We start from the raw sequence: 53006 nt of genomic DNA on the forward strand, positions 1-53006 counted from the left end.
AGGGCGTGCATCGAGAAGACAGATTATCCCATCCCGGCAGAACTGATGCCGTCAACCCCGTCCTGGTGAATAGATACCCTTCATCCATCTCTATCGGACTGCGGGCACTGGTCACTATTATTCAGCCGCCCGGGGAATATTTGCAGCAAATAAAAAACAATTTACCCAACTTGCTTAACAACTTGTTTGAGAAGGGGTGAAACAAATTAATAAATACCCTGTTTTTTTATATCTTGAACAGGGCCGTGAATTATTTCCGTTTCAGATAACTGGAAAACGCTATCACATTATCCGGCAGCGGGGGCTCTGCCATTTCCTGACAAGATTCGTTCTGCAGATCCAGAATGTGCTGGCGCATGGCGTAGACCGAGTCATGCATCATGTTGGCTATCCGGATGCAGCTGTCGAGGTTGTTTCTTGCCAGGCGGCGCTGGCAGTCGATGCGAAATTGCAGACCTCGCAACCGACGTTGCCGCTCTGGCCCCACCTGGGCGATCAGGGTCTCTATCTGCTGGTGCAGCAGCGCGTCGAGTCGCTCCGGCTCGGCCAGCGCCCAGTACTTCAGGGTATCGAAATCAGGCAGCTCCATATACCCTCCTGGCCGGACCTCGCCCATGGAATGGAACGACGCCGGGCACATCACTATTTCACTGTCCCTAGGGAAGGTTATATAGGATGGTGGCGATTTTGGGCCATTCACCGCCGAGCCACAGGAGTCCGGTTTTTGGCACGGATTGCGCATCGTTGGCGGAAAAAATCATTTATTCCTTATGATTCATGAAATTAACCGAATCCGGCCTGCGTCAGTTTTTTTATAAAATTTCAGCGCCATTTTTCTCGGCCTTATGCCTTATTAAGGAACTTTCCTCAAAATTGTTTTTCATTCGACTCTCTCCCAGGCTCGACGCCCTCCCCTTGTACCATCCGGCGGTTTAACATATCTCACTGATTATGTTATTTTATTTACCACTTTATTGCGGCAACCAAGGGCAGACCATGAGCAAGGCAAGAATCGGTATCGTCACCGTCAGCGATCGCGCCAGTGCAGGCATCTACGAAGATCTCTCCGGCAAGGCCATCATCGACACCCTGAACGCCTACCTGACCTCGGAATGGGAGCCCGTCTATCAGGTGATCCCCGACGAGCAGGATCAGATTGAGGCGACCCTGGTTCGGCTGGTGGACGAGGAGCAGTGCTGCCTTGTCGTTACCACGGGGGGCACAGGGCCGGCCAGGCGGGATGTGACCCCGGAGGCCACCGAGGCGGTGTGCGATCGCATGATGCCGGGCTTTGGCGAGCTGATGCGGGCCGAGTCCCTCAAGTTCGTGCCGACCGCCATCCTGTCGCGCCAGACCGCCGGCCTGCGCGGCAGCTCGCTCATCGTCAACCTGCCGGGCAAGCCCAAATCGATCCGCGAGTGCCTGGATGCGGTCTTCCCTGCCATTCCCTACTGCATCGACCTGATGGAAGGGCCCTATCTCGAGTGCGACGAGGCCATCATCAAGCCGTTCCGCCCGAAGAAATAAGCACTGGGCGGGGATTTTCCCCGCCCTTTGCTCATTTGCGCCCATACACCTTGACCCCTGCCCTGCTCCCTTCCGAATTGCCGTACACCTCGATGCGCTTGATGCAGAGTCGGCTGCCGAGGGATTGCCACCCCGACTCCTGATCCTCTCTCAACACCTTGTCGAAATAGAGGGTCTTGCTGCGATCGTTGCCGTAGAACACCTTGACCCGCTCCAGGGTCAACTCCCGCCCTGCCTTGACCATGATGGATTTGGTCGGCCGGCAGGCGAGCATGGGAATGATGGCGGGATGATCGCCGACCCCGAGCAGAATGGTCTGCCCCAAGCGGATATCCTCGTCGGCCATGGCCGGGGGAACAGCAGCCCCCAGCAGCGCCATGGGTACGCAGATGCGCAACGCGCGGGCAAGAGTGGACGAGGAGTGAAGGGAAAACAGCGCTGACATGATGCCTCCTGAAAAAAGGAGTCATGATAAGGGCCGATGCCAGACCCAAGCTGTACTGGCCCTGTACCAGGGGCCATGACAATGGCCGGAGGCCCGTGTGGGTAACGGGGGCCTGGGCCCCCGTTACCCCTGCCGGACGCGCTAACCGCCCCACATGGCCGACAGCCGCGACTCCATGGCCTCTTCCTGCTCATCCGGCAACTCGGTGAAGAAGTCGAGCCCGGTCTGCTCCTCCACCTCATCCACCGTCACCACATAGTCCGCCAGCTTGCTGGCCGAGACGTTCTCTTGCGGCAGGATGAAGGCGATGGCCCGCTTGCCCGCCAGATCCATCACCACCCGGTAGTAGGCGTGGGGCACGGTCACGCCGTTGCCGATGGCGCCATCGGAGTGGGTGAAGATGGGGCCGGTGATCACCTGCACGCTCTTGTAGGTGATGGCCCACTGCCGGGTCTTCTCCTCCAGGATGCGCCAGGCCCCCTGGTTGAGCGCCGGCAGTTGCGGGGTCATGTTGGTCAGCAGGAAGCTCTGCTTCATGGTGTTGGCGGTGGAGCGCATGTCCGCCGCCGGCGCCTGGTGGCCGCGGCCATAGCCCGAGCCCTTGTAGTCCGACAGGGTGGCGCGAAACTGCACCGGCACCTCCTTGTCCTCGGCGAAGGCATCCTTGCGCGGCACCTGGCCCTGGGCGCTGGCGGCCGTCATCCGGTAAGAGACCCAGTCAGAGACCTTGGTGTCGTAGTTGTACCCGGCGGCATAGCCCTCCCGGCACAACAGCTGACTGGATTGACCGGGTACCCCCTGGGTGACGTGCTCCCCGCACTGGAATCCCGCCGCCAGGCTCGGGAAAGTGGTGAGAGTGAATCAGATAGCCAGAACTAATTTATTGATATTATTCATTATTATGCCACTCCTTGTGTTAGGCGGAGTGATTTGACACCAGGTCGGATGAGTAAGGCAATCGCACAAATAGCGAGCAATCCGGAAATGTGAAGAGGACGGCAAAACCGCAAACAAGGCGCCGCCAACCGGGGGATTGTCATCCCGCCGTCACTGTGCTGAGGGGGGAATTTCTCCAGCACGATCAGAGGGATAAGGGGTCAACACCGAGGTACTCTGTCAGCACAGCGCCCGGCTCCCGCCACGCACGCCCCTGGCCGGGTCAGGGAATATCGAAAAAATCCCAACGAAATAAGGGATCCTCAAGCCCGATAATTAGTCCGCGCTTGTTTGCTCGAGATCAAACGGAGCCATGAAAAGCCCTCTAGAATCAGCCCGTCATCTATTTGGGGCGCCATGAAAGGGGGCCGTTCATTGCGAAAATGCCCGCAGGATTTCTCCTTCATGAATAAGCGTGCCCCGTTGCCGGAATACATCATGGCGCCGCCTCATGCCACGCTTCAAATAACGATGACGACAGACCTTTCATAACAATTAATCCGGTCTGGCACCGTGTACCCTGCGTTTCCAACGATGCCATTGATGAGGCCTTCCTGCCGGAAGGCCAGGAATGGCCGTGCTTTTCAATCAGGATAAGGATGCATGATGAAAAAGTCCCTGCTGGCTGGCGCCCTGCTGCTCTGCCCTGCCGCCTTTGCCGCCACCACACACTGGGAATACAGCGGCGAGGCCGGCCCGGCGAAATGGGCCAGCCTGACCCCGGAATATGGCCAGTGTGCCGGCAGCAACCAGTCGCCGGTCAACCTCTCGGGTCTGGTGAAGGCCGATCTGGCCCCCCTGCAGTTCCACTATCAGGCGGGTGGCAAGACGCTGGTCAACAACGGCCACACGGTGCAGGTCAACTATGTCCCCGGCAGCACCCTTGAGCTCGACGGCATGCACTTCGAGCTCAAGCAGTTCCACTTCCACGCCCCCAGCGAAAACCTCATCGAAGGCAGGTCCTACCCCCTGGAGGGTCACCTGGTCCATGCCAATGACAAGGGGGAGCTGGCGGTGGTCGCCGTGATGTTCGAGCCGGGCCAGGCCAATGGGGCCCTGAGCCAGGCCTGGCAGGTGTTGCCAGCCAAGGCGGGGGAGATCCATGCCTTCAAGGAACCCATCTCGGCAGAGCAACTGCTGCCCGCCCAGCACGACTACTACCGCTTCAGCGGGTCCCTGACCACCCCACCCTGCTCGGAAGGAGTGCGCTGGCTGGTGATGAAGGAGCCGGTCCAAGCCAGCCAGGCCCAGATCGATGCCTTCAAGGCGGTGATGCACCACCCCAACAACCGCCCCGTCCAACCTCTCAACGGGCGACTGGTGCTGGAATAAGGGGGTTATCTCACCGATTCGCGCAATAAAAAGAGGGCCTGCTGGCCCTCTTTTGCATCTTTCGCAAAGGTGTTTACAGGCTGGCGGCAATCTTTGCCCCCAGAGCAGTGCTGTTCAGCACCCGCTGGCTATTAACTGCCAGGGAGTTGCCACCGGTCAGCTCGCACACCCGGACGACCGATCACAGGCTGGCAGCGATGCGCGCCCCCAGCGCGGCGTTGTTCAGCACCAGCTGGATATTGGCCGCCAGGGAGTTACCACCGGTCAGCTCGCACACCCGGGCCAGCAGGAAGGGGGTGGACGCCTTGCCCTTCACCCCCTGCTCGTCCGCCTCTCGCAGTGCCTGGGCAATGGCGGCGTCGATGTCGGCCTTTGGCATGGCAAACTGGGTCGGGATCGGGTTGGCCACCACGGCGCCCCCGGCCAGCCCCAGCTCCCACTTCAGACGCAGCGCCTGCGCGATGGCCGCCGGGCTCTCCAGGCGGTAATCCACCTTAAAGCCGCTCTCCCGGGTGTAGAAGGCGGGCAGCTCCTCGGTCTGGTAGCCGATCACCGGCACCCCCTGGGTCTCCAGATACTCCAGAGTCAGACCGATGTCGAGGATCGACTTGGCGCCGGCGCAGACCACGGCCACCGGGGTCTGGGCAAATTCCTGCAGGTCAGCGGAGATGTCGAAGGTCTCCTGGGCGCCGCGATGCACGCCGCCGATGCCGCCGGTGGCGAACACCCGGATCCCGGCCATGGCGGCCACTATCATGGTGGAGGCTACCGTGGTCGCCCCCAGCCCCTTGTTGGCCAGCACGAAGGGGATGTCGCGACGGCTGCACTTGGTGGCGGCGTGCCCGGCACGGCCCAGCGCCTCCAGAGCCCCCGCATCCAGACCCACCTTGAGGCGGCCATCGATGATGGCGATGGTGGCCGGCACGGCGCCGTTGTCCCGCACCACCTGCTCCACCTGGCGCGCCGTCTCCACGTTCTGGGGATAGGGCATGCCGTGGGAGATGATGGTGGACTCCAGGGCCACCACCGGCTTGCCGGCGGCCAGCGCGGCGGCAACTTCAGGTTGGATATCGAGGTAAGCGTTCAACATGGGTACTCCTCCAGCATGCGTTCAACGGCGGCCTTGGATAGGCCGGAAAAGACGGTATCGGAACAATTGACGGTGAGGGCGGCGCAACCGAGGGCGAACCGGGTTGTCTCCATGATGCCCTGCTCCTGCAACCAGGCGTGGGCCAGCCCTGCCATGAAGGCATCGCCGCCGCCGGTCACGTTGACGACCGGGCTGCCGAGCACGGGCAGATGGCCCTGGCAGGCCCCGTCGCTATAGAAGATCCCCTGATCGCCGAGGCTCAGGAAGAGCCGCTGCACCCCGGCGCGGTGGAACCAGGCCGCCGCCATGGGCCAGGTGTCGGGCCCGCCGATGGTGAAGCCGCACAGCTGCTCCGCCTCGGTGCGATTGGGTTTGAGGGTGTGGATGCGGTGCAGCCAGGGGCGGATCTTCTCCACCTTGGCCACCGACACGGTGTCCACGAAGATGATGTGCTCCCCCTGGCGCTCGAACAGCCAGTCCAGGGTGTGGGTGGCGAGGTTGGTGTCGAGCACCCAGAGCCGGGCCGCGCCAAGAAAACCGCTCAGGGGGGTGAGCCGGGCCGGGGTGAGCTGCTCGATGATCCCCATGTCGTTGACGGCGCAGCTCATCTCGCCGCTGCCATCGTGCAGGCTGAGATAGCAGGAGGTCGATTGACCCTCCAGTACCAGCACCTGGCGCACATCGACCCCGGCGCGCTGGCTCACCTCCAGCAGGTGGTGGCCGTATTGATCGTTGCCCACCGCAGTCAGCAGGCGAGTATCGGTGCCAAGGCGCGCCAGGTTCTCGGCGATGTTGCGCCCCACCCCGCCGGCGGAGGTGCGTACCCGGCCCGGGTTGGAATCCCCGATGCGCAGGTTGTCGTGGCTGCAGCCACAGATATCCATGTTGGCGCCGCCGATCACCACGGCGTAGGGGCCTTCGCGCAGCACATAGCCGCGCCCCTGCACATAGCCCTGGCGCATCAGGCTGGAGATGTGGCTCGCCAGCGCGGAGCGGCTGATGCCGAGCCTGTCCGCCAGCTCCTGCTGGGCAATCATGGGATCCTGGCGCAGCAGGGCGAGGATCTCTTGCTCACGTTCCGTCATAGACAAACATCCAGTTGCAAACGTTTGTCCATTATTTCCGAAAAACGTTTTCCCGCCATCCTCTCGTGCAAGAAATGTCGGGTCAGCCACAAAAAAATCACCGGGCAAGCCCGGTGATAGAAAAACGGTTTTCAGATGGTGCCACTCACCCCAGCTGTACCCAGACCTCGTTTCCCTCCAGCCGCACCGGCCAGCAGGCGACGCTCAGGGCAGGATCGTCCAGACAGCGACCGTCCATCAGGGCGTAGCGCTGCTTGTAAAGGGGCGAGGCGACCACGGGCTCCCCACCGGCATCCCCCACCAGACCACGCCCCAGCACCGCCACGCCGGCCAGGGGATCCACCCCGTCCAGGGCATAGACATGCTCCCCGAGGCGAAACAGCGCCAGCACCCGCCCCTCCAGCCAGGCGCTGCGCCCGGCCTGCTCCGGCAGCGCCGCCAGCTCGCATACCCTATGCCAGGCTCCAGGTTCTGACTGTAAGGTCTCTTCTTTTATGTCGCTCATACCACCTCCTTGATAGCGATATCCGGCACCCATTGCCCCCGCTCCTCACGGCGCGGCGGCGTCTCGTCCTCGGGCCGGTTGACGAAGGCCTCGAACAGCTTGAGCTTGTCCGGATCCGCCAATGTGCTCTTCCACTCGCACTGCCAGGTGCCGACGATCCCCTCCATCATGGCCTCCAGCTCGGCACCGATGCCGAGCCTGTCCTCGATGATCACCGACTTGAGGTAGTCGAGCCCCCCTTCCATGTTCTCCATCCAGACCGAGGTACGTTGCAGTCTGTCCCCGGTGCGCACGTAGAACATCAGCAGCCGGTCGATGTAGCGGATCAGGGTCTGCTCGTCGAGATCCGTGGCAAAGAGGTCGGCGTGGCGCGGCCGCATCCCGCCGTTGCCGCACACATAGAGGTTCCAGCCCCGCTCGGTGGCGATGACGCCGATGTCCTTGCTCTGGGCCTCGGCGCACTCCCGGGTGCAGCCTGAGACCGCAAACTTCAGCTTGTGTGGCGCCCGCAGCCCCTTGTAGCGGTGCTCCAGGGTCTGGGTCAGGGTCATGGAGTCCTGTACCCCGTAACGACACCAGGTGGAGCCCACGCAGGACTTCACGGTGCGCACCGACTTGCCGTAGGCCTGACCGGTCTCGAAGCCCGCCGCCACCAGCTCGCCCCAGATGGCGGGCAGCTGGTCGACCCGGGCGCCGAAGAGATCGATGCGCTGGCCGCCGGTGATCTTGGTGTAGAGGCCGTACTTGCGCGCCACTTCGCCGATGGTGATGAGCCCCTCCGGGGTGATCTCCCCCCCCGGGATACGCGGCACCACCGAATAGGTGCCGTCCTTTTGCAGGTTCGCAAGGAAGGCGTCGTTGGTATCCTGCAACGCGCGGTGGGGCTTCTCCAGCACGTGCTCGTTCCAGAGGGACGCCAGGATGGAGGCCACCGTCGGCTTGCAGATGTCGCACCCCAGCCCCTGGCCGTGCTTGTCCCGCAGCGCCTCGAAGCTCTTCAGCTCGCCGACCCGGGCCAGGTGATAGAGCTCCTGACGGCCGTAGGCGAAGTGCTCGCACAACCCCTTGTCCGCCTCGACGCCAAGGTCCGCCAGGGTCTGATCCACCACCTGCTTGAGCAGGTTGCTGCAACCGCCGCAACCCGTGCCGGCCTTGGTGCAACTCTTCACCGCCGACAGCTCGTGGTTGCCCGCCCGAACGGCGGCCACCACGTCCCCCTTGCTGACGTTGTGGCAGGAGCAGAGGATGGCGCTGTCCGGCAGCACCAGGGGCGCGGGGGCGGCCCCGACCTCCCCCACCAGCAGGGAGAGCGGCGGCTGGGGCAGCGCCACCCCGTTCTGGTAGTACTGCAGCAGCCGCTCGTAATCGGCCCCGTCCCCCACCAGGATGGCGCCGAGCAGCCGATTGCCCTCGCCGTCGGTCACCTGCTTCTTGTAGATGCCCTTGACCCTGTCCAGCAGCAGCAGCTCCTGGGCACCGGCGGTGCTGGCGTGGGCATCGCCGATGGAGCCCACGTCCACCCCCATCAGCTTGAGCTTGGTGGACATGTCGGCCCCGATAAAGCGGGTCTCGCCGCCACACAGGCTGGCCACGGCGGCCCGGGCCATCTGGTAGCCGGGGGCCACCAGGCCGAAGATGCGCCCCTGCCAGAGCGCGCACTCGCCGATGGCGAGGATGGCGGGATCCGAACTGTGGCAGCCGTCGTCGATGCAGATGCCGCCGCGCTCCCCGACCACCAGCCCGGATTGCCGGGCCAGGGTGTCGGCGGGTCGAATACCGGCGGAGAACAGCAGCACGTCGGTCTCAATGTGGGAACCGTCCTTGAAACGCAGGCGATGACGGGCCTGCTCCCCCTGCTCAATGCACTCGGTGGCTTTCTCCACCAGCACCTCGACCCCGAGGGCCTGGATCTTGTCCCGCAGCACGGCGCCGCCGCTCTCGTCGAGCTGCACCGGCATTAGCCTTGGGGCGAACTCCACCACCTGGGTCTTGAGGCCGAGCAGGCGCAGGGCGTTGGCCGCCTCCAGCCCCAGCAGGCCGCCACCGATGACCACGCCGCTGCGAGCCTGGGCGCAGGCATCGCGGATGGCGGCGAGATCTCCCAAGGTACGGTAAACGAAGCAGCCCTCCCGCTGATGACCGGGGATGGGGGGCACGAAGGGCACCGAGCCGGTCGCCAGCACCAGACGGTCGTAAGGGAACTGCTCGCCGTTGGCCAGCGTCAGGGTGCGGGTGGCCCGGTCGAGCACCTCCACCTCGGCCTCCAGCCGCAGCGCAATGCCGCTCTCTTCATACCAGGCGGGGTCGGCCATGCGCAGGGCCTGGGGCGCCTTGCCGCCGAATACCTCGGACAGATGCACCCTGTCGTAGGCGGGGTCCGGCTCGGCGCCAAATACCGTCACCTCGAACCGGCTCAGGCCACCGGCCGCCACCAGCTGTTCGACGAAGTGGTGACCCACCATGCCGTTGCCCACCACCAGCAGCCGTTGCTTTGCGGTCTGTTCGGCGGAACCACTGTTCTGGCGACCGAGCAGGCCCATGCCGTCCTCTGTCACCCACTGTTGCTCTTTGTCTGTCATGTCTCTCTTCCTTGAATCCGGCGGGCTCAGGCGCGCAGCTTGCTGCGCACCTGCCCGGCTGCCTTGAGGGGGGTCACCTTGCGTTGCTTCTCGTAGAGGAAGCGCAGCACCTGCTGGCGCAGCTTGTGGTAGTGGGGATCGTCCGCCAGGGCGACCCTGTCTCTGGGCCTTGGCAGGTCGACTGTCAGGATCTCACCGACCGTGGCGCTGGGGCCGTTGGTCATCATGACGATGCGATCGGAGAGCAGCACCGCCTCGTCCACGTCGTGGGTGATCATGATGACGGTGTTGCCAAGCTCCGCCTGGATCGCCATCAGCGCGTCCTGCAGATGGGCCCGGGTCAGGGCATCGAGGGCGCCGAACGGTTCGTCCATCAGCAGCACCTTGGGGGAGAGCGAGAGGGCGCGGGCGATGCCGACCCGCTGCTTCATCCCCCCCGACAGCTCGTGGGGCATCTTCTGGCTGGCGTGATCCATCTGCACCAGGGAGAGGTAGTAGTCCACCCGCTCCGCCACCGCCCGCTTGTCAGACTCCACCTGGGCCACCGCCAGCGCCACGTTCTGCTGGACGCTGAGCCAGGGCAGCAGGGCGTGGTTCTGGAACACCATGGCACGCTCGGGCCCAGGCCCCGCCACCTCGCGACCATCGAGAATGATGCCCCCCAGGGTCGGCTCCAGCAGCCCGGCCACCAGGTTGAGGACGGTGCTCTTGCCGCAGCCCGAGTGACCGATGAGGGAGACGAACTCCCCCTTCTCGATGCGCAGGTTGACCCGGCTCAAGGCCTCGAAGCTGCCCTGCTCCGTCTCGAACGAGATGCCGACGTCGCTTATCTCCAGATAACTCTTCATTGGCTCTTCTCCTGCCTGAATAGAAATGTGATTAACGCAGCACCTGGCGCTTGTCCCAGGACAACCACTGCTGCAGGGCCAGCATGCCCCTGTCCAGGGCGCAGCCGATGAGGCCTATGGTGATCACCGCCACCATGATGCGGGCCAGAGACGCAGAGCCGCCGCTCTGGAACTCGTCCCACACGAACTTGCCGAGCCCCGGGTTCTGGGCCAGCATCTCCGCCGCGATCAGCACCATCCAGGCCACCCCCAGTGAGAGCCGCAGCCCGGTGAAGATCATGGGCAGGGCCCCGGGCAGCACGATGCGCCGCACATGGGTCACAAAGGAGAGGCGCAGCACCCGGCTGACGTTGTGCAGATCCCCATCCAGCCCCGCCACCCCCACCGCCGTGTTGATCAGGGTCGGCCAGAGGGAGCAGAGGGTCACCGTCAGGGCCGAGGTGAGGAAGGACTTGGCAAGCCAGGGGGCGGGATTGGCGTAGAGGGCGCTCACCACCAAGGTGATGAGGGGCAGCCAGGCCAGCGGCGACACCGGCTTGAGCAGCTGGATCACCGGGTTGGCTGCGCGATAGAGCCCCTGGTTCATGCCGAGCAGCACCCCGCACGGAATGGCGATCAGGGTCGCCAGCGCGAAGCCGCACAGCACGGTGAGCAGGCTGGTGGCTATCTGATCGAAGAAGGTGGGGCGCCCTGTGTAGGGACGCAGCTTCACCTCGGCCGCCGGATCCGCCGCCAGCCTTGCCGCATTGCGCACCTGCTGGCGTTCGAGGAAGGCCGCCGCCTTCTCCCGCTCCTGCAGATGCTCCTGCCCGAGGGACCAGAGCTGGCTGGCGGTGGCGAGCGGCCCCGGCAGGGTGCCCAGACTGGTCTGCACCTGGCTCGCCCCCCACTGCCAGAGGCCGAGGAAGAGCAGCACGCCGAGCAGGGGCTGCACCATGATTTTCCAGTTGATGGCTTTTAAATGGATGAGGGGCCATGTGTGTCGTTTCATCGGGATCTCCTTGCTCATTGCACCCGCTCATCGCCCTTGAGGCCGATGGCGAACTGTTGCAGGTAGGCGTTGGGGTGGCGGCCGTCGTAGATGAGGCCGTCGATGAAGCCATCCTGGGGGCCGCGATAGCCCTGCTCGCTGGCAAAGTCTGGGAAGTCACTGGCCTTGAGCTTGCCCTCGGCGATGAGGGCCTCGGCGGCCTGGCGATAGACGTCCGGTTGATAGACGGCCTTGGCCACCTGCTCGAACCAGGCGTCCGGCTTGGCCTCGGGGATCTGGCCCCAGCGCCGCATCTGGGTCAGATACCAGATGGCGTCGGAGTAGTAGGGATAGGTGGCGTGGTGGCGGAAGAAGACGTTGAAGTCCGGCACCTGGCGCTTGTCCCCCCTGGCGTACTCGAAGGTGCCCGTCATGGAGCTGGCGATCACCTGCTCGTCCGCCCCCACGTACTCGGGTTTGGCCAGCAGCTTGGCCGCCGCGCGCCGGTTGCCGTTGTCGTCTGCATCCAGCCACCAGGCCGCCCGCAGCAGCGCCTTCACCAGCCGCACATGGGTGTTGGGGTGACGTTCGGCCCACTGCCGGGTGACGCCGAACACCTTCTCCGGGTTGTTGCGCCAGATCTCGTTATCCGTGATGACGGGCACCCCTATGCCCCTGGCGACCGCCTGCTGGTTCCAGGGCTCCCCCACGCTGTAGCCGGCGATGGTCCCCGCCTCCAGGGTGGCGGGCATCTGGGGGGGCGGCGTCACCGACAGCAGCACGTCCGCCTGGCGCTGGCCCGAGTTGTCCCCAAGCTTGGGCGCATAGAAACCGGGGTGCAGGCCGCCTGCCGCCAGCCAGTACCTCAGCTCGTAGTTGTGGGGGGAGACGGGGAAGACCATCCCCATGTTGAAGGGCTTGCCCCCCTGGCGATACTCCGCCACCACGGGCTTGAGGGCGGCGGCGCTCACCGGGGGCGGCACCTGGCCCGCCTGCGGCCTGGGCAACTGGGGCGCCATGGCGGCCCAGACGCTGTTGGCCACCGTGATGGCGTTGCCGTTGAGATCCATGGCGAACGCCGTCACCAGTTCGGCCTGGGTGCCGATGCCGATGTGGGCCGCCAGGGGCTGGCCCGCCAGCATCTGGGCACCGTCCAGCTCGCCGTCTATCACCCGATCCAGCAGGATCTTCCAGTTCGCCTGGGCTTCGAGGGTGACGTAGAGTCCCTCATCCTCGAAATAGCCCCGCTCGTAGGCCACCGCCAGCGGCGCCATGTCGGTCAGCTTGATGAAGCCGAGCCTGAGCTCCTCCTGCTCCGGGGCTCCCAGTGCCAGCACCGGCAGCGACAACGCCGCCAGCAGCAGTCCCGCACATCCTTGTCGTCCGTTCATTGCATCTCCTCCCTCGGTTCCGGGTCAGGGCCATGGCGCCAGGCTGCCTGGAATCGCAGTGCCACCTCGTTGCAGCGCTGCGACCCAAGGTGCGTCGCGACCAAAAAAAAGCCCCGCCGATCCGGGATCGGCGGGGCTTCTTTGCCCTGTTGCGGGTGAGTGGCCTGACCGGCCCCTCACTGCGCATCGTTACTTCATTGCTATCGTGTTTTTGTTATTCACTTTCCGTGCCAGCTCGTCCAGGGTGCATCAGGCGGCCCTTTGCGGCCTGTGGTGCCCTGATCCTCCCTCAAATTTGCCTCAATTAGGCGCAGTTGCACCAAAACGGTTGGCCACGGGAGCGCTCAGGCGGGCAAAGCCTGCAGCAGTTGCCGCGCCAGCTCCCCCAGGCTCAGGTGACGGCTCATGGCGGTGCTGCGCATCAGGCGATAGGCCTCGTCCTCGTCCAGCCCCTGATGGCGCATCAGGCGTCCCTTGGCCTGCTCGATGAGCCGCCTATCCTCCAGCTTCTGGCGCAGCTCGCTCTCGGTCTGCATCAGGGCCTGCACCATGGCGAGCTGACTGCGGGCCAGGCGCAGCCACTGCTCCACCGGCTCACGCTCGCCGCAAGGGTGGGGCACCAGCAACACCCCCTGCTGCAACAGGGCGAGCTGGGTATCGCCCCCCAGCCGCTCGCAGAACAAAAGGCGCGGCATGTCGGGCCAAAGGGAGAGGCCAAGGCGTACCTCGGCGCTGAACTGGCGGCAACTGACGAGCAGGGCATCCCCCCTCTGCGTCGGCGTCAGCAACTGGCGGGTATCGAGGATCCCGGGCTGATGGCCGTAGTGACTGACCAGCAGGGCCAGGCGGTTCGCCTGGCCCGGGTCATCGGCGTGGATCAACAGCCGGGAAGCGGGGCCGTCCTGGCCCCGGGTGGAAAAAGTGGTCATGGCGCTCCTTGTCGGCGACGATCGCGTTCTGTCTGGCGAAAATGCCGCAACATGAAGGCCAACTCTTTGAATCTACCTCCTTTTTATCTATCAGGAGGTAGTGGGGGTAGAGGGACAATCGCCCCTCAGGCGACCCGTTCCAGGGCCTCCGTCAGCAGCCCCTGCAGCTCGGCGCGCAGCCGCACCACCTCCCCCATGATGATCAGCACCGGGCTCTGGCCCAGCAGGGCACGGGCGGCCTGCTCCAGGCCATCGAGCGTGGCCTCGTGCACCTGCTGGCGGGGGCTGCAGCCAGCCACCACCAGGGCCACCGGCAGCGCGCCCGGGGCCCCCGCCCTCAACATCCCTTCCCGAATGCGGGCCGCCCGCTCCAGCCCCATGTAGAACACCAGGGTGTGGCCCGCCCGGGTCAGCCCCTGCCAGCCCTGATAGTCGCGCTCGTCCATCAGGTGCCCCGTCACCAGGGTCAGGGAGCGGGCCAACCCCCTGTGGGTCAGGGGAATGAAGCTGCTGGCGGCGCAGCCCAGGGCCGCCGTGATCCCCGGCACCAGCTCGGCCTCGATGCCGTGCCGGGCCAGGTGCAGCGCCTCCTCGCCACCGCGCCCGAACACCAGGGGATCCCCTCCCTTGAGGCGCACCACCCGCTTGCCCGTGCGGGCCAGGGCCAGCAGCAGGGCGTTGATCTCCTCCTGGGTCGGGCTCGGCTCACCGCAGCGCTTGCCCACGTCGAAGCGGGCCGCCCCGTGGGGAATGCGGGCCAGGATCTCGCTCCCCACCAGGCGGTCATAGACCACGACCTCTGCCGCCTCCAGACGGTGCAGGGCGCGCAGGGTCAACAATTCGAGGGGCCCGGGGCCCGCTCCCACCAGACTGATTTGGCTCATCTCAGGCTCCTTGTGTCCTGGCACCGCACTAAGCGGATGCCAGGAAAACATGTTTGATCAACAGCTTGTCGATTTCGGGCAGACAGGTGCCGCAGTTGCTGCCACAGCCGAGCAGGGCCTGCAGCCCCGCCAACTCGCTCACCCCCTGCCGGGTGATAGCATCGACGATGCGCTGCTCCGAGACCCGCAGGCAGGAGCAGACCAGCCGGCTCTCCCCGGCCAGGGCCTGGCTCAGGGTCTGGCTCAGGGCCCCCGCCTGGAGCGGCGTGCCGAGCAGACTGGCCAGCAGGTCGACCTTGATGTCCGGGCGCCGAGCCCCCACCAGCAGGATCCCCTCGATACGATCCCCTGCCAGGGCCACGGCCAGCCACCCCTCCTTCATGGGCAGCCTGAGCCAGTGCCCCTCGGCCCCCAGCCGTTGCCACAGGCTCTCTGTGCTCTCTGACCAGGAGGCCAGCAGGGTGCAGTTACCCTCGGGCAGGGGGCGCCTGGCCCACCAGTCCACCGGCTCGCGCCACTCACCCCGGCCACACCAGAGCCCTTGCCAGCGGGTGAGCTGCGCCCTGGCCTGCACCCGCCCCTGTTTGAACATCGGCTGGCCGGAAAGGGGATCCACCACGGGGGCGATGAGGCGGTTGACCGCCCCCTGGCTGCACTGGCTGTCGGTCCAGTGCATGGGCAGAAAGGCCTCCCCCTCCCTGAGCCCCTCATCCAGCCCCACCAGCAGCAGCGCCTCCCCGAGCCCGTTGCAAAGGCGCACCATATCCCCCTCCTTCACGCCAAGCGCCAGCAGGCTGGCGGCCCCCATTCGCACCCTGGGCCAGGGCTCGGCCTCCTGCAACCGGGGCACGTGGCCGGTGCGGGTCATGGTGTGCCACTGATCCCGCAGGCGGCCACTGTTGAGGAGCAGGGAGACAGCCCCTGCAAGCGGGAGCGTTTCTGGCTGCTCGGGGAAGCGCTGGGCCAGGGCCAGCAGGCGGGCCCGGCCATCCGGGGTGGCAAAGCGCCCATCCTCGAACAGGCGGGCCCTCCCCTGGGGCCAGTCAGCGTTGACGGGCCAGCGCAGGGGAGAAAGGGCCTCGAATTCGGCACGGGTGAGACCCGCCAGCCCGGAGATGTCGAACTGGCGGGATCCGTCGTTCTCAAACCCGGAGAGGGCGGCATGCTCGCAGAAGATCTCGTGCTCGTGCTCATAGGCGAACCCCTCGCCAAAGCCGAGCCGACGGGCGAGCCGGGTCAGGGCCCACCAGTCGGGCCTGGCCTCCCCCGGCAGGGGCAGGAAGGCGCGCTGGCGGCTGATGGTGCGCTCGGAGTTGGTGACGGTCCCGCTCTTCTCTCCCCAGGCGGCGGCAGGCAACAGCAGGTGGGCGAGGCGCGCCGTGTCGGTGTTGGCGGTCACCTCGGAGACCACCAGCAGCTCGCAGCGGCTCAGGGCCTCGCGCACCCGGTTGCCGTCCGGCAGGGAGACGGCCGGGTTGGTGCCGAGCACCCAGAGCGCGCGGATCTCCCCCCGGTGCACCGCCTCGAACAGCTCGACGGCCTTGTGCCCCGGCCCGCGCACCATGGTCGGACTTCCCCAGAAGCGCTGTACCCGATCGCACTCGGCCTCGCCAAAGCCCATGTGGGCGGCGAGCTGGGTTGCAAGCCCCCCCACCTCGCGCCCGCCCATGGCGTTGGGTTGCCCCGTCATGGAGAAGGGAGCCGCCCCCGGCTTGCCGATGCGACCGCACATCAGGTGGGCGTTGATGATGGCGTTGGCCTTGTCCACCCCCTGGTTGGACTGGTTGATCCCCTGGCAGAACAGGGTGACGGTCTTGGGGGTACGGGCAAAGAGCTGGTAGAAACCGATCAGATCGCTGCGGGAGAGGCCGCAGCTGCGGGCCACCTCGTCCAACTGCCAGGCCGGATCGTCCAGCGCCGCCGCCAACGCCTCGAAGCCGCTCACGTGCTGCGCCACATAGGCCTTGTCCCAGCCATCGACATCGAGCAGGTAACGGCACAGGCCGTTCCAGAGCGTCACGTCGCTGCCGGGTTTGAGCGCCAGGTGCAGATCCCCCTGCTCCGCCGTCATGGTGCGGCGGGGATCCAGCACCACCAGCTTGAGCTCGGGGCGCCGCGCCCTGGCCTGCTGCAGGCGGCGAAACAGCACGGGATGGGTCCAGGCGGTGTTGGCACCGGTGAGCACCACCAGATCGGCGAGCTCGAGATCCTCGTAGCAGGCGGGCACCAGATCCTCCCCGAAGGCGCGCTGGTGGGCCACCACCGCCGACGACATGCAGAGCCGGGAGTTGGTGTCCACGTTGGCGCTGCCCAGATACCCCTTCATCAGCTTGTTGGCGACGTAGTAATCCTCGGTGGTGAGCTGGCCCGACAGATAGATGCCGATGGCATCCGGCCCGGACTCGGCCAGGATGGCGGCAAAACGCTCCGCCAGGGTGTCCAGGGCCTCCTCCCAGCCGATGCGCTGCCCCATCCAGCGCGGATAGAGCAGGCGGTCGGGAAAGGCCAGGCTCTCCAGCAGGCTGGCCCCCTTGACGCACAGGGCGCCGCCGTTGGCCGGATGCTGCTCATCCCCCTGCAACTGCCAGTTGTCACCCTCCCGGCTCAGCCGGATGCCGCACCCCACTCCGCAATAGGCACAGGTGGTCTTCATTCCCTTGCTCCTTGTCATGTGTCTGACGAGGGGCCCATAAAAAAAGCGTCCGCCCCCCTGCGGGGACGGACGCCTTTGTCCGGATGCCTCATCGTCTTGTATGGGGAAGTGACTGCAAACCCCGCGCCAGGATGCAAGGGGCGCCGCCATTGCGCATCAGGGTGTCTGGCTGCGCCGCCACGGTGCAGCCGCCCCCTTGTTGGGCCCGCCTTGCGGGAATCCGCCCCGCACGCTGGGCAAGGGGCCCACCGGGGGTATAATGCGCCGCCACACAGGAGAGAGAGATGAAAGTGTCAGATGAAGGCGCTGCCGGGCAGCACCGGGCAGATGCCCGGGAGAGAGGGCGCTATTGCGCCATCGGGCTGGTCAATCCCAAATCCCCGGAGAACGTGGGTGCCGTGATGCGGGCCGCCGGCTGCTACGGGGCGGACGAGGTCTACTACACGGGGCAGCGCTTCGAGCTGGCACGCCGTTTTGTCACCGACACCAAGCAGATGGTGGAGAAGATCCCCCTGCTCGGGGTCGAGGAGCTGCTGGACTTCGTGCCCGAGGGCTGCACCCCAGTGCTGGTGGATTTGATCGAGGGGGCCACGCCCCTGCCGGATTACGTGCACCCCGAGAGAGCCTTCTACATCTTCGGCCCGGAGGATGGCACCCTGGAACCCGCCCGCTTCGCGGCGGTGAAGGAGGTCATCTATGTGCCGACTCAGGGTTGCATGAACCTGGCCGCCTCGGTCAACGTCATCCTCTATGACCGGTTGGCCAAGACGCTCAGAGCCAAAGGCTGAGGCAGGACAAGACGTTATCTATGTGGCCAGACCGACAGGCTGCATGCACCTCACCGCCTCGGTCAACGTCATCCTTTATGACCGGTTGGGCTGAGGCAGGACAAGAGGGGCCCGATGACGGCATCAGGCCCGACAGCTAGGGCTGTGGCTTGTTCGCCCGCACCACCTGCTCCCTGAGAAAGTCCTGGTAGTAGTCGTACAGCTTGTTCTGCCGATAGATCTCCGCCAGCTTGCCCTGCCTTATCAGGGTGCGCATGCCGGGATCCCAGAGCCCGTGCAACTGCCTGCCCTTCGGGGTATCGGCGAAGATGGGGTAGGTCGGGATCCAGCGCAGGAATACCTGTACCAGCTCGGGGGGAAGGGAGCCTTCGGGGTAGAGGGCGCCGTCGGTCAGGTAGTAGCGGTAACGCCCCTTGATCAGCAATTGCAGCGCCATCTCGTGGCTGTCTATCTCGAACCAGCGCATCGGCTCCGGGATGAACTTGTCAAAGGCCCACCCCCTCAGCCAGAGCACCTCCTGCTCCTTGAGGCTGTGCTCCCCTGCCCAGTGCGGCAGCCAGCGCTTTTGCATCACCACGCTCACGTAGTCCGCCGAGTAGGGGTAGTCGGGCTGATGGACCCCGGGCACCTCTCCCCGATAGACCCCCATCGCCATGTCCCCCTCCTTTTGCGACACCACCGCCAGTGCCCGTTTGTAAGGCACCATGTGAAGCTTCACCTCGTGCCCCAGGGGTTCATAGATGGCTCGAACCACATCCAGATAGACCCCCTTGCCGTCCCGGTGACAGAAGCCGGGCCAGTCGTCGCAATAGACTTGTATGGTGTCTGCCCGCACGAACGAGGTGATCAGCAGGCAACAGAACAGAAAAAGACGAACCATGATTATCCTCAGTGATATGGCACTCGGCAGATGCTCACCGCCGGACGGCCCGTTCAGGCATACAGATAGCATAGAAAAACAGAGTCCCGGCCGACATTTTCCCCATTTTGCGAGCGGGTCGAGGGTTATTGTCGCCCCACAGCGTATCATGGCAAACAAGATTCATTAGTAGCCCAACTTGAGGGGAGATTCTCATGCCAACCATCAAATCCCTGCTCTGCCCCGTCGATTTCTCCGAGATGTCCAGAGCGGTACTCGACTACGCCGTCTTCATGGCCAACACCCACCAGGCCGAGCTCAAACTGGTCCACGTGGTGGATCAGCTGCACGGCTTCGACAGCTACAAGATCCTGCACATGACGGCCATCGAGATCACCCACGAGATGGAGCGCCAGGCCAAGAGTCAGCTCAAGGAGCTGGTCGCCTGCCTGCCCATTCCGGCCAAGTTCGAGGTCCGTTTTGGCCGCGCCGCCGATGAAATCGTCCTCCAGGCGAAGGAAGACAAGGTGGATCTCGTGGTCATGGGCAGCCATGGCCGCTCCGGCATCACCCACCTGCTGGTGGGCAGCGTGGCGGAATCCGTGGTGCGCCACGCCCCCTGCCCTGTGCTGGTGGTCCGCAAATAATCCCCGCCTGATGCGCCAAGGCCAGCATATGCTGGCCTTTTTGCTGTTTATTGCCATGAGATGCTCATCGCAGCAGACTCGCCGGCAGGGTCTCAGCCATGGGCATAGATGACGCTCCCTCCCTTGATGGTGTCGATGATCGCCCTGGACTGCTCCCTTGGCAGGGCCGGGCATCCCCAGCTGCGCCCCAGCTTGTCAAACTTCTGCAGATGCCTGGGGCTGGCATAATCCGCCCCGTGCACCACGATGGCGCGCTTGCGGGCATTGCTGTTCTTGCCGGGACTGAGGCCGTCGAGACGCAGGGAGTAACCATGCTTGCCCTGATAGGTCTCGGCGGTGCGGTAGACCCCCAGGGAACTTTGCCGGGAATTCATCTGATTGGAGAACTGGCGGGCGGCCAGCTCCCCCGAATTGCGGCCGTGGCTGACCCAGGTGTGGTAGAGCAGCTTGTGGCGCTTGACGTCGATGACGAACAGCCGGCGCATGGTCGAGGGCTTGCTGTAGTCGATGATGGTGAGAATGGGTTTTCGCTTGTGACGCACGCTCTGGTAACCGTCCAGGGCCTTGCGAAACACGCGGCTGTCGAGCTTGCCGGCCAGCCCGAGCTGACGATAGAGATCCTGGTCCCAGCTGGCGTGGCTGGCGCCGCTGAAACCGAGCGCCCCCAGCAGCAGTGGCAGGCTCAGCCAGAGGCTGCCCCACCACGCACTCCTATCCTGTCCCTTCATCCTTGAAGTTGCTCCCCTTGCTGTCGCTGGCCTGATGCCCCGGGTGACACCGCATCCTGCTGGATAGTTATATGCAAGCCATTGATTGCGAGCAATAAAAAAGCACAAAAATGCCGACCTGAGTCGGCATTGTCCTGCTTGCTGAGCGTGCCAGGATCAGGCACGGCTGAGATAATCCGCCTGCCCCACCCACTTGTAGCTGGTGAGTTCGGTCAGCCCCATGGGGCCACGGGCGTGAAGCATCTGGGTCGAGACCGCCACCTCGGCCCCGAGGCCAAACTGGCCGCCGTCGGTGAAGCGGGTGGAGGCGTTGACATAGACCGCCGCCGAACCGGCCCCGTTGACGAAACGCTCGGCATTGGCGAGGGAGTTGGTCAGGATGGCATCGGAGTGGCCGGCGTTGTGCTCGCGCATATGGGCGAGCGCCTCGTTGACGTCCGTCACCACCTTGACCCCCAGGGTCAACCCCAACCACTCGGTGTCGAAATCTTCCGGCCCCGCGTCGCACAGGTTGTTGCTGCCAGCCAGCAGCGCCATGGCATTGGGCGCGCCCACCAGGGTCACCTTGCGCTCGTTCATCAGAGCCACCAGTTGCGGCAGCAAGGTGGCCGCCACCTTCTCGTGTACCAGCAGGGTATCGAGGGCGTTGCAGGCGGAGGGGCGCTGCACCTTGGCGTTCTCGATGACCGCCAGGGAACGCGCCAGATCGGCGCTCTCGTCCACGAAGATATGGCTGATACCGAACCCGCCGATGATGACGGGGATGGAGCTGTTCTCCTTGCACATCTTGTGAAGACCCGCGCCGCCGCGGGGGATGATCATGTCCACGTAGCGGTCGAGGCGCAGCAACTCGGCCACCAGCGCCCTGTCCGGGTTGTCGATGTACTGCACCGCCGCCTCGGGCAGGCCGGATGCCGCCAGGGCATGCTGGATCACCCGCACCAGCTCCAGGTTGGAGTGGAAGGTCTCGCGACCGCCGCGCAGAATGCTGGCGTTGCCGGTCTTGAGGCAGAGGCTGGCGATGTCGATGGTGACGTTGGGGCGCGCCTCGTAGATGACGCCGATGACTCCGATGGGCACCCGGCGACGGGAGAGGCGCAGGCCATTCTCCAGCACCCGGCTGTCGATTTCGGCCCCGACCGGATCGTCCAGAGTGATCACCTTGCGCACATCCGCCACGATGCCGGCAAGGCGCGCCGGGTTGAGCAGCAGGCGATCCAGCATGGCTTCCGTGAGCCCCGCCTCGCGCCCGGCGGCGATGTCTTTCTCGTTGGCCACCAGGATCTGGGCACTGCGTGCTTCCAGTTCATCGGCGATGGCCGCCAGCGCCCGGTTCTTCTGTGCCGTACTGACGGTGGCCAGTTGATAGGCGGCTTCACGGGCCGCCTGCCCCATTTTCTCCAGACTCATCACAGTTCCCTTTTGTTCATGCGGTGCCGCCCTGTTCAGAGCAGCACCATATCATCACGGTGGATGGCCACGGCCCCATAGCCGTAACCCAATACCTGTTCAATCTGATCCGAGTGGACACCGCGCAGCCGATCCAGCTCCAGATGGTCGTAACGGCAGATACCGCGAGCCAGCTCGCTCCCCTTGGGATCCAGGATACGCACCACGTCGCCACGCACGAAATCTCCCTTCACCGCGACGATGCCCTTGGGCAGCAGGCTGGAGCCCTTCTCCTGCATGGCGGCCACGGCCCCCTGATCCACCTGCACTTCGCCGTGAGGAGGGGGCCCTGCCAGGATCCAGCTCTTGCGCCCTTCCAGGGGGGATGCCAGGGCCGGGAACAGGGTCCCCACCCGCTCCCCGGCGGCGAGTCGGCCGATCACTTCCGGGATCTGGCCGGTGGCGATCACCACGTCCACCCCGGCGCGGCGCGCCACGTCGGCGGCCTGCAACTTGGTGGCCATGCCACCGGTGCCAAGGCCGCTCACGCTGTCACCGGCGAGGGAGCGCAGGGTGTCGTCTATGGTCTGCACCTCTTCGATGAGCTGGGCATCCGGGTTGGTGCGCGGGTCGGCGGTGAAGAGCCCCTTCTGATCCGTGAGCAGGATCAGCAAGTCCGCATCCGCCAGGATGGCCGCACGGGCGGAGAGGTTGTCGTTGTCCCCCACCTTGATCTCGGCGGTGGCCACGGCGTCGTTCTCGTTGATGACGGGGATGATGCGGTGATCAAGCAGAGTGCGCAGGGTGTCGCGGGCATTGAGGTAGCGCTCCCTGTCTTCCAGGTCGGCGCGGGTCAGCAGCATCTGGCCGATGTGCAGCCCGTAGAGGTTGAACAGGTCCTGCCATACCCGGATGAGCTGGGTCTGACCCACCGCCGCCAGCATCTGTTTGTTCGGCAGGGTAGGCGCCAGCGGAGGGTGGCCCAGATGCTCACGACCGGCGGCGATGGCCCCCGACGTGACCAGCACGACACGGTGCCCGTGTCGATGCAAGGCGGCACATTGTCTGACCAGCTCGACCATGTGGGCACGGTTGAGGCGGGCAGATCCCCCGGTGAGCACGCTGGTGCCCAGTTTGACGACTATGGTTCTGTTTTCCATGGGAACGAAGGGTTAGAAAAGTAAGGAATCCCTTTATACCCACGGCCCCCCTGCCCTGCAAGGCAATTAAGCCTCGCCAGGCAGTTGCGGGCTCGGTGACAAAGCATCGGGGTACCCCGCACCGGGAAGATGCGGGGCTTGGGGATCAGGCTGCCGTCACGCTCAGTTCGGCGGTCACCTGCTTCGCGGGGGAGAGGGTGCACTCCAGCTGGGTCAACTTGCCGCTGATGAGCTTGTAGAAATGTTGCAGGGTGCGTTCCACTTCCGCCTGATGCTTCTTGGGCAGCGCCTTGTCGATCCACTCCCCGTCCGCGTTGTAGAACCCCGTCTGATAGTGGTAGCTGAAGCTGTGATCCGCCTGCTCCAGCACCAGCCACCAGCCCCAGAACTCCCGCTTGTCCGGAGCAGGCTTGGCGCTGACACAGACGGACAGGCAGTCAAAGCGGTAACGGCCCTCCTCGCACAGGTCTTCACGCAAATAGGGGCCAATGGCCGCGAACTGCCGAAGCAATCGCTTGTAAGTCACTCTTTCTGACATGCTAACCTCCCTGTTGAACAAGCCATACCATCACATGGTGATGTTACATTTTTAGTTTTATATCATGTACATAAGTGCTTTTTTAGCCAATCTACCGTCTCTTTCAGTGCCTCGTCATAGACCTCGAGCAGTGGCTGCTTGTCAAACACCACCGCCTTGCCGTTGCGACTCGCAGCGGCCAATGCCCGGACATCCTGCTCGGGACAAATAAAATCTTTCTTGTGCCCGATACTCAATATCGGCACGGAAGTGCGACTCCCCAGCAATCCCTGGGTCTTGAGGGAGAAGACCTGACACTTGGTGCGCAGCAGATCCCACTGGGCCGCGTCCGCCCCCAGCCGGTTCGCCAGCCCGTCGCGCATCATGCGCGGGCAGCGGGCGAACATCTCCTGATTGGTGAACACCTGGTTGATGCCGGCACCGATGCAGACCACGGTCCTAAGCTTGAACGGCTCGACGAAGGCGAGACGGGCCGCCACATTGCCGGCGAGGCGGAACCCCACCATGGCGATGCGCTGGTGATCGACCCAGGCCACCTCCGAGAGGTAGTTGAGCACCGCCTGGTGCAGGCGGCTGGTGTCCTGCACCAGGGGCCAGTGTTCGGCATAGCCGGTGCCCGGCATGTCCAGGGAGAGCATCCCGATGCCGTGGGGCTCGAGACACTTGAAATAGAAGTTGAGGAAGTCCACCTGAAGCGAATCGATGCCACCGCTGACGATGACCAGGGGCACAGGTTTCTCGGTGGTGGGCAGATGCAGGTAGCCCTGGATGGTCTTGCCCCGAAACGGGACCTGCAGCTCCTTGAGGGGCACCTTGAACAGGCGTCCGGCCTCGCGATAGGCCATGTTGCCGAGCAACTGGGCCTGATCCGCCAGCTCGTCGTGCTTGAGGTGGGGGTAGCTTGCGATGGAGTAGTAGCGCACTGCCTTGAGCAGGCTCTTCAGCGCCGCGGCGCGATCCCCTTCCCCCAGCAGCGTCCGCCCCGTATTGAAATAACGGCCGGCGAGCTGACTCCACTCATAGACCCAGTTGCCGGGCACATAGCCCTTGATGGTGTCCAGATAGCGTTCGTGACTGCGCTCCCCCTGCCCCATGGCGATGTGCGCCAGGGTCTGCTCCACCTCGACGGGATCGGCCCCCTGCCAGGCCCAGGTCGGTCTGCGCAGCAGGCGATACCAGCGGGGCGACAGGGCGCCATCGATGAAGCTGTCAGACAGTGCGCTGTCTTGCTCGTCGACGGGGCTCGAGTTGGAGACTTCGGAAGTTTCCAATACCTTTTTGACCCGGGTAAACAGCTTTTCCGTCAGATTGGTATCGTCGTTTGGTTCCAAAATGGTGGCTCTTCTGTCTCAAACAATGTCCCATCTTAACCACTTTTCACATCGAGCAGCCACACCAGAAACGCATTGAGCCCCAAAAGGGGCTCAATGTGGTCAACCTTGCATCACGACGGATCAGTCCGCTCCCGAATGCCGGGGAGTCACTGGTCGCGACCGGTGCGGCGATTACGCTTCGTCGCAGATCGGCTTGGCGAACTCCAGCGCCATGTCCCAGGGCTGTTCAATCCAGGTGTCCTGCGGAATGGCGACTTCGAAGTCATCCACCAGGGGTTCGCCCATGGGCTTGGCGAAGATGGTGATGAACTTGGCTCTGGGGTAGAGCTCGCGGATCGCCTTGGCGGTGCCGCCGGTGTCCACCAGATCGTCCACCACCAGCCAGCCTTCGCCGTCACCTGCGGTGGTGGCAGCCTTCACCACCACCAGCTCGCGCTGGTTGTCGTGGTCATAGCTGGAGATGCAGAGGGTTTCGACATTGCGAATGCCAAGTTCGCGGGCCATCAGGGCCGCAGGCACCAGACCACCGCGACTGACGGCGATGATCCCTTTCCACTGGCTGACAGGCAGTTGACGACGGGCCAGACGGCGCGCTTCGCGTTGCAGGTTATCCCACGATACATAGAATTTCTTAGGCATAGTAATTGGCTCAACGACTTACAGTTAAAACAAAGGGTTAGCGCGCAACATCACGCGGTATCACGCATTCCATGCGGAGCTCTGCCGCCACTTTGCCGCCATTTTTCACCTATGAGTGAGGGCTGATCAGAGGGTTTAATCTGACCGCGTCATCCAAATGTTCGGGGGCAAAATGGGCGTACCTCATGGTCATGGTGATGGTGCTGTGACCGAGGATTCGCTGTAGGACAAGGATATTACCACCATTCATCATAAAATGGCTGGCAAACGTATGTCTGAGCACATGAGAAAGTTGCCCCTCTGGCAGATTCACCCCGGATTTTTGCGCGGCATACTCAAATGCGTCATAGCAGGGAGGGAACAACCTGCCTTCATGGATGCCGCGTTTGGGGATCAGTTCATAGAGCTCTGGCGAGATGGGGACCGAGCGATTGCGCTTGCTCTTGGTCTGGGTGAACGTCAGCCGATACTTGCTCACCTGGGCGCTGGTCAGCCCCTGCACCTCAGACCAACGCGCCCCGGTGGCCAGACAGAGTTTGACCACCGTGGTCAACGCCGGCACCCGGGAGGTCGCGCAACTGGCCAGCAGCATGTCGATTTGCGCTGCCGTGAGGTAGGTCATCTCCGATTCATGGGTTTTGACCTGCCGCAAGCCAGTCAATGGGTGGGGGTTCACCCACTCCCCCAATCGGATCAGCTCCCCAAACACCGCATTCAGCAAGCGTTGTTCGTCGTTCACCGTTTTGGGCCCAGCGGCCCGGTCACGGCAGCGGCCAGGGAAGATGATGGCCCCGGTGAGCCGTCCTTCCCGGTACGTGGCGAAATGCCCCTTGTTGAGATCGACCGCGTAGGGGTTGCCCATCGCCTCGGCCATCAAGTCGAGTTTGCGCTTGACCTGTTCGCCAGAGACCAGAGTCTGCCCATGCAAACGAAACCAGAGGTCGATGACGTCGGACAAGCGCCGCTTGTCTTCGGTCACCTTGTTGGCGGTGAGCCAGGGGTTGCTGTTGCTCTCTTCCAGCAGCCACTTCTCCCAGGCCAGCGCCTCGCCCTTGGTGGCAAAGAGCTTGCGCTTGCGTGGGCCCTCACGGCCTTGGGGATAGACTTCGGCAAGCCAGAGCCGCGGCTTGCCGTCGTCGAGTTTACGAACAGTCATTCTGACTCAAATGGATTGTAAGTCTCGACGGTATAAGATCCATCCGGCAGGGTGGTAGAGCGAGTGAAGTAGCCATTTTGTAACAGTGCGACAAGCTCGACCTGTGTAATAGTTTTCCGCTCAATTTCAACCAAACGCTCACCATCTGGACGGGACACTGCAATGGTTACCGTCCCTTCATCATAGGTTTGAGAATTTATAGCCAACGGGATCCTTTCTTGAATCCGCTCTCCTTGTGATGAACTGGCATTATTTTTACGCAGAACACCAGTGAACTCACCCTCTATTCTGTCAACCGTGTCATACCCTGCAGGTGTTGAAAATTTGACTGAAATCACTCGTTCCTCAGTCATTTTAACAAATTCTGACCACGGACCTTTATGTCCAGAAACATGGCTGCAAATTAGCTCGCCACCAATAAAGTTAAAGGCGTGGCCTTGGGTCCAAACGCTCTTTGATATCTTATCTTTTGGTTTGTCAGAGTTTGTCGTTGATATAACTGTTTGCTTTATATCTAGAGAGGGTCGATGAGCTTCATGGACACAAAAACGCCATCCAGCAGCATAGCCGTCGATGAAACGAGCGATAAGGCATTGTCGCCTTGGCAAAGTGCGCCATGTTGTAAATGTGTCACGAATATAATCTATATCATTGCTGGGCTCACTTTCCGGTACTCCCATCATCAGATCATATTCACCTAACTCAGGAAGTTCTCCGGTATTTAGAAGGTCGATAAATTGTTGCTCGGTCAACGCAAGAGCCCCGGCTTCACGGGCCTTTGCTGTCTTTGTTGGCCCCGCATTAGCACCGCAACATAAGTATGTGAGACGTTTTGTAACGTCTTTCTTAATGGTTAGCCCAGCCTCTTCGGCTTGCATCTCTAACCGTTCTCTATTCGCTTTTGAAAATCCGGTGAATGCAATTTCAGCCCTGCCGGTAGACTGCTTGGAAAAGTTATTCGATGGTTTTAATCTTGGGGAATCGAGCAAGGATGGAACATCAGCAGCGAGTAATTCATTTTCACTATTGAACATCGCAACTATTCTGTCTATTCGGAACGTTCTGAACTGCTTTTTGGGCAGGGCGATGCCTTGTAAGTAGTGGTCGCTAATACTGATATTTACAACATGGTAGCCTTCGATATTTCCGTCAGATTTTTCATAGATAAAAAATGCCTGTTTATCAACAACCTTACTGTTATCAAACATACCCATTCCTTGTATCTGTAAATTAACTGTCAGAATTTTTTACCCGCCCATGCCACGCGACCGACGATATGCACATCGGCCCGTTGGTCCTTGGTCACCACCTGGGTTTCATAGCCAGGATTGTCAGAGATGACCTTGATCCCGCCGAGCACGTCGAATTGCAGCCGCTTCACCAGCAGGCTGTCGCCAATGCGCAGCACATAGAGGCCATCGCGCAGGGCATCGCCGTTGCACAGGTTCACCAGGATGATGTCGTTATTGCTGATGGTGGGCTCCATGCTGTCGCCCTTGGCGCGGATAACCGCCAGCCGTTCCGGTGCCAACCCCTCTTTCTTGAGCCAGTCGGTGCGAAACGCCATCGGGTCGGTTTTCAGTTCGTCGGAAACGGTCGCCCCAAACCCAGCCGACGCAAACACCTGGTAGCAGTCGACCAGGGTGTAATCCTGCATCTGGTGGTAAGCAGCGCTGGATTCTGCGAGCCCAGTCACGTCGTCACCCTGAGCTGCACGTGCATAGGCGGGGACTTCGGGGTGCTCTGTCGCTTGTTCAGGCTTTTCACCAATCCCGAGACATAGCCACAGAAACAGTCGCGGATCATGCCCGCAGATCTGAGAGACCTGGCCTACAGAAGGCATCGTCTCGCCAGTGAGATATTTGCGAATGACTGCATCACTTACGCCCACTCTCCGACCGAACGAGCTGTAACTCTCTCTGCCGACTAGCGCTAGGAGCCTCTTCGCAAAGGCTTTCGTATCAAAGGTCGTGCCGTTCAAGATTCCCATGCCATTTGTAACCCTAGATCGAAATTTGTAATTTCAGGTTGCGCGACATCGCGTTGGCGTATACTCTCGAACTCAAGATCGAACATTCGAACCAAAGCTGTGAGAGGCGATTCGAAGTTCTAGTTCTGATGAGATAACACGCATAGGGGCGCAGTATGACGCAACGTGACACCGAAAGACAGCCTTTAGGGGCGCATGCCGCACCGATAGGTGACGCGGTTCAACCGCAAGTTGACCCACTGGCAGAAGTGCTGCGCCAGTTGGAAACCATCAAACAGAGCCTTGCGCTCACCATGCTGCCGGCCATTCCGCTGGACGCCTTCCTCACCATGCTGCGGGACGAACTCAAGTTCGACCTGCCACTGCGCACCGCCCAGGACATGATCAGCGACGGGCGCCTGCCCATCGTTCCCAAACTGCGTGCTGGCGACAAGCCGTGGGTCAATCTGCACCGCTGGCGCGAGATGACCAAGGAGCCGGAACACTACCTCAAGTTCGTTCATGAGAACTCCCGTCGTCGTGTGGCCAAGGATTCGACCAGCAAGTCGCGCCAGCGCGCTGCTGCTTGACCTAACGGTAGCGATTGAGCACAGGGGGATAAAGTGTCAAACCAGCACACTCGTTCACACAGCCACTTTGCAGGGGCCTGCGACCTGTTCAAGCAGGCGCACAACATCAGCCAATTGGCTGAAACCATCGGCATGTCACACCACGTGCTGCACAACAAATTCAACCCGGCGTGTGAGCGGCACAACCTGACTGCGCACGATCTCATCGCCCTCTACCACGCCACCGGCGACGACACCCTGTTTGATGGTCTGCTGTTTGACTGCGGCCTGACCGCCGTTCGTCTGCCGGATGCCGCCCAGGTTGCCCCAGAGGCCCGCGCCCAGCAGGCGCTCAATGCAGGGGCCCAGATCCTGGGCGTCACGGCCCAGGCCACCACCCTCCTCGCCGGTGACCGCGTCACCAAATCACACCGAAACACCGTCGTCACCGGCATCTGGGCAGGCATCGAGCACCTTGTGCTGCTGGCTACCGAGGTCGAGGACCGCTTTCACGCCATCCCCAGCCTCGCGTGCGCTGCTGATATGGCCCGCGCCGCCATCGGCGCATAGGAGACCAGACCATGAGATTGATTTGCCCCCACTGCGGTTACCACGCGAATACCCGCACCTCCACCAAAATGAGCCCGCTGACAGGCCACGCCTATTACGCCTGCAGCAATGTCAACTGCGGCCACACCTTCAAGGCGGCGTTTGAAATCGTCGGCACCATCAGTCCATCCGCCATGCCCAATCCGGCCATCGTGCTGCCGTTCTGCAAGGGCGTGGGTAAAAACCACAAAACCATGTCGAAGAGCGTCCCGCTCAAGGAGTCAGCATGAAACTGCGCGCCGAGCAGCCGGGGCTGATCCCGCTGCCGTTTTTGCTGTTCAACCGCGCCACCGTCGTCACCAGCGGTGACGAGCCGGTGATGCGCAACACCACCCGTTTCGACGGCAGTTATCTGGAAGACAGCCAGGGCCGCCGTGGCGCGCTGCGGTTCCAGCCGTGCCATCAACCTCGCCCACACTGGCTGACCAAGCTGCTGCAGGCATAACCGGAGGGCCACCCCATGAGCACCGCAAAGATTTTCGAGCTCGTTCAACAGCCCAGCGCCGCAGAGGTGGCGCTGGCAGAGATGCGCGCCCAGTTCGGCCGCAATGGGGCGGCCAGCCGCTGGTCACGCCTGCCGACCAGGGCCCGCGCCGTCATCTGCTACGCCGCCGGGTTATCAACCACCTATGGCACCCGCGAGCTGGACCAGTTCGACTTTGACCAACAAGAGGCGATCCGCCTCGCCCTGGGTGCGCTGCTGGCAACCCTGCATGAGTTTGATGGCGGCGTGCTGCACCGCCGCGAGTGGCACCGCACCACCCGCCGCAGCGAGGGGCCGACCCGCAGCGAGCAGGAACAGGCAGAACACGAGAACAAGCGCCGGGCCGAGCTCAACAAGCAGGCCGGCATGTTGGAAAGCCGCAGAGCGGTTTTGCAGAAGGTGGCCGGAAGCGGCCAATAAAAAACCCCGCTATCGGTGTTGACGCACCAGCGGGGCTTTCAATCAATCAGCGAGGAAAACCTCATGAACAATCTTACAGCAGAACAGGCGATCCGAAAAGTCGCGAACAGCCTCATTAATACCCATCGCCCCCAGCTCGGGGCATGTCACAGCCTCGCCATCGAGGCGAGCCTTGAGGCCCTGGCCGAACTGGCCGACGAGCTGGCCCTGCTCGACATCTACGCCGAGCTGACCAAGCGTCTCGAGATCCTGCAGGGTGGCCAGCGGCCCCACATCATCGGCGTGGACATGGCGGCCCCAGTCCATGACGTCACCGTGATATTCCAGCCGCCTTTTGCCCATGAGCTGCAAGGGGGTGCCCAATGATCGCCATCACCGCCAAGCACATCGCCCCCTCTCCCGCCGATGCCGTCGCCTACCTGGTGCGCCACGGCTACATCAACGTCAAAAACTGCTGGCTGCGTGGCCAGCGCCAAGCCGCCTGCATCGAGCCGCTGCCGTCTGGCCGCGTCCGTGTTCTGGAAGGAGTAGCAGCATGAGCAAGGTCTATGTGAACCCCATGGCAATGCGGGCCCGTCTGGGTGCCGAGTTGGCGGTGCTGGATTTGTCAGGGGTAGCCACTGACTCGGCCTGCGGTTTGGGAAATTGGTTCGACGATCTCGGCGAAGCGCTTTCTGGCGAGTTTGTCGGTGAAGTGAATACCAGCATGGTCGCCATGTCGCTTGCAGTTGGGCGCATGAACGAAATGTCAGCAGTCGAGCTGAGCCAGCGGATGGATGCCTTCGAAGACACCGGAGAGCTGGTCGCGCAGTTACTGGCGGAGGTGAATAAGGTTGTTGGCCTGCGCCGAGAGGATTTGGCTGTCACTCGGTCAGCGGTGTTGCTGCTGGCGATGTATGGAGCGCTGGCATTGGCCAGCCGAGAAGCCAATGCAGACAGCGAAGATGAGGAGTATCCGGCATGAGCAACACCATCATGACCCTCGCCTCCTTGAAGCAGTGGATAGCCGAGAACGAAGCGCGCCTGGTGCCGACCGCCCCGCTCTGCTGCTGCGGTGAACTGGGGATCTCCATCCGTATCGAGGCAGGCTATGTCGCCATCGACGAGCCGGATTTCAGCGACATGGAAGGGGGTGCCCTGTGACTGATGACATGTTCGAACTGGAGCCGCCGATCGACGAGCTGGGCGGCGCCGAATCTGGCCCGGCCCACATGCAGCCGCCGGCACCGGTCAGCCCACTGACCAAGCACTGGGAGGCAGCGCAAGAGGAGTTCAGCACCTCGGGCAGTGATGCCCGCCGAAACCGCAACATCGCCCAGGAGTTGCTGGCCCTGGGCGCCATCCGCGCCGTGTATTGGCTGGCGCTGGGTGGAGGTGAAGTCACGCTGGCCAAAGAGATCGCCGAGTGGTGGGCCGAGTGCGAGCCACTCCACGGATTGGGGGAGACCATCAAATGATCCACGACTTCTGGCTCGATGCCATGTTGAAGGACGCAGCTCGCCGCCGGGAATACCAACTCGAATTGCTGGATGCCCGTCGCCGTCCCTGCCGCCCGCACCAATATATCAAAACCCTGCTGGTCATGGTGCGCGCGGCCCGCCGCTGCGAGCACCAATCTGCCGCCCGTCTGCGCCAGTCATACAACGGAGGCGCCATCTAATGACTCACCATAAACCAGCCGGGCTTGCCCCGGCTTTGGGCGTCGTGCGCCCTGCAAACAGCAAAGCAGCATCGCAACAAGTCTACGACTTGGCGAATTTGGACCAGCAGAGCCTTGAGAAACTGGAATGGATGGCCGACGAGTGGGTAAACCGGCTGCAGGACGTCAGGGTGCGCCCTGCATTCCGCATCAACACCGCCGCCCAGGTCACGCTGGAGCCATGCACCAAGTGCCGCCAGATGGCGGTTTGCCTGCCGGTAGCGGGCCGACACGGTCGCCGCTCTTACCCCTACTGCGTCGAAACCTGCTGGCCACTGGCCCGCGCCGCCAGTGAAACCGTGGTGAAGACCGTCCCGGCCAACGACCGCCCCTCGATGCGCTGCAGTTGCTGCGGCGAGTTCGGCCATGTGCGCCCGGTCATCCTGGGCGGCAACCGGCTCACCAGCCTCTTTTTCTGCGAGGCCACCTGCTGGTCTGATCGGCTCGCCACCCTCGACATGGTACCGACCTGCACAGCCTGCGGCCGCTACCTGCAACCCAACGAGTATGTGAACGGTAAGTGCGGGGTGTGTAAATGAGAGAACTGAATTTCAGCCTCTTCAATGAAATCGTCGTGGACAACTTCGCCGGTGGCGGTGGGGCGTCTACCGGGATCGAGATGGCACTGGGCCGCAGCCCGGAGATCGCCATCAACCACGACCCAGACGCGATCTCCATGCACACCGTCAACCACCCCGAGACCGAGCACTATTGCGAATCGGTGTGGGATATCGTGCCGCGCGATGTAGTGGCGGGCCGCCCGGTCGGGCTCGTCTGGTTGAGCCCAGACTGCAAGCATTTCTCTAAAGCGAAGGGCTCGACCCCGGTCAGCAAGAAGATCCGGGGGCTGGCATGGGTCACCCTGCGTTGGGCTGCGACTGTTCGCCCCCGGGTGATCATGCTGGAGAACGTCGAAGAGTTTCAGACCTGGGGCCCGCTGCTGATCGACTCTGAGGGCAACGCTCGCCCGGATCCAGCCAAGAAGGGCCGCACATTCAACAGCTTCATCAACGCCCTGCGCCGCCAGGGCTACCGAGTGGAGTGGCGCGAACTGCGGGCCTGTGACTACGGCACCCCCACCATCCGCAAGCGCCTGTTTCTGATTGCACGCCGGGATGGCGCCCCCATCGTGTGGCCCAAGCCGACCCATGGCGAACCCGCCAGTGCCGAGGTGAAAGCGGGCAAGCTGCTGCCGTGGCCAACCGCTGCTGACGTGATCGACTGGTCGATCCCGTGCCCCAGCATTTTCCTCACCCAGGAGGAAGCCAAAGCCCAAGGGCTCAACGTAAAACGCCCACTGGCCGAGGCCACAATGCGCCGGATTGCCAAGGGGGTTGAGCGGTTCGTCATAGACGCCGCCGAACCGTTCATCGTGAAGTGCAATCACACCAGTACCCGCACTGTCTACGACGCTTTCCGGGGCCAAAGGCTCTGTGAGCCTCTACAGACAGTCACCGCCGCCCCCGGGTTTGCTCTGGTGCAACCTCAGCTTGCCCCGTTCATCACAGAGCATGCCAACGCCAGCCATCAGCGCAACATGCCTGCTGACGAGCCGCTGCGCACAATCTGCGCCGAAGTGAAGGGCGGGCACTTCGCTCTGGTGGCACCGGTCATCGCTCGCCAGTTCGGCAACTCTGTCGGCCAGTCAGTGGAAGACCCCTTGGGGACTGTCATGGCCAAGGCCGACAAGAGCCAGTTGGTCACCGCCTTCCTAGCCAAGCATTACACAGGCGTCGTGGGTGCAGAGCTGACCCAGCCGCTGCCGACTGTGACTACCGTTGACCACAGTGCGCTGGTTACCAGCCACCTGGTAAAACTGCGCGGCACCTGCCAGCACGGCCAGCCTGTAACCGACCCCATGCCCACTGTCACCGCCGGCGGGCTGCATATCGGCGAGGTGCGGGCCTTCCTGCTCAAGTATTACGGGACAGATTCGGCCATCCCCTGCTCCGAGCCACTACATACCGTGACCACCCGGGATCGGTTCGGTCTGGTCACCGTGCGCGGCGAGGATTACCAGATCGTCGATATCGGAATGCGCATGCTGGAGCCGCATGAGCTGTTTGCTGCCCAGGGGTTCCCGGCCGACTACGTGATCGACCACGACGCCACTGGCAAGAAGTTCACCAAAACAGCGCAGGTGGCTCGCTGCGGCAATGCCGTGTGCCCACCACTGGCTGCCGCTCTGGTTCGCGCCAACCTGCCAGAGATGTGTGCCGATGCGCAGGAGGTGGCGGCATGAACGACGCCATCACCAACCTACACGGGATACAGTTGCCCCAGCACTACCTGGTCGGGCACCACGCCATCAACATGGCCGGGGCGGCCGAGCAACTTGCCCGCATCGAGTGGCATGTTGCCAAGCCGCTGGCCGCAACCTTCCTGCGCCGCTACCCGGCCAACCCCAAGACCGCCAACATCTGGCTGCGCCGCATGGTCGACGCCTGCGCCGCCGCACAGAGCCGGTTTCCGGTACCGGTAATTGATCTTCGCAACGATGTGCGCCGCGAGCTGGTTGCCGCCGAGTGGGCCCGTCGCTGCCAGCAACTGCTGGCCCGGGCCGGCAATGATTACACCGCCGCCGAGCTACTGGTTGAGATCGGCTCTCAAGCAAAGGCGTGGCACTTCTGCCCTCCCCTCCCCATTCACCCGCGTACCAAGGTGGAGCGGCTGCTGGGCCGCCCCCTCAACCAAGAAGAGCGGGATGATCTGGCTGACGAGGTGGACAAGTTCGAGGGAGCCGCCGCCAGCCTGCTGGTGCGCCTGCTCGACGAGTCGTGGTGGCTGCGCAAGATCAACCGCGCCTGGGCCATCTACTGCGAGCTCATTGCCATCCTCACCGGCCAGGTGCGCAAGGGGGTCAGCCCATACGCCAGTGCGCACGCCGTGCGTGAGTTCACCCAGCGTAAAGCAGCCCAGCAAGCCTGGATGGCTGGCATGAGCGCCGTCAACGAAGAGCTGGGGCAAGAGATTGACCTGGTCGATGCGGTGATGGGCTCGGTCGCCAACCCCGAGATCCGCCGTCATGAGCTGATGGTGCGCATGCGGGGCTTTGAAGACATGGCACAGGAGCAGGGCAAACTGGGCCTGTTCCTGACGCTGACCGCCCCCTCCAGCTATCACGCCTGGCGCCAGGGCAGCAAAGACAAGACGAAGACCTACCAGAACGAGAAGTTCAACGGCGCCTGCCCGACCGAGACCAACCGCTTGCTGTGCAAACAGTGGGCCCGCTTTCGTGCCGCCTTGGCCCGCGAGGGGATCATGGCCTTCGGTTTTCGGGTGGTGGAGCCGCACCACGACGGCACCCCGCACTGGCATTGCCTGCTGTTTATCAACCCCGAGCACCAACGCGACTTTCTGACCCTGCTTGCCTACCACTTCACCACCGCCGAACGGGCCGAGCTCAAAATGCCCAACGGCGACCAGCTCGATGCGCTGGCCGAACTGAAAATCCGCAACAAGATGCCGCGCATCAAGTGGCTGCTCGATGTGAACAGCCCGGCGGTGGTCAAGGCCATCAACCCACGGGTGAACTGGAAGGAGATCGACCCAACCCAAGGCAGCGCCACCGGCTACATCGCCAAGTACATCGCCAAGAACATCGACGGCCACAAGGTCGGGATGGATTACGAGGCCGAGGCCCCGGTCGACCACACCACCATCGCGGTCGCGGCCTGGGCGAGCTGCTGGCGTATACGCCAGTTTCAGCAGATAGGCGGCCCTGCTGTGAGCGTATGGCGCGAACTTCGCCGCCTGGGTGACGAGGTAATCGAGTGGGATTGCATCCTGGAAGCCGCTCGCACCGCCGCCGACAACAACCGCTGGGGCGACTTTATCGACGCCATGGGCGGCATTGACCTGCCCCGCAAAGAACACCTGATCCGCCTCTCCAAGCGCCTCGATGAAGCCGCCAACAAGTATGGCGAGGATGTGCTGCGCCTGATGGGGGTGATCACCGACATCGGCATGACCACCGCCATCACCCGCACCGAGGGTTGGCAGATAGTGCGCAAGGGGGTCAACGGGTCGGGTTTGGGCGAGCAGCGCGAGCCTGCAGTGGGCGAGCGCAGCGAGTTGCAGTCAGGCGGCGGCAGCCGCCCCCCTCGGAGTTCTGTCAATAACTGTACGGAAGGATCCAAATCGGGGGTGAAAGGATCCGCTCTGGCTAAAGAGCTGGGCCGAATGGGTCTTGATGAAAGCAACGCCGCCCTGCTGCTGCACGGCAGCATCATCCACGCCGACGGCCAATATGTGCGACTGGTCGGCGATCGGCTGATTGTGACCCGCAACTGGCCGGGGGCTGGCGATGCCGTGGCTGACCAGCTGACCGCCGAGGTCGAGGCAGAGCAGGCCAGCAACCGGGCCGCCAGCAGCGACAAGCTGAAGCAACAGGCCCGCGAGCTGATGCACTCCGGCGGCAACGTCACCGAATGGCTGGCCGCCCTGCCGCTGGCGCAGGCCGAAGAGGCGATCGCCATCTTCACCCGCCTGCTGGATGACGAAGAGGACCGGGCCAGTTACCAGCCCACCGAACAGGAGCAGGCCCGCGTCGCGAGCATGCAAGCCGACAACGACCGCCATCAGGCGGAGATTGCCAAGGCGCGGGCGCGCCTGGGCGTGGAATGAGGGGAATGAAGATGAAAAACGTAATGCTGGATCTGGAAACCATGGGCAAAGGCCCGCGAGCGGCCATCGTCACCATCGGAGCCGTGTTCTTTGACCCGATGACCGGTGAACTGGGTGCCGAATTCGAAGCGCATATCCACCTGAGTGATAGTGCCAGATTCGGTGAGATGGACCCTGACACCGTGTTGTGGTGGCTGGGGCAGAGTGATGAAGCGCGCGCAGCCATTGCCTATAACGTAGATGGCGAAAAGCGGATGGCACTTCTCCAGGCACTGCAAAAGTTTCAGGAGTGGCTGATGGCCAACGGGCAAGAAGGCAAACGACCCTATGTGTGGGGTAACGGTGCTGGGTTTGACTGCACCATCATGGCCAACGCCTATGAAGCGGTAAGAAAAGTGCACTTCATTGGCTACTGGAACGGATTCCAGGATAGGGATGTGCGCACCGTTGTTGATATGGGGCGTGACCTGCTGGGCTTTGACCCGAAAAAAGACATGCCATTCGAGGGGGTTGCCCACCGAGCGCTGGACGATGCCAAGCATCAGGCCCGCTATGTCAGCGCTATCTATCAGGCGCTGGCTTCAAATCAAAACCAAAAAGGAGAGTAATGATGAAAAACGCTGATATGCCGGCCATGCCTGTATCTGGGTCTGATGGGCAGCCAATAGATGTCTTTTCGCTGACCGATGGCCGAGGATCAAATTTGGTCTCAAGTGGTATGACAGTAGGCATGACAAAACGCGAAATGATGGCGATGCACTTCAGTGCAGCCCTGATGAATAACCCGAATTGGGATGACATGACGCAAAATGATGTTGCGATGTTTGCTGTCGGCCAAGCGGATGCCACGCTCAGGGCGCTGGAAGAGTGATAAGTATCGTCACTGTGGCAATCGCCCATGACAGGCTTGTGTTGCGCTCCCCCAATACGGGGAGCGCAAATTGAGGATTTGACGAAAGAGCAGCAGACATAAGCACGATAAATACATCAGATGCAATCGAAGCCAATAATTACGCCTGCTTGAGATGGAGGACACATGAAGCACGACAACGACCATCTGAAATTCCCGTCGGGCAATACGGTTGAATTTTGCCGCAAGAAAGCCAAAAAGCTGGTGAAGGAAGAGAAGGCGAAAGGTAAGGAATTGAAGCTATCCAGAGCTCTGGACGTGGTAGCCATCAGCAACGGGATCCCGGGCGGCTGGGCCGAGGCAATGAATCAGATGGAGATGGAGGCTGCATGCTCCACGAAATGAAAGACTGGATTCGTCGCCATGTTGAGGCATGGCTGGTACTGCTGGCCGCCAAAATCCTGATCGGCCGGAACGTTCATCGCAGCAAGGCCGTATCTCGCAAGGACAACAACAGCATGTGGTACATGGCCGAAGACCTGGAGCAGATAGCCAAGCGGATGCGGAACAAGTACGAGGGGCCGAAAGCATGAGCCTATTTCAATGTGAGCACTGCGGTTGCTGCGAGAACACCGCACTATCAAGCCAGGGATTCGTCAATGGAATGGAGCGTTTTTATGACTGGTCGTATGCACCAGAACGAAAAGGATTGAAGCTTTGTAGCGCATGCGGCCCGACCAGCTTCGCATCTGGCAAGCCAACTGAATACGGAAAGTGGCATGGTCGTTTCCCCAGAACGTTTCTGCCGATGGGGATGTTTCACACCAACCGCGTCGGCAACTTGGCACACAACGAAACCGGCAGCGAGAATTTTCGGGATTTTGAGATAGCCAGTAAGGAAGGCGAGGAGGCCGCATGCACCACGAACTGAAAATCCTGCCGCGCTACTTCCAGCCGGTACTGGACGGCGCCAAGCCGTTCGAGATCCGCGACAACTCTGACCGCGGCTTTCAAGAGGGCGATACCGTCACCCTCAACGAGTGGGACGGCGAACGCTACACCGGCCGCAGCGCCAAACGCCAGATCACCTTCGTCACCGACTATGCCCAGCAGCCGGGCTATGTGGTGTTCGGGATGAAGGAGCATGCGGTATGACTGACATCATCAACCGCGCCGACGTCGAGCGCCTGCTGCCGCTCTGCCAGCGGCTCTGGCCCATCCTCCATCAACACCCGCCGGGATCGGCGGGTCGTGCCGCCATCACCAGCACGCTCGACAACATGCCGGCCACTGACCGCCATCTCTGCGATCTGCTGCTCGACCGCATGGAGCGGGTCATCCGGTTCGAGGATACCTGGTTCCCGTTCTACCTGGGCGAGGTCGACACCCTCACCCCACCGGTGAAGGCCAAGCGGGTGCTACCCACTGGCCCCACCGCCAAGCAGGTATGGAAGGACACCCGGGCGCGGCAGGGTGCATTTGCCAGAAGGGGGTCGGTATGAGCAAACCAAAGGAGGCTACGGAGCGAAAGCAGGCCCAGCGTGCGAGACAGGCCGCTCTAGGCATCAAGCGGGTGGAAGTGGCGCTCTCCACTCACGAACGCGAGCAACTGGAGACCCTGCGCCGGGCTAGAGCCGGATCCGGTCAACCCTACAGCGCCGACGAATACATCAGCACCCTGCTGCGTCGTGACTGGGAACGGTGGCAGCAGCAACAGGTGTAGCTTGCCAAGCAGACCTGCCTGCACTGCGGCCAAAAGCTCCCGGGCGGCTGCGTTGGCGCCTTCAAGGGCGAGGCGGCCTGCTGGCAAACCCAAGGCGATAAAACCTTGGCGCTGTAAACTGATGTGAAATCTCAAAACGTGTCCGGTCACGAAGGCGTGACCGGACACGTTTCATCAATTACCATCGCGGCACAACAAGAGGGGAACATGATGAGCTTTAACCTGTGCAACCTGCCGCCAGCCGAGAAGGCGCTGATAGAGGTAGACAAGGCCGCAGCCTATGCGGTGTGGAAGGAACGCAATGGCAAGCTGGCCACCGCCGAACTTGATAGCTCCGCCTTCACTGGCCATCAGCTTGAGGTGTTCACCAAGGCGTTGGCAAAGTATAGAGCAAGGTAGTTGCTACAATACGGAAGCAAAAGCCCCTATCACAGGGGCTTTGTATTGTCTGAGAACGGGGCAAGGGATAATGCGAATAAATGATTTCTGCAATCGTGCTGAAAAAAAACACGTTGGCAATCCCTCTTGAGCGGTTTTTATACGCCGACTCCCAATGCAGCAGAAAGCGCAGTTCCTAGGACAGAGATAATTAGTCCGGGAACCCATGTATTCTTCAAAGAATTATAAATTGTTTCGACTAGCCCGATATCAGTATCCTTTGACTCTAATTGAGCTTTAATAGCTTCAAGTGCATCAATAAGCGCCTTAAATTGCTCATCCAATGCTCGCCATGCTTTTTCGTAAGCAAGCGTAACATCTCCTGAAGATACAGAAATTTTCTGCCCAATCGTTTTTGAACCAGCGGCTCCGCCAATCGCTGTGACAACTTGCCCAATACCTCCATGCGAGACGATCGATTGACCTGTAACGCTTACGTTTATATTAAATTGATCGGGACTTTCACATATCGACGATATTAGTGACTGCACTATTTTTATCGCATCAAGTTTTTGCATTTTTTCTCCTAGGTATAGGGAAATTTATTATACGGATAGATACCACATAGTAACGACATCCTGTTCCGTATATTTACAATACAATTTTTAAGCATTGAAAACACCACTTGGAATTCAATAATCTACGTAAACAGCCTTGACCCAGCTCTCGTGAAGGAAAGGACGAGAGCCCGCTATGGCCACACCTAACGGCGCTTTCCCCTTAGAACATGAAAGGATCTGACGGGAAATGAAGGATCACAAAGAGGATCTGGAGAAGTGTGCGCGGTCAGTGCTGACGCGGGGAACCGCCAGACGCAAGCGGCCTTTCACCCGAATGGAAATCGACACATGAAGCGCGCAGGCGAGGCGGGGTCCCGATTGCGCGCCAGCGGTGCTGGCAGGGGGGCAGCAGGCTGCGCCAGCCGCTCAGGATGCGCGTGAAAGGATCTGCGAGGGTGCAAGGATAGCCCGCATCGGTGATGCAGCAGCGGGCCGCTGATGCGGCCATGTGAGGGGCAAAAGAAAACCCCGCCAGGTGGCGGGGTGGTCGGGATGCACAGGCAGGGTCAGCGCAGCATGTCGCCTTGGCTGGCCTGCTCGATACCGGCGGCCAGCTTGTAGGGGTTGAACCGGATCACCTCCTCCCCTGCCCAGTCATTGAGCGCCAGCAGGCTGGCCTTGATGCTGTCGATCTCGTTGATGTCGAACACCTGGGCGGCCTTGGTCACATCACCGAAACCGCCGGTGCTGTTAGGCATCACTCCCATCAGCTGGGGCGGTACCCGGTGGGTGGCCAACTGGTCGTCGCGGCTGACGTTCTTGATGGAGAGAAAATCATCCTTGGCCGCCACCTCGGCAACCGGGATCAGCCTCACCCCGTCCTTGCTGCCGTTAGGGGTGTAGAGCAAGAGGTTGCGGAAGTTGCCGGGCCCCTTGCTCTGGCGCAGCGCCTCACGCAAGGCCGCAATGTCGCCCTCGTTCTGCACTGCGTCGGTGATGTGCATGATGAACCCAGCGTGGGATCCATTCTCGTAATACTTGCGGCGGAACAGGGTGGCCGACTCGTTGAGCAGGGTAGAGTTTAGCCCTCCGACATAGTCGGGGATGCCGTAGATCTCCTGGTTGATGTCGCTCTCCATAACATGACCCACCCGCCCGGCTGGCAGCGCCTGCTCCTGCCCGGGCTGGGCAATCCACCAATAGGTGTCCAAGTCCAGAGCGCGCCGGGTGTACTTGGCCCGCAGGTGGTCATAGCGCAGCACCCCGCCGAGCCGGTTCTGCACCACCTGCAGGTAGCCGTTGCCGAAGATCAGATAGTCCAGCGCCAGCCCGGTGAAGGCGGCCAGACTCAGTTTCGGATGCGGGATGAAGCAGGAGCGCAGGATGTTGCGCTTAACCTGAATGGCAGAGGCATGGTGTACCCCGGCCCGGTAGACCCGCGACAAGCCATTGAGCGAGAGCGGCGGTTCATACCAACGCCCGTTGTGCATGGCTTCCAGGTAGTCGAACACCTCCCGCTGGCTGAGCACGGGCACCGGCTCACCGAAGGTAAACGCCTCGATGGTCTGGCTGGTTGCGGCTTGGGTCGCCGTCACCGGCGAGGTATGGCGCTGCGGGCGGCGCTTTCTCATGCGAAAATCTCCATCATGCTGGTATTGGCACCGGTGGCACCTGCCAGCGGTTCGTGTAACAGGGCCTGCATCGTTGCCCAGGCAATATCGCCGTGGCTGACCTCTTCGGAACGGCTCGACTCAAAGGTCGGCATCTTGCCGGCGGTTACCCCCCGGCGAATACTCATAAAAGCGGCTGCCAAATCATTCCAACCGCTGTCAAACTCCAGCCGCCCCTTGTTCATCACATCGATAGCCTTCATGACCATGCGGATCTTCACACTCGGGTTGTACTGGATTGCGGTAACAGCGGGATAGAACACCTTCACATTCTGATAGACACCCTCCCCGATCCCGGTGGTATCGATTCCGATGTAGGCAACGTTGTAGCGAATAGTCATCTGGCGGATTGCCTCTGCCTGGGCTGCAAAATCCATCCCTTTCCACTGGTGACGTTCGAGCACCCGGAACTTACCGCCGGGTACAGCCGGCGGAGCCAGCACGGCGCAACCGGCGCTGTCACCCTGGCCACCCTTGGCCGGGTCATAGCCGATCCACACCGGCCGGTTACCCATTGGTCGCAGGGCAAAATGCTTATAGTCATCCCATACCTCCCAGCTATCGACCATGCACCGTTGCAACATCGCCAACGGGAACACGCTGGACGTGTCATCCATGAAGATGCACATCAACAAGTTGAGGTATTCATCATCGGAGTACTCGCTGCGCAGCTGATCCAGGTCGAACAGGTCGCAGCCACCGCGCACCGCATCTTCGACCGTGACAATCTGCCGCCACTGACCATCGGCGCACAGCTTACCGCTGGCAAGATTGGCGTGGCTCAGGTCAATCTCGACCCGGTCTGCCTTCGCCTTGCCACGGTTGAAGTTGGCGCCGGACCAGAACGCATAGGCGGGATGGGAAAGGCTGGATGGGGTGGAAATGTAGGTCTGGCGCCACTTCTTGTGCATCGCCATGCCGGAAGCCACCTTGCGGAACTCCAGGAAGCCATGGATCCAGAAGTACTCATCCATGTAGATGTTGCCGTGGTAGCTCTGGGCGGTGCGGGCGTTGGTGCCGAGGAAGTAGAGGTGCGCTCCGTTCGGTAGCACCATGGGGTCGCCCTTGAGCTCAACCCCCTCCTCCTTGGCAAACTGGATGATGTACTGCTTGAACACATGAGCCTGCGCCTTGCTGGCCGACAGGAAAATCTGGTTGCGCCCGGTGACCAGGGCATCGATGAAGGCCTCGAAGGCAAAGAAGTAGGTCGCCCCAATCTGGCGAGACTTGAGCAGGTTGCGGATCCTGTGCTGGTTGCCAGCCTCGTACCAGGTGCGCTGGTAGCCAAACATGGTGGACTCGAAGCGCTCGATCAGCCGCTCTTGCTGTTCGGGCTCCACCACATTGCGCTCGGGTGCCTTCTTCGGCCCCTTGTTGCGGTTCGCCACCTTGGGGTTGAGGTCGGCCTCATTGCCTCCGTTGCTGTACTTGTTGACCCGGGCGATCCGCTCCAACTGCCTGCCCAGCAGGTCAATCTCCTTGAAGTCGCCGCCGGTTTTCACCTCCTTGGCGATCAGCTGGCACATCCGCGCCTCGATGGCGAAGTCGACCCGGTCAATGGGTTTGATGTCATCCCAGCCGTCGCGCTTCTTCCATGTCGAGACTGTCCCCTCCGGCGTCTGCAGCAATTCAGCAATGGCGCGGAGCGGATAGCCCTGAAAGAACAGGTGCATGGCCTGCCGTCTGGGTTCGATATGGGGGAAAAGTAAGGGTGCTGTCGTCATGGCGCCAGTCTACCCAGCCACAACCCATCCAAACGCCACCCCGCCAGTGTGCCAGCGCCGTACACACTGGCCGCAGATTGCACGATCCCGCCTGTCACCCAGACCATAACCGCGACATCACCACCCAATCACCAAAGGGATCCCAACCCATGGCAAAGTCCAAATTTTTCCGTGTTGCCGTAGAAGGGGGCACGACCGATGGCCGCGCCATCACCCGCGAATGGCTTGAGCAGATGGCCCAGCGCTACAACCAGTCCACCTACGGCGCCAGGGTCAATATGGAGCACATCCGGGGGATTGACCCCAACGGCCTGTTCAAGATGTACGGCGACATCACCGCCGCCAAGACAGAAGAGGTCACCATCGAGGGCGAGAAACGCCTGGCCCTGTTCGTGCAGATTGACCCGACCCCGGAGTTGATCGAACTGAACAAGAAGCGCCAGAAGGTGTACACCTCGGTCGAGATCCACCCCAATCTGAACGAAAAGGGTGCCTACATGATGGGGCTGGCCGTCACCGACAGCCCGGCCAGCCTCGGCACTGAAATGCTGCAGTTCTGCAGCAAGGCCACGGTCAATCCGCTGGCCTACCGCAAATACCATCCGGAATGCCTGTTCACCGAAGCCTTGGAAACTGTCATCGAACTCGAGGATGAAGGTGAAAAAGGCCCAGGTCTGCTGGAACGGGTAACCGCCCTGTTCTCCACCCACAAGAAGCAATCCACCGACGATTTCAGCGACGTGCACAAGGCCGTCGAAACGGTGGCAAAAGAGGTCACCAGCCTCGATGCCGGCATGCAGAAGAAGTTCACCGAGCAGGCCCAGACCATCACCGAGCTGACCAGCAAGCTGGAAGCCACCACCAAGGCGCTGGACGACCTCACCGCCAAGCTGGAAGGCCAGGAAGATTTCAGCCACAAGCGCGATCCAGCCACCGGCTCCCAAGGCGCCACCATCGAAACCGACTGCTAAGGACCATGCCCAATGCGTAACGAAACCCGCCAAAAGTTCAACGAGTTCACCGGCAAGGTGGCCAAACTCAACGCCATCACCAGCGCCATGGTGCAATTCAACGTACAGCCCAGCGTCCAGCAGACCCTGGAAACCAAAATGCAGGAATCGGTTGAATTCCTGAGCATGATCAACGTCATCCCGGTGCCGGAGATGAAAGGTCAAAAAGTAGGTATCGGCATCAGCAGCACCATTGCCGGCCGTACCGATACCAGCAGCAAAGACCGCCAACCAGCTGATCCGAGCGCCCTCTACCCTCATGACTACGAGTGTGCCAAGACCAACTACGACACCATGTTGGGCTACAACAAACTGGATATCTGGGCCAAGTTCCCCGACTTCCAGACCCGCATCCGTGACGCCATCCTCAAGCGGCAGGGGCTCGACCGCATTATGATCGGCTGGCACGGTACCAGCGTGGCGAAAGACACCGACCGCACCGCTAACTCCCTGTTGCAAGACGTCAACAAAGGCTGGCTGCAGCACATCCGTGACGACGCACCGGCCAAAGTGATGGATGAAGTTGCCGAAGGTAGCGGCAAGATCTACATCTACCAGCCGAAGGGGGAAACCGACACCAAGTCAGGCGACTACCACAACCTCGACGCCTTGGTGTTCGATGCCGTCAACGAGTTGATCGAACCCTGGTACCAGGACGATACCGACTTGGTGGTCATCTGTGGCCGCAAGCTGCTGTCCGACAAGTATTTCCCCATCATCAACAACGCCGATGACAACCAGAACAAGCTGGCCGGCCAGGTGTTGGTGAGCCAGAAGCAGATCGGCGGCCTCAAGGCTGTGCGCGCCCCCTACTTCCCAGAAGATGCCCTGCTGGTCACCAAGCTCGACAACCTCTCCATCTACTGGCAAGAAGGCGCCCGCCGCCGCCACATCGAGGAAGAGCCGAAGCGTGACCGCATCGTCAACTACGAAAGCTCCAACGATGCCTACGTGGTGGAAGACTACGACTGCGTCGCCCTGATCGAAAACATCGTCATCGGGCCGAAACCGGCCGCGGGCGGTTAAGGAGGCGACATGACATCACCTGCCCGTCGCAACCGCGAACGCAAATTGGCCGCCCTGCAAGGGGCGGTCAATCCCCAGTTCGACCAGATGCGCGCCAACGCCTACGAGCTGCAGCTGATGCAGCTGGCCGAACACCGCCGCACCCTCAAAGGAATCCAGAGCATCGAACGCAAGATCGACGCAAAGCGCACCATGCTGGGCGTCTACAAGCCGTGGATTGATGGCCTGTTGGCCGCTGACCGGGGCGAACAAGATGACGTCCTGGTCACTGTCATGCTCTGGACCCTCGACACCGGCGATCTCGAAGGGGCCTTCAACATGGCCGACTACGTGATCCGCCACGGCCTCAGTACCCCGGACCGCTATGAGCGCACCGCCGCCACCCTGATCGCCGAAGAGGTCGCCGACACAGGCATCAAGCTGCAAGAGGCAGGCGCGGGCCCCAGTTATGGCCTGCTGTGCGCTTACCTCGAGCTGCTGACCCACTCCGACATCTTCGACCAGGTTCACGCCAAGCTGCACAAGGCCGTGGGCCGCGCCGCCCTGGCCGAAGGGTTCAAGGAGCAGGCCGCCCAGCACTACCGCCGCGCACTCGAACTGCACGACAAGGTGGGCATCAAGAAAGATCTCGAAGTGCTCGAGCGCGACATCAAGAAGGAAAAAGAAGCCGCACAGGCAGCCAAAGCAGCGGAAGAACAGGCAGAAGCAGAACAAGCCGCCAGAGACGCCGAGCAAATGGCAGCCGAAAGCGGCACCACCGAACAGCAGCCCGACGCCACCGGCGGCGGCAGCTAACCGAGCGAACCCCGCACCCTGGGCGGCTCGGGCCTGACGAATGCGTTTCGCATACCAGACGGCCCGACCACCGCCCAACAAGCGGAAAAGGAACACCATGAGCACCGGATTCATTGCCAATGCCACCACGTCGCCAGCCGAAGGGGAGATAGACTCCAGCCCCTTCTGGCCGGCGATCTCGCTGCCTGACCTGCGCGACACCGTCCGGCTCGATGGCACCGTCACCACGGCCCGCCTCAAGCATGCCGTCATCGACGCCATCACCAGCGTCAACCGGGATCTGGCTGACTGGCGCCGCGCCCGTGAGGCAGAAGGGGTCGCCACCCTGGCCGCCGTACCGGGCGAGGTCATCAATGGCGAATCGGCGTACCTGCACAGCTACCGGCGCGCCGTCTATGCCATGACCCGCGCCAACCTGCTGGAGCGTTACACCGACTACAGCGCCACCGGTGATGGCGTCAAAGGGGCCGATGCCAAAATCATCAGCTCTGACGACCTCTACCGCGACGCCCGCTTTGCCATTCGCGACATCCTCGGTACCACCCACATCACCGTGGCGCTCATCTGATGGAGCTGCGCAGCCAACAGGGTGACACCCTCGACCTCATCCTGTTCCGGCACTACGGCTACACCGCAGGCATCACCGAGCAGGTGCTCGCACTCAACCACGGTTTGGCCGCGCTCGGCCCCATCCTCCCGACCGGAACCCTCATCACAATGCCAGCGGCCCCCACCCAGGCCGAGCAGCCGCTGATCCAGCTATGGGACTGACCATGAGCCGCCTCGACGACGAACTCGAACGACTGGCCGACATCAGCGAGCAGCAACTCGCTGCCCGCATCCACGCCGCCCGCATCAGTGGCACCGGCCCGCACTACTGCATCGACTGCGAAAACACCATCCCGCAGGCGCGCCGTGAAGCACAGCGGGGCTGCGAACGCTGCGCCGAGTGCCAGACCATCCACGAATTTCAAACCGCTCGCCACTACGGCAGCAAACGATAAAAACAGGAGAGCACGATGCCAGAACCCATTTCATCCAGTGCAGCAACCAGCACCCTGAGCGCCTTGGCGTTGCTGTCCCTCTTCCCGGGCGTAGACCCCGGCGTCCTGCTCGGTGCATTCGCCGGGGCGCTGGTGTTCATCGCCACCACCGCCGAGCTGGGCAACCTGCGCAAAGCGGGCCTGTTCGTTGCCGCCTTCGTGGCGGGGGCACTGGCGGCGCCGCTGGTTGCCGCCATGCTGGCCAGCGTGCTGCCGCTCAGCGTCGAGGTCCCCAGGGCTGTCGGCGCAATGCTCGCCTCGGCGCTGGCCGTCCACCTGTTGCAGTGGATCCTGCGCAAAACGCCGGAAGACCTGCTCAAACTCCGCAAAGGGGGCTGACATGCTGACCATCCTCTACGCCATGATCTGCGCCGCCATCGCGCTGCGTATCGCCACCTTCAACCGCAACGGGGGCGACTATCGCCCCCTCCCTGCCGTGCTGGCCTGGCTGCTCACCTTCGCCGCCGGTTCCGTGCCCCTGCGTGCCCTGATCGGGGCACTGCCCGCTCCTGACCCCGCCGCCGTCCTGCTGGCCTCTGTCGTACTCACCGCCCTGATCGGCTCTCGCGGATCCGTCATGCGCCTGCTGCCACGCCGTCGTCAGCAACCGACCACCGCCAGCCACCTGAACGGGAGGTTTCAACCATGAGCCTGAAAAAAGGGGATACCGGCGCCGCCGTCGCCGACCTGCAGCGTCGGCTGGCCAAAGCAGGTTATCCGCTCGATCCGGATGGCTGGTTTGGCGATGCCACCGAGCGCGCCCTGCTCGCCTTTCAGCGGGACTACATGATCACCGCCATCGGCCAGGCTGGACCCCGCACAATGGCCGCCCTGCTCGGCAGCGAGCGGGGCAACCAGTTGCGCATCGGCGACATGCAGGCTGGCGCTGACCTGCTGGGCCTGCCGCTGGCCACCATGGCCACCGTCGCCCAGGTCGAGAGCATCGGCGAGGGGTTCACCACCGACATGCGTCCGGTGGTGCTGTTCGAGCGGCATGTGTTCTACAAGCAGCTCACCCAGCACCTGGGCAAGGGCACTGCCGACCAGATGGCCGCCCATTACCCCAACCTGGTCAACCCCAAGCGCGGCGGCTATGCGGGCGGGGCGGCCGAGTGGGAGCGGCTGCAACTCGCCATCAGCCTGCACCGGGATGCCGCCATCGAGTCGGCCAGTTGGGGAATGTTCCAGATCATGGGCTTCCACTGGCAGGCGCTAGGCTTTGCCTCGGCCAGCGACTGGCAGACCGCCATGCAGCGCAGCGAAGTGGACCACCTCACCGCCCTGTGCCGCTTCATCCAGCAAGATCCCGCCATGCACAAGGCCATGCAGGGTCGAAAGTGGGCTGACTTTGCCCGCCGCTACAACGGCCCGGCCTACAAGGACAATGACTACGACACCAAGCTGGCCAAGGCATACGACCATTTTGCCAAGGTCTATCCGGTGAAGGAGGTGGCGGATGCCTCGGCCTAAGTGCGGTCACTTGGTAGGGAAATCCTGCACCAAGCTGGATGCGAAGTGTCTGGAATTGCGCTGGCTTGGTGGCTGCGTGGTCTGCCCGTTCAGAGGATGTAACCAGAATAAGCCGCAGTCCACCCCACCACCGAGGAAACCGTAATGGCATTACTACGCTCCCCCCTCACCTGGTTGCTGCTGGCCCTGACCGTCGCCTTGGCAGGCTGGGGTTGGTCGGCCCGCTCCGCCGCCAAGGCTGAGGGCAAAGTCTCCACCCTGCAAAGCGACCTCAAGGCGGCCAACGACAAGGCCGTCGAGGCCGAGCGGCGGGAGAAGACCAAAGACGGGGCCATCGATACCCTCAACAGCGAGCTGGACGCCCAGGCAACCGCCGCCGCCAAGCTCCAACACCAACTTGGTGATCTGACCATCACGGCCGCCACCCGGGCCGACACCATCAAGAGGCTCAAACGTGAAAATGCTGAACTCAAGGAGTGGGCTGATCGCCCTCTGCCTGATCCTGTTGTCAGGCTGCTCCAGCGCCCCGCCCTCACCGGCGCCGCAGATTATCAGGCTCACCTGTCCAGCCCCGGCGCCCTGCCAACTGCCGGCAGCCAGCCCGGTCAATAACGGTGATCTGCTCGACCAACTGACCCAGACCGAGGCGGCATGGGCCACCTGCGCCGCCCAGGTCGACAGCCTTATCGCCTGCCAGCAACGCCACCAGAACGGGAGGGAGCATGGAAAAACCAAAACAGATCCGTGAGGTACTGACCCGCTGCGTTCCCCACCTCAAGACCAACCCGGACAAGCTGCACATCTTTATCGCCCCGGGCAATGTCGAAAGCACCGGTGCCCGCTCGCTCTCGTTCGAGTGGCAATACCCCCTCACCATCGGCATCGAGGACTTTGCCGGCCACCCGGACCAGATCATGGTGCCGCTGCTGGCCTGGCTGCGCCAACACCAGCCCGAGCTGATGACCAACGACGAGCAGCGCAAAGAGGGCATCACCTTCGAGGCAGAATTCCTCGCCAACGACCTGATGGACCTCATCATCACCGTCAAGCTGACCGAGCGGGTCAGGGTGTGGCAAAACGAACAGGGGATTGGCTGGGAGCACCTGCCAGAACCGCCGGAAGACCCATATGACGGCATCACCTGGGAACTCTTTATCAACGGGGAGCCTCAGCCATGGCCGCCGACGACCTGAACCGCCTGACCCATTGGGCCGATGGCCTGCTTGCCAGCATGGAACCCGCCGCCCGCCGTCAGTTGGCGGGCGAGATAGCCCGCACCTTGCGCGCCAGCCAGGCCCAGCGGATCCGCGCCAACCGCCAGCCAGATGGCAGCCCCATGGCCCCGCGCAAGCCTCAGCCCAAGCTGAAAAAAAACCGGGGGCGCCTGCGCCGCAAGATGTTCTTCAAGATAAGCAACCCCGCCTGGCTCAAGGCCCGCGCCAATGAACATCAAGCCGTGGTCGAGTTTGTCGGCACCGCCAACCGGCTCGCCACCATTCACCAATATGGTCTCAAAGACCGCATCAAGGGCCGCGAGATCTCATACCCGGCGCGGGAACTGCTCGGCATCACAGAACAAGAGCGGGACCAGCTAGAAACCACCCTGCTCGCCCACCTCACCAAAGGACTGTAACCACCGCCGCCAGTGTGCCAGCGCCGTACACACTGGCCGCCCCTCGCCTTACTCGCCATTGCCCAAAACAATGGCCCCATGCAACCGACCCCGACCGAACTCCAACGCCTGATCGACAACCTGATCCGCATCGGCACCGTCACCGCCGTGCGATCAGGGGAATGTCGCGTCAAAACCGGCGACCTCATCACCAACTGGCGGCCCTACGCAGCAGCGCGGGCCGGGAAGAACCGCACCCGCCATCGCCTCTCCATCGGCGAACAGGTGCTGATGCTCTCGGTCAGCGGCGACCCGCGCAATGCCTACATCGTCGGCCCCATCAATTGCGCTGCCTTCCCAGAGCCCTTGGCAGACGATGACAATCCGGATCTCGACCGCACTGAATACGCTGATGGCGCCGTCATCGAGTACAACCCGGCCACCGGGGCGCTCAATGCCAGCGGCATCAAGACCGCCACCCTTTCCGCCTCGGTGACCGTCAAGCTGATCACCCCCCTGGTGGAATGCACCCAGGCACTCAAGGTCGGTTCGACCATCGAGGCGGGCGGCAAGATCACCGCCCCCAGCGCCAAGATTGGCGGCATCGAGGTGACTACCCACAAGCACGGCAACGTCAGCACCGGCAGCGGCACTTCCGGGGGCCCGCAATGAACTGGCTCGGCATGAATGCAGCCTCTGGCCGCGCCATCAGCGCCACCGACCACATCGTGCAGTCGGTGCGCGACATCCTCACCACCCCGGTGGGCTCCCGGGTCATGCGCCGCGACTACGGCAGCGAGCTGTTTTACCTCATCGACCAGCCACAGCATCAGACCACCCGCCTGCGCCTGATGGCCGCCACCGTGCAGGCCCTTATCAACTGGGAACCCCGCATCACCATCACCCGGGTAGAAGTGCTGGGCGGCGGCATGGATGGCGCCCTCACCGTCGAGCTCACCTGGCAGCGCAAGGACGGCGGCGCGCCGGGTACCGGAACAGAGAGCGCCACTATTGCCATTCCCACAGGAGCCGCCCAGTGAGCACCATCACCCTCTCCCAACTGCCCCAGCCCGATGTGATCGAGCTGCTCGATTTCGAGACCATCCTCGCCGAGCGCAAGGCCTACTTCGTCAGCCTCTATCCAGCAGACCAGCAGGCGGCCATCGCCGCCACCCTGGCGCTCGACTCCGAGCCCATCACCAAGCTGCTGCAAGAGAATGCCTATCGAGAGCTGATCCTGCGCCAACGCATCAACGATGCCGCGGTCGCCAACATGCTGGCCTGGGCAAAAGGGGATGACCTCGACAACCTGGTGGCCAACTGGAATGTGCAGCGGCTCACCATCCAGCCGGGGGATGACACCGCCACCCCACCGATCCCCACCATCATGGAAAGTGATGCCGCCCTGCTCGAACGCGCCCTGCTGGCATGGGATGCCCTCAGCGTCGCTGGCCCGCGCGAGGCCTATCGCCATCACGCCCGCACCGCTGACGGTGCAGTGATGGATGCCGAACCCACCTCGCCGAGCCCGGGCGTGGTAGATGTCTACATTCTGGCCGCCACCGGCGACGGCACCCCATCTGCGGAACTGCTGACCAAAGTGGCTGACTATCTCACCGATGAAGATCGGGTGCCGCTGACCGATAACGTGCACGTCAAAGCCGCCCAGGTGTTGCCATACACCTTGGCCATTCGCCTGTTTATTCCAGCTGCGGGGCCATCTGCTGCCACCATCACAGCCGAAGCGGAACGGCGATTGCTTGAGGTGATTAATCCGCGCCGCCGCATCGGGGTAGAGGTGCCGCGCTCCCTCCTTGAATCGGCCTTGCATGCGCCGGGGGTAAGAAAAGTCGAGCTGACCGACTGGGCAGACATCACCCCGGCAAAACATCAGGCTGCATGGTGTAGCAGATACACCATCGAGCAGGTGATCCAATGACCCTGCTGCCGCCCAATGCCACCAAGACCGAGCGCAACCTGAGCACCGTGGCTGCCGCCGCGATGGATCTCCCTATTCCATGCCGTGATTTGTGGTCGCCTGCCAGATGTCCGGCCAAAGTCCTGCCGTATCAGGCCTGGGCATTCAGCGTCGATGACTGGGATGATGAGTGGTCTGACTCGCAAAAGCGCGGCGCCATGGCAGCAAGTTTCAGCATCCACGCCACCAAAGGCACCCCGGGCGCGGTGCGGCGTGCACTGGAGGCTATCGGCTATCGCGCCACACTCCAGCAATGGTTCGAGTATGGCGGTCAGCCGTACACCTTCAAGGTGCGCGTCAACGTTCCGCCAGAAGGGATCGCGGCAGGCAACCCCGCCGCCATCACGCGCCGAGTAGACGAAGCCAAAAACCTGCGCAG

The 53006-nt window shown here is 62.4% G+C and carries 71 protein-coding genes (1 of these 71 running past the window's edge); 45 read left to right on the plus strand and 26 right to left on the minus strand.

Going from position 1 to position 53006, the window contains the following annotated elements:
• A partial coding sequence (locus tag PG892_RS04355) for a hypothetical protein (RefSeq protein WP_270825139.1) occupies positions 1-200 on the plus strand: 200 nt, incomplete at its 5' end.
• 50 nt (positions 201-250) lie between these two features.
• Here PG892_RS04355 and PG892_RS04360 read toward each other — a convergent pair.
• Positions 251-589: a DUF3135 domain-containing protein gene (locus tag PG892_RS04360; protein WP_010675440.1), complete on the minus strand. Its 339-nt coding sequence runs from the start codon at positions 587-589 to the stop codon at positions 251-253.
• 407 nt (positions 590-996) lie between these two features.
• Between PG892_RS04360 and mog the strand changes: the two genes are divergently transcribed.
• Positions 997-1527 (plus strand): molybdopterin adenylyltransferase, encoded by a 531-nt coding sequence (gene mog, locus PG892_RS04365; protein WP_039040332.1) that lies wholly within the window; start codon positions 997-999, stop codon positions 1525-1527.
• A 31-nt stretch (positions 1528-1558) separates the two neighbouring features.
• On the opposite strand, the gene PG892_RS04370 is transcribed toward mog, so the two are convergent.
• Together PG892_RS04370 and PG892_RS04375 are read right to left on the minus strand one after the other, a co-directional pair.
• Positions 1559-1906, minus strand: coding sequence for a DUF2541 family protein (locus tag PG892_RS04370; RefSeq protein WP_029314779.1), 348 nt, complete (start codon positions 1904-1906; stop codon positions 1559-1561).
• Between the two features lie 207 nt (positions 1907-2113).
• A complete protein-coding gene (locus tag PG892_RS04375) occupies positions 2114-2809 on the minus strand; it encodes a DNA/RNA non-specific endonuclease (RefSeq protein ID WP_270825187.1) in 696 nt (231 codons plus the stop codon).
• Between the two features lie 705 nt (positions 2810-3514).
• Here PG892_RS04375 and PG892_RS04380 point away from each other — a divergent pair.
• Positions 3515-4240 (plus strand): carbonic anhydrase, encoded by a 726-nt coding sequence (locus PG892_RS04380; RefSeq protein ID WP_043154286.1) that lies wholly within the window; start codon positions 3515-3517, stop codon positions 4238-4240.
• A 181-nt stretch (positions 4241-4421) separates the two neighbouring features.
• Here PG892_RS04380 and PG892_RS04385 read toward each other — a convergent pair whose 3' ends face one another.
• From PG892_RS04385 to PG892_RS04430, 10 genes are all read right to left on the minus strand, one after another.
• The gene (locus tag PG892_RS04385) at positions 4422-5330 is read right to left on the minus strand and encodes a pseudouridine-5'-phosphate glycosidase (protein WP_183148851.1); all 909 of its coding nucleotides are present in this window, start codon (positions 5328-5330) and stop codon (positions 4422-4424) included.
• Entirely contained in the window at positions 5324-6415 is a 1092-nt protein-coding gene (locus tag PG892_RS04390; protein ID WP_042014421.1) for a PfkB family carbohydrate kinase, read from the minus strand. Before PG892_RS04390 ends, PG892_RS04385 begins: the two co-directional genes overlap by 7 nt.
• Positions 6416-6560: 145 nt before the next feature.
• Positions 6561-6920 (minus strand): nitrite reductase small subunit NirD, encoded by a 360-nt coding sequence (gene nirD, locus PG892_RS04395; protein ID WP_103259643.1) that lies wholly within the window; start codon positions 6918-6920, stop codon positions 6561-6563.
• On the minus strand, positions 6917-9499 hold the full coding sequence (gene nirB / locus PG892_RS04400) for a nitrite reductase large subunit NirB (protein ID WP_270825140.1): 2583 nt from the start codon (positions 9497-9499) through the stop codon (positions 6917-6919). Before nirB ends, nirD begins: the two co-directional genes overlap by 4 nt.
• Before the next feature lie 26 nt (positions 9500-9525).
• A complete protein-coding gene (locus PG892_RS04405) occupies positions 9526-10347 on the minus strand; it encodes an ABC transporter ATP-binding protein (RefSeq protein ID WP_010675449.1) in 822 nt (273 codons plus the stop codon).
• A 31-nt stretch (positions 10348-10378) separates the two neighbouring features.
• The gene (locus PG892_RS04410) at positions 10379-11338 is read right to left on the minus strand and encodes an ABC transporter permease (protein WP_052815472.1); all 960 of its coding nucleotides are present in this window, start codon (positions 11336-11338) and stop codon (positions 10379-10381) included.
• Positions 11339-11352: 14 nt separating this feature from the next.
• Positions 11353-12708 (minus strand): CmpA/NrtA family ABC transporter substrate-binding protein, encoded by a 1356-nt coding sequence (locus PG892_RS04415; protein ID WP_162540650.1) that lies wholly within the window; start codon positions 12706-12708, stop codon positions 11353-11355.
• A 344-nt stretch (positions 12709-13052) separates the two neighbouring features.
• Positions 13053-13637, minus strand: a complete 585-nt coding sequence (locus PG892_RS04420; protein WP_010675452.1) for an ANTAR domain-containing response regulator — start codon at positions 13635-13637, stop codon at positions 13053-13055.
• Positions 13638-13762: 125 nt separating this feature from the next.
• A complete protein-coding gene (gene cobA, locus PG892_RS04425; protein ID WP_010675453.1) occupies positions 13763-14521 on the minus strand; it encodes a uroporphyrinogen-III C-methyltransferase in 759 nt (252 codons plus the stop codon).
• Between the two features lie 28 nt (positions 14522-14549).
• Positions 14550-17174, minus strand: a complete 2625-nt coding sequence (locus tag PG892_RS04430; protein ID WP_119196946.1) for a nitrate reductase — start codon at positions 17172-17174, stop codon at positions 14550-14552.
• 284 nt (positions 17175-17458) lie between these two features.
• Here PG892_RS04430 and PG892_RS04435 point away from each other — a divergent pair, with 284 nt between their 5' ends.
• Positions 17459-17962, plus strand: coding sequence for an RNA methyltransferase (locus tag PG892_RS04435; protein ID WP_109112242.1), 504 nt, complete (start codon positions 17459-17461; stop codon positions 17960-17962).
• A 136-nt stretch (positions 17963-18098) separates the two neighbouring features.
• Here PG892_RS04435 and PG892_RS04440 read toward each other — a convergent pair whose 3' ends face one another.
• Positions 18099-18842: a substrate-binding periplasmic protein gene (locus PG892_RS04440; protein WP_109112243.1), complete on the minus strand. Its 744-nt coding sequence runs from the start codon at positions 18840-18842 to the stop codon at positions 18099-18101.
• A gap of 194 nt (positions 18843-19036) precedes the next feature.
• Here PG892_RS04440 and PG892_RS04445 point away from each other — a divergent pair, with 194 nt between their 5' ends.
• Positions 19037-19468: a universal stress protein gene (locus PG892_RS04445; protein WP_041212463.1), complete on the plus strand. Its 432-nt coding sequence runs from the start codon at positions 19037-19039 to the stop codon at positions 19466-19468.
• Between the two features lie 92 nt (positions 19469-19560).
• On the opposite strand, the gene PG892_RS04450 is transcribed toward PG892_RS04445, so the two are convergent.
• From PG892_RS04450 to PG892_RS04490, 9 genes are all read right to left on the minus strand, one after another.
• Entirely contained in the window at positions 19561-20196 is a 636-nt protein-coding gene (locus PG892_RS04450) for a murein L,D-transpeptidase catalytic domain family protein (RefSeq protein ID WP_109112244.1), read from the minus strand.
• 156 nt (positions 20197-20352) lie between these two features.
• Positions 20353-21609, minus strand: coding sequence for a glutamate-5-semialdehyde dehydrogenase (locus PG892_RS04455; protein WP_323135254.1), 1257 nt, complete (start codon positions 21607-21609; stop codon positions 20353-20355).
• 32 nt (positions 21610-21641) lie between these two features.
• A complete protein-coding gene (gene proB, locus PG892_RS04460) occupies positions 21642-22745 on the minus strand; it encodes a glutamate 5-kinase (RefSeq protein WP_010675460.1) in 1104 nt (367 codons plus the stop codon).
• Positions 22746-22890: 145 nt separating this feature from the next.
• Positions 22891-23283 carry a sigma factor-binding protein Crl gene (gene crl / locus PG892_RS04465; protein ID WP_039040346.1) on the minus strand — a complete coding sequence of 131 codons (393 nt, stop codon included), beginning with the start codon at positions 23281-23283 and terminating at the stop codon, positions 22891-22893.
• Positions 23284-23345: 62 nt separating this feature from the next.
• The gene (gene frsA, locus PG892_RS04470; protein WP_010675462.1) at positions 23346-24614 is read right to left on the minus strand and encodes an esterase FrsA; all 1269 of its coding nucleotides are present in this window, start codon (positions 24612-24614) and stop codon (positions 23346-23348) included.
• A gap of 174 nt (positions 24615-24788) precedes the next feature.
• Positions 24789-25256, minus strand: coding sequence for a xanthine phosphoribosyltransferase (gene gpt / locus PG892_RS04475; protein WP_039040347.1), 468 nt, complete (start codon positions 25254-25256; stop codon positions 24789-24791).
• A gap of 109 nt (positions 25257-25365) precedes the next feature.
• Positions 25366-26412 carry a phage integrase gene (locus PG892_RS04480; protein WP_270825141.1) on the minus strand — a complete coding sequence of 349 codons (1047 nt, stop codon included), beginning with the start codon at positions 26410-26412 and terminating at the stop codon, positions 25366-25368.
• Entirely contained in the window at positions 26409-27620 is a 1212-nt protein-coding gene (locus PG892_RS04485) for a BRCT domain-containing protein (protein ID WP_270825142.1), read from the minus strand. The genes PG892_RS04480 and PG892_RS04485 overlap by 4 nt, the downstream gene beginning before the upstream one ends.
• 29 nt (positions 27621-27649) lie before the next feature.
• Positions 27650-28108, minus strand: a complete 459-nt coding sequence (locus tag PG892_RS04490) for a S24 family peptidase (protein WP_270825143.1) — start codon at positions 28106-28108, stop codon at positions 27650-27652.
• 449 nt (positions 28109-28557) lie between these two features.
• Here PG892_RS04490 and PG892_RS04495 point away from each other — a divergent pair, with 449 nt between their 5' ends.
• From PG892_RS04495 to PG892_RS04605, 23 genes are all read left to right on the plus strand, one after another.
• Positions 28558-28971: a hypothetical protein gene (locus PG892_RS04495; protein WP_270825144.1), complete on the plus strand. Its 414-nt coding sequence runs from the start codon at positions 28558-28560 to the stop codon at positions 28969-28971.
• Positions 28972-29004: 33 nt separating this feature from the next.
• Positions 29005-29520 (plus strand): phage regulatory CII family protein, encoded by a 516-nt coding sequence (locus PG892_RS04500; RefSeq protein ID WP_270825145.1) that lies wholly within the window; start codon positions 29005-29007, stop codon positions 29518-29520.
• 11 nt (positions 29521-29531) lie between these two features.
• Complete coding sequence (locus PG892_RS04505; protein ID WP_270825146.1) at positions 29532-29789, plus strand: ogr/Delta-like zinc finger family protein; 258 nt, start codon at positions 29532-29534, stop codon at positions 29787-29789.
• A complete protein-coding gene (locus PG892_RS04510) occupies positions 29786-30004 on the plus strand; it encodes a hypothetical protein (RefSeq protein WP_104455397.1) in 219 nt (72 codons plus the stop codon). The genes PG892_RS04505 and PG892_RS04510 overlap by 4 nt, the downstream gene beginning before the upstream one ends.
• A gap of 15 nt (positions 30005-30019) precedes the next feature.
• Positions 30020-30463 carry a hypothetical protein gene (locus PG892_RS04515; RefSeq protein WP_270825147.1) on the plus strand — a complete coding sequence of 148 codons (444 nt, stop codon included), beginning with the start codon at positions 30020-30022 and terminating at the stop codon, positions 30461-30463.
• A 63-nt stretch (positions 30464-30526) separates the two neighbouring features.
• Positions 30527-30829, plus strand: a complete 303-nt coding sequence (locus PG892_RS04520; RefSeq protein WP_104452390.1) for a hypothetical protein — start codon at positions 30527-30529, stop codon at positions 30827-30829.
• Positions 30826-31002 (plus strand): hypothetical protein, encoded by a 177-nt coding sequence (locus PG892_RS04525; protein ID WP_270825148.1) that lies wholly within the window; start codon positions 30826-30828, stop codon positions 31000-31002. The genes PG892_RS04520 and PG892_RS04525 overlap by 4 nt, the downstream gene beginning before the upstream one ends.
• Positions 30999-31427: a hypothetical protein gene (locus tag PG892_RS04530; protein ID WP_104452389.1), complete on the plus strand. Its 429-nt coding sequence runs from the start codon at positions 30999-31001 to the stop codon at positions 31425-31427. The genes PG892_RS04525 and PG892_RS04530 overlap by 4 nt, the downstream gene beginning before the upstream one ends.
• A complete protein-coding gene (locus tag PG892_RS04535) occupies positions 31424-31606 on the plus strand; it encodes a hypothetical protein (RefSeq protein WP_104452388.1) in 183 nt (60 codons plus the stop codon). The genes PG892_RS04530 and PG892_RS04535 overlap by 4 nt, the downstream gene beginning before the upstream one ends.
• Positions 31603-31920: a hypothetical protein gene (locus tag PG892_RS04540; RefSeq protein ID WP_270825149.1), complete on the plus strand. Its 318-nt coding sequence runs from the start codon at positions 31603-31605 to the stop codon at positions 31918-31920. The genes PG892_RS04535 and PG892_RS04540 overlap by 4 nt, the downstream gene beginning before the upstream one ends.
• Positions 31917-32123 (plus strand): hypothetical protein, encoded by a 207-nt coding sequence (locus tag PG892_RS04545; RefSeq protein WP_270825150.1) that lies wholly within the window; start codon positions 31917-31919, stop codon positions 32121-32123. Before PG892_RS04540 ends, PG892_RS04545 begins: the two co-directional genes overlap by 4 nt.
• An 89-nt stretch (positions 32124-32212) precedes the next feature.
• Complete coding sequence (locus PG892_RS04550; protein WP_270825151.1) at positions 32213-32701, plus strand: hypothetical protein; 489 nt, start codon at positions 32213-32215, stop codon at positions 32699-32701.
• Complete coding sequence (locus PG892_RS04555) at positions 32698-34404, plus strand: DNA cytosine methyltransferase (RefSeq protein ID WP_270825153.1); 1707 nt, start codon at positions 32698-32700, stop codon at positions 34402-34404. Before PG892_RS04550 ends, PG892_RS04555 begins: the two co-directional genes overlap by 4 nt.
• On the plus strand, positions 34401-36788 hold the full coding sequence (locus tag PG892_RS04560; RefSeq protein ID WP_270825154.1) for a replication endonuclease: 2388 nt from the start codon (positions 34401-34403) through the stop codon (positions 36786-36788). The genes PG892_RS04555 and PG892_RS04560 overlap by 4 nt, the downstream gene beginning before the upstream one ends.
• An 11-nt stretch (positions 36789-36799) precedes the next feature.
• Complete coding sequence (locus tag PG892_RS04565) at positions 36800-37396, plus strand: 3'-5' exonuclease (protein ID WP_270825155.1); 597 nt, start codon at positions 36800-36802, stop codon at positions 37394-37396.
• Positions 37397-37398: 2 nt separating this feature from the next.
• The gene (locus PG892_RS04570) at positions 37399-37659 is read left to right on the plus strand and encodes a hypothetical protein (RefSeq protein WP_210538150.1); all 261 of its coding nucleotides are present in this window, start codon (positions 37399-37401) and stop codon (positions 37657-37659) included.
• A gap of 165 nt (positions 37660-37824) precedes the next feature.
• Entirely contained in the window at positions 37825-38043 is a 219-nt protein-coding gene (locus PG892_RS04575) for a hypothetical protein (RefSeq protein WP_210538151.1), read from the plus strand.
• Entirely contained in the window at positions 38028-38231 is a 204-nt protein-coding gene (locus tag PG892_RS04580) for a hypothetical protein (RefSeq protein WP_210538152.1), read from the plus strand. The genes PG892_RS04575 and PG892_RS04580 overlap by 16 nt, the downstream gene beginning before the upstream one ends.
• Positions 38228-38569, plus strand: coding sequence for a hypothetical protein (locus PG892_RS04585; protein WP_210538153.1), 342 nt, complete (start codon positions 38228-38230; stop codon positions 38567-38569). Before PG892_RS04580 ends, PG892_RS04585 begins: the two co-directional genes overlap by 4 nt.
• On the plus strand, positions 38554-38793 hold the full coding sequence (locus PG892_RS04590) for a DUF3850 domain-containing protein (RefSeq protein ID WP_210538154.1): 240 nt from the start codon (positions 38554-38556) through the stop codon (positions 38791-38793). Before PG892_RS04585 ends, PG892_RS04590 begins: the two co-directional genes overlap by 16 nt.
• Positions 38790-39140, plus strand: a complete 351-nt coding sequence (locus PG892_RS04595; RefSeq protein ID WP_210538155.1) for a hypothetical protein — start codon at positions 38790-38792, stop codon at positions 39138-39140. The genes PG892_RS04590 and PG892_RS04595 overlap by 4 nt, the downstream gene beginning before the upstream one ends.
• Positions 39137-39361 carry a hypothetical protein gene (locus tag PG892_RS04600; protein WP_270825156.1) on the plus strand — a complete coding sequence of 75 codons (225 nt, stop codon included), beginning with the start codon at positions 39137-39139 and terminating at the stop codon, positions 39359-39361. Before PG892_RS04595 ends, PG892_RS04600 begins: the two co-directional genes overlap by 4 nt.
• Before the next feature lie 207 nt (positions 39362-39568).
• On the plus strand, positions 39569-39760 hold the full coding sequence (locus PG892_RS04605) for a DUF3283 family protein (protein WP_270825157.1): 192 nt from the start codon (positions 39569-39571) through the stop codon (positions 39758-39760).
• Between the two features lie 137 nt (positions 39761-39897).
• Here the strand turns inward: PG892_RS04605 and PG892_RS04610 are convergent, their stop codons facing one another.
• The 3 genes from PG892_RS04610 to PG892_RS04620 all read right to left on the minus strand — a co-directional run bounded on the left by PG892_RS04610 (position 39898) and on the right by PG892_RS04620 (position 43693).
• The gene (locus PG892_RS04610; protein WP_270825158.1) at positions 39898-40317 is read right to left on the minus strand and encodes a hypothetical protein; all 420 of its coding nucleotides are present in this window, start codon (positions 40315-40317) and stop codon (positions 39898-39900) included.
• A gap of 548 nt (positions 40318-40865) precedes the next feature.
• Complete coding sequence (locus tag PG892_RS04615) at positions 40866-41930, minus strand: phage portal protein (RefSeq protein ID WP_270825159.1); 1065 nt, start codon at positions 41928-41930, stop codon at positions 40866-40868.
• Positions 41927-43693, minus strand: a complete 1767-nt coding sequence (locus tag PG892_RS04620) for a terminase ATPase subunit family protein (RefSeq protein WP_270825160.1) — start codon at positions 43691-43693, stop codon at positions 41927-41929. The genes PG892_RS04615 and PG892_RS04620 overlap by 4 nt, the downstream gene beginning before the upstream one ends.
• 149 nt (positions 43694-43842) lie before the next feature.
• Here PG892_RS04620 and PG892_RS04625 point away from each other — a divergent pair, with 149 nt between their 5' ends.
• From PG892_RS04625 to PG892_RS04705, 17 genes are all read left to right on the plus strand, one after another.
• A complete protein-coding gene (locus tag PG892_RS04625) occupies positions 43843-44664 on the plus strand; it encodes a GPO family capsid scaffolding protein (RefSeq protein ID WP_236758579.1) in 822 nt (273 codons plus the stop codon).
• 12 nt (positions 44665-44676) lie between these two features.
• Complete coding sequence (locus PG892_RS04630; protein WP_270825161.1) at positions 44677-45729, plus strand: phage major capsid protein, P2 family; 1053 nt, start codon at positions 44677-44679, stop codon at positions 45727-45729.
• 9 nt (positions 45730-45738) lie between these two features.
• Positions 45739-46524: a phage terminase small subunit gene (gene gpM, locus PG892_RS04635; RefSeq protein WP_270825162.1), complete on the plus strand. Its 786-nt coding sequence runs from the start codon at positions 45739-45741 to the stop codon at positions 46522-46524.
• A 97-nt stretch (positions 46525-46621) separates the two neighbouring features.
• On the plus strand, positions 46622-47092 hold the full coding sequence (locus tag PG892_RS04640; protein ID WP_139737919.1) for a head completion/stabilization protein: 471 nt from the start codon (positions 46622-46624) through the stop codon (positions 47090-47092).
• The gene (locus PG892_RS04645) at positions 47092-47295 is read left to right on the plus strand and encodes a tail protein X (RefSeq protein WP_270825163.1); all 204 of its coding nucleotides are present in this window, start codon (positions 47092-47094) and stop codon (positions 47293-47295) included. Before PG892_RS04640 ends, PG892_RS04645 begins: the two co-directional genes overlap by 1 nt.
• Before the next feature lie 2 nt (positions 47296-47297).
• Positions 47298-47528: a TraR/DksA C4-type zinc finger protein gene (locus PG892_RS04650; RefSeq protein ID WP_270825164.1), complete on the plus strand. Its 231-nt coding sequence runs from the start codon at positions 47298-47300 to the stop codon at positions 47526-47528.
• 15 nt (positions 47529-47543) lie between these two features.
• Positions 47544-47906 (plus strand): putative holin, encoded by a 363-nt coding sequence (locus PG892_RS04655; RefSeq protein ID WP_041214915.1) that lies wholly within the window; start codon positions 47544-47546, stop codon positions 47904-47906.
• Between the two features lies 1 nt (position 47907).
• Positions 47908-48216 carry a phage holin family protein gene (locus PG892_RS04660; RefSeq protein ID WP_244056013.1) on the plus strand — a complete coding sequence of 103 codons (309 nt, stop codon included), beginning with the start codon at positions 47908-47910 and terminating at the stop codon, positions 48214-48216.
• On the plus strand, positions 48213-49037 hold the full coding sequence (locus PG892_RS04665) for an N-acetylmuramidase family protein (protein ID WP_270825166.1): 825 nt from the start codon (positions 48213-48215) through the stop codon (positions 49035-49037). Before PG892_RS04660 ends, PG892_RS04665 begins: the two co-directional genes overlap by 4 nt.
• Positions 49038-49181: 144 nt before the next feature.
• A complete protein-coding gene (lysB, locus tag PG892_RS04670) occupies positions 49182-49649 on the plus strand; it encodes an Rz-like lysis system protein LysB (RefSeq protein ID WP_270825168.1) in 468 nt (155 codons plus the stop codon).
• A complete protein-coding gene (gene lysC / locus PG892_RS04675; protein WP_270825169.1) occupies positions 49543-49785 on the plus strand; it encodes an Rz1-like lysis system protein LysC in 243 nt (80 codons plus the stop codon). The genes lysB and lysC overlap by 107 nt, the downstream gene beginning before the upstream one ends.
• Positions 49760-50230 carry a phage tail protein gene (locus PG892_RS04680; RefSeq protein WP_270825170.1) on the plus strand — a complete coding sequence of 157 codons (471 nt, stop codon included), beginning with the start codon at positions 49760-49762 and terminating at the stop codon, positions 50228-50230. The genes lysC and PG892_RS04680 overlap by 26 nt, the downstream gene beginning before the upstream one ends.
• Positions 50212-50670 carry a phage virion morphogenesis protein gene (locus PG892_RS04685; protein WP_270825171.1) on the plus strand — a complete coding sequence of 153 codons (459 nt, stop codon included), beginning with the start codon at positions 50212-50214 and terminating at the stop codon, positions 50668-50670. The genes PG892_RS04680 and PG892_RS04685 overlap by 19 nt, the downstream gene beginning before the upstream one ends.
• A 78-nt stretch (positions 50671-50748) precedes the next feature.
• The gene (locus PG892_RS04690) at positions 50749-51321 is read left to right on the plus strand and encodes a phage baseplate assembly protein V (protein ID WP_270825172.1); all 573 of its coding nucleotides are present in this window, start codon (positions 50749-50751) and stop codon (positions 51319-51321) included.
• Entirely contained in the window at positions 51318-51689 is a 372-nt protein-coding gene (locus PG892_RS04695) for a GPW/gp25 family protein (protein WP_270825173.1), read from the plus strand. Before PG892_RS04690 ends, PG892_RS04695 begins: the two co-directional genes overlap by 4 nt.
• Positions 51686-52588: a baseplate assembly protein gene (locus PG892_RS04700; protein ID WP_270825174.1), complete on the plus strand. Its 903-nt coding sequence runs from the start codon at positions 51686-51688 to the stop codon at positions 52586-52588. Before PG892_RS04695 ends, PG892_RS04700 begins: the two co-directional genes overlap by 4 nt.
• Positions 52585-53006 carry the 5' portion of a phage tail protein I gene (locus PG892_RS04705; protein WP_223939666.1) on the plus strand. The gene runs 181 nt beyond the window's last position, so 422 of the gene's 603 nt are visible here — the first part of the coding sequence; the start codon lies at positions 52585-52587; the stop codon falls past the right edge of the window. Before PG892_RS04700 ends, PG892_RS04705 begins: the two co-directional genes overlap by 4 nt.

Source organism: Aeromonas sp. QDB68 (assembly GCF_027707405.1).
Lineage (GTDB): Bacteria > Pseudomonadota > Gammaproteobacteria > Enterobacterales > Aeromonadaceae > Aeromonas > Aeromonas caviae.

What these genes read in the sequence shown, in the direction of transcription:
- PG892_RS04360 (WP_010675440.1), bottom strand. Translation starts at nt 589, where the DNA reads ATGGAGCTGCCTGATTTCGATACCCTGAAGTACTGGGCGCTGGCCGAG.
- mog (WP_039040332.1), top strand. Translation starts at nt 997, where the DNA reads ATGAGCAAGGCAAGAATCGGTATCGTCACCGTCAGCGATCGCGCCAGT.
- PG892_RS04370 (WP_029314779.1), bottom strand. Translation starts at nt 1,906, where the DNA reads ATGGCGCTGCTGGGGGCTGCTGTTCCCCCGGCCATGGCCGACGAGGAT.
- PG892_RS04380 (WP_043154286.1), top strand. Translation starts at nt 3,515, where the DNA reads ATGAAAAAGTCCCTGCTGGCTGGCGCCCTGCTGCTCTGCCCTGCCGCC.
- PG892_RS04385 (WP_183148851.1), bottom strand. Translation starts at nt 5,330, where the DNA reads ATGTTGAACGCTTACCTCGATATCCAACCTGAAGTTGCCGCCGCGCTG.
- PG892_RS04390 (WP_042014421.1), bottom strand. Translation starts at nt 6,415, where the DNA reads ATGACGGAACGTGAGCAAGAGATCCTCGCCCTGCTGCGCCAGGATCCC.
- nirD (WP_103259643.1), bottom strand. Translation starts at nt 6,920, where the DNA reads ATGAGCGACATAAAAGAAGAGACCTTACAGTCAGAACCTGGAGCCTGG.
- nirB (WP_270825140.1), bottom strand. Translation starts at nt 9,499, where the DNA reads ATGACAGACAAAGAGCAACAGTGGGTGACAGAGGACGGCATGGGCCTG.
- PG892_RS04405 (WP_010675449.1), bottom strand. Translation starts at nt 10,347, where the DNA reads ATGAAGAGTTATCTGGAGATAAGCGACGTCGGCATCTCGTTCGAGACG.
- PG892_RS04410 (WP_052815472.1), bottom strand. Translation starts at nt 11,338, where the DNA reads ATGAAACGACACACATGGCCCCTCATCCATTTAAAAGCCATCAACTGG.
- PG892_RS04415 (WP_162540650.1), bottom strand. Translation starts at nt 12,708, where the DNA reads ATGAACGGACGACAAGGATGTGCGGGACTGCTGCTGGCGGCGTTGTCG.
- PG892_RS04420 (WP_010675452.1), bottom strand. Translation starts at nt 13,637, where the DNA reads ATGACCACTTTTTCCACCCGGGGCCAGGACGGCCCCGCTTCCCGGCTG.
- cobA (WP_010675453.1), bottom strand. Translation starts at nt 14,521, where the DNA reads ATGAGCCAAATCAGTCTGGTGGGAGCGGGCCCCGGGCCCCTCGAATTG.
- PG892_RS04430 (WP_119196946.1), bottom strand. Translation starts at nt 17,174, where the DNA reads ATGAAGACCACCTGTGCCTATTGCGGAGTGGGGTGCGGCATCCGGCTG.
- PG892_RS04435 (WP_109112242.1), top strand. Translation starts at nt 17,459, where the DNA reads ATGAAAGTGTCAGATGAAGGCGCTGCCGGGCAGCACCGGGCAGATGCC.
- PG892_RS04440 (WP_109112243.1), bottom strand. Translation starts at nt 18,842, where the DNA reads ATGGTTCGTCTTTTTCTGTTCTGTTGCCTGCTGATCACCTCGTTCGTG.
- PG892_RS04445 (WP_041212463.1), top strand. Translation starts at nt 19,037, where the DNA reads ATGCCAACCATCAAATCCCTGCTCTGCCCCGTCGATTTCTCCGAGATG.
- PG892_RS04450 (WP_109112244.1), bottom strand. Translation starts at nt 20,196, where the DNA reads ATGAAGGGACAGGATAGGAGTGCGTGGTGGGGCAGCCTCTGGCTGAGC.
- proB (WP_010675460.1), bottom strand. Translation starts at nt 22,745, where the DNA reads ATGGAAAACAGAACCATAGTCGTCAAACTGGGCACCAGCGTGCTCACC.
- crl (WP_039040346.1), bottom strand. Translation starts at nt 23,283, where the DNA reads ATGTCAGAAAGAGTGACTTACAAGCGATTGCTTCGGCAGTTCGCGGCC.
- gpt (WP_039040347.1), bottom strand. Translation starts at nt 25,256, where the DNA reads ATGCCTAAGAAATTCTATGTATCGTGGGATAACCTGCAACGCGAAGCG.
- PG892_RS04480 (WP_270825141.1), bottom strand. Translation starts at nt 26,412, where the DNA reads ATGACTGTTCGTAAACTCGACGACGGCAAGCCGCGGCTCTGGCTTGCC.
- PG892_RS04485 (WP_270825142.1), bottom strand. Translation starts at nt 27,620, where the DNA reads ATGTTTGATAACAGTAAGGTTGTTGATAAACAGGCATTTTTTATCTAT.
- PG892_RS04495 (WP_270825144.1), top strand. Translation starts at nt 28,558, where the DNA reads ATGACGCAACGTGACACCGAAAGACAGCCTTTAGGGGCGCATGCCGCA.
- PG892_RS04505 (WP_270825146.1), top strand. Translation starts at nt 29,532, where the DNA reads ATGAGATTGATTTGCCCCCACTGCGGTTACCACGCGAATACCCGCACC.
- PG892_RS04510 (WP_104455397.1), top strand. Translation starts at nt 29,786, where the DNA reads ATGAAACTGCGCGCCGAGCAGCCGGGGCTGATCCCGCTGCCGTTTTTG.
- PG892_RS04515 (WP_270825147.1), top strand. Translation starts at nt 30,020, where the DNA reads ATGAGCACCGCAAAGATTTTCGAGCTCGTTCAACAGCCCAGCGCCGCA.
- PG892_RS04520 (WP_104452390.1), top strand. Translation starts at nt 30,527, where the DNA reads ATGAACAATCTTACAGCAGAACAGGCGATCCGAAAAGTCGCGAACAGC.
- PG892_RS04525 (WP_270825148.1), top strand. Translation starts at nt 30,826, where the DNA reads ATGATCGCCATCACCGCCAAGCACATCGCCCCCTCTCCCGCCGATGCC.
- PG892_RS04530 (WP_104452389.1), top strand. Translation starts at nt 30,999, where the DNA reads ATGAGCAAGGTCTATGTGAACCCCATGGCAATGCGGGCCCGTCTGGGT.
- PG892_RS04535 (WP_104452388.1), top strand. Translation starts at nt 31,424, where the DNA reads ATGAGCAACACCATCATGACCCTCGCCTCCTTGAAGCAGTGGATAGCC.
- PG892_RS04545 (WP_270825150.1), top strand. Translation starts at nt 31,917, where the DNA reads ATGATCCACGACTTCTGGCTCGATGCCATGTTGAAGGACGCAGCTCGC.
- PG892_RS04555 (WP_270825153.1), top strand. Translation starts at nt 32,698, where the DNA reads ATGAGAGAACTGAATTTCAGCCTCTTCAATGAAATCGTCGTGGACAAC.
- PG892_RS04560 (WP_270825154.1), top strand. Translation starts at nt 34,401, where the DNA reads ATGAACGACGCCATCACCAACCTACACGGGATACAGTTGCCCCAGCAC.
- PG892_RS04565 (WP_270825155.1), top strand. Translation starts at nt 36,800, where the DNA reads ATGAAAAACGTAATGCTGGATCTGGAAACCATGGGCAAAGGCCCGCGA.
- PG892_RS04570 (WP_210538150.1), top strand. Translation starts at nt 37,399, where the DNA reads ATGAAAAACGCTGATATGCCGGCCATGCCTGTATCTGGGTCTGATGGG.
- PG892_RS04575 (WP_210538151.1), top strand. Translation starts at nt 37,825, where the DNA reads ATGAAGCACGACAACGACCATCTGAAATTCCCGTCGGGCAATACGGTT.
- PG892_RS04580 (WP_210538152.1), top strand. Translation starts at nt 38,028, where the DNA reads ATGCTCCACGAAATGAAAGACTGGATTCGTCGCCATGTTGAGGCATGG.
- PG892_RS04585 (WP_210538153.1), top strand. Translation starts at nt 38,228, where the DNA reads ATGAGCCTATTTCAATGTGAGCACTGCGGTTGCTGCGAGAACACCGCA.
- PG892_RS04590 (WP_210538154.1), top strand. Translation starts at nt 38,554, where the DNA reads ATGCACCACGAACTGAAAATCCTGCCGCGCTACTTCCAGCCGGTACTG.
- PG892_RS04595 (WP_210538155.1), top strand. Translation starts at nt 38,790, where the DNA reads ATGACTGACATCATCAACCGCGCCGACGTCGAGCGCCTGCTGCCGCTC.
- PG892_RS04600 (WP_270825156.1), top strand. Translation starts at nt 39,137, where the DNA reads ATGAGCAAACCAAAGGAGGCTACGGAGCGAAAGCAGGCCCAGCGTGCG.
- PG892_RS04605 (WP_270825157.1), top strand. Translation starts at nt 39,569, where the DNA reads ATGATGAGCTTTAACCTGTGCAACCTGCCGCCAGCCGAGAAGGCGCTG.
- PG892_RS04610 (WP_270825158.1), bottom strand. Translation starts at nt 40,317, where the DNA reads ATGCAAAAACTTGATGCGATAAAAATAGTGCAGTCACTAATATCGTCG.
- PG892_RS04615 (WP_270825159.1), bottom strand. Translation starts at nt 41,930, where the DNA reads ATGAGAAAGCGCCGCCCGCAGCGCCATACCTCGCCGGTGACGGCGACC.
- PG892_RS04620 (WP_270825160.1), bottom strand. Translation starts at nt 43,693, where the DNA reads ATGACGACAGCACCCTTACTTTTCCCCCATATCGAACCCAGACGGCAG.
- PG892_RS04625 (WP_236758579.1), top strand. Translation starts at nt 43,843, where the DNA reads ATGGCAAAGTCCAAATTTTTCCGTGTTGCCGTAGAAGGGGGCACGACC.
- PG892_RS04630 (WP_270825161.1), top strand. Translation starts at nt 44,677, where the DNA reads ATGCGTAACGAAACCCGCCAAAAGTTCAACGAGTTCACCGGCAAGGTG.
- gpM (WP_270825162.1), top strand. Translation starts at nt 45,739, where the DNA reads ATGACATCACCTGCCCGTCGCAACCGCGAACGCAAATTGGCCGCCCTG.
- PG892_RS04640 (WP_139737919.1), top strand. Translation starts at nt 46,622, where the DNA reads ATGAGCACCGGATTCATTGCCAATGCCACCACGTCGCCAGCCGAAGGG.
- PG892_RS04645 (WP_270825163.1), top strand. Translation starts at nt 47,092, where the DNA reads ATGGAGCTGCGCAGCCAACAGGGTGACACCCTCGACCTCATCCTGTTC.
- PG892_RS04650 (WP_270825164.1), top strand. Translation starts at nt 47,298, where the DNA reads ATGAGCCGCCTCGACGACGAACTCGAACGACTGGCCGACATCAGCGAG.
- PG892_RS04655 (WP_041214915.1), top strand. Translation starts at nt 47,544, where the DNA reads ATGCCAGAACCCATTTCATCCAGTGCAGCAACCAGCACCCTGAGCGCC.
- PG892_RS04660 (WP_244056013.1), top strand. Translation starts at nt 47,908, where the DNA reads ATGCTGACCATCCTCTACGCCATGATCTGCGCCGCCATCGCGCTGCGT.
- PG892_RS04665 (WP_270825166.1), top strand. Translation starts at nt 48,213, where the DNA reads ATGAGCCTGAAAAAAGGGGATACCGGCGCCGCCGTCGCCGACCTGCAG.
- lysB (WP_270825168.1), top strand. Translation starts at nt 49,182, where the DNA reads ATGGCATTACTACGCTCCCCCCTCACCTGGTTGCTGCTGGCCCTGACC.
- PG892_RS04680 (WP_270825170.1), top strand. Translation starts at nt 49,760, where the DNA reads ATGGAAAAACCAAAACAGATCCGTGAGGTACTGACCCGCTGCGTTCCC.
- PG892_RS04685 (WP_270825171.1), top strand. Translation starts at nt 50,212, where the DNA reads ATGGCCGCCGACGACCTGAACCGCCTGACCCATTGGGCCGATGGCCTG.
- PG892_RS04690 (WP_270825172.1), top strand. Translation starts at nt 50,749, where the DNA reads ATGCAACCGACCCCGACCGAACTCCAACGCCTGATCGACAACCTGATC.
- PG892_RS04695 (WP_270825173.1), top strand. Translation starts at nt 51,318, where the DNA reads ATGAACTGGCTCGGCATGAATGCAGCCTCTGGCCGCGCCATCAGCGCC.